Source organism: Alitiscatomonas aceti (assembly GCF_025567195.1).
GTDB lineage: Bacteria > Bacillota > Clostridia > Lachnospirales > Lachnospiraceae > Alitiscatomonas > Alitiscatomonas aceti.
The window spans coordinates 1-57,671 of sequence record NZ_JAOQJF010000016.1; the positions used below are offsets into that span (position 1 = coordinate 1).

General features: G+C 54.4%; 43 protein-coding genes, 4 tRNA genes and 3 rRNA genes (1 of these 50 running past the window's edge). 40 read left to right on the plus strand and 10 right to left on the minus strand.

Annotated elements, in window-relative coordinates; translation table 11 throughout:
- The 7 genes from OCV69_RS09145 to OCV69_RS09175 all read left to right on the plus strand — a co-directional run.
- Nucleotides 1-58 (plus strand): 16S ribosomal RNA (locus tag OCV69_RS09145); the annotation flags it as partial.
- A 209-nt stretch (nucleotides 59-267) separates the two neighbouring features.
- Nucleotides 268-385 (plus strand): 5S ribosomal RNA (rrf, locus tag OCV69_RS09150).
- 6 nt (nucleotides 386-391) lie between these two features.
- A tRNA-Ile gene (locus tag OCV69_RS09155) sits at nucleotides 392-465 on the plus strand.
- An 88-nt stretch (nucleotides 466-553) separates the two neighbouring features.
- Nucleotides 554-626: transfer RNA gene (locus OCV69_RS09160), tRNA-Ala, on the plus strand.
- 283 nt (nucleotides 627-909) lie between these two features.
- Nucleotides 910-3,797: ribosomal RNA gene (locus OCV69_RS09165) — 23S ribosomal RNA — on the plus strand.
- A 77-nt stretch (nucleotides 3,798-3,874) separates the two neighbouring features.
- Nucleotides 3,875-3,946 (plus strand) — tRNA-Gly (locus tag OCV69_RS09170).
- A gap of 440 nt (nucleotides 3,947-4,386) precedes the next feature.
- Nucleotides 4,387-4,872 (plus strand): hypothetical protein, encoded by a 486-nt coding sequence (locus tag OCV69_RS09175; RefSeq protein ID WP_158358814.1) that lies wholly within the window; start codon nucleotides 4,387-4,389, stop codon nucleotides 4,870-4,872.
- 44 nt (nucleotides 4,873-4,916) lie between these two features.
- Here OCV69_RS09175 and OCV69_RS09180 read toward each other — a convergent pair whose 3' ends face one another.
- The gene (locus OCV69_RS09180; RefSeq protein WP_262563072.1) at nucleotides 4,917-6,278 is read right to left on the minus strand and encodes an amidohydrolase; all 1,362 of its coding nucleotides are present in this window, start codon (nucleotides 6,276-6,278) and stop codon (nucleotides 4,917-4,919) included.
- A 229-nt stretch (nucleotides 6,279-6,507) separates the two neighbouring features.
- On the opposite strand from OCV69_RS09180, the gene OCV69_RS09185 reads away from it, so the two are divergent.
- The 4 genes from OCV69_RS09185 to OCV69_RS09200 all read left to right on the plus strand — a co-directional run bounded on the left by OCV69_RS09185 (nucleotide 6,508) and on the right by OCV69_RS09200 (nucleotide 9,106).
- Nucleotides 6,508-7,254 carry a 4Fe-4S binding protein gene (locus OCV69_RS09185; RefSeq protein WP_158358816.1) on the plus strand — a complete coding sequence of 249 codons (747 nt, stop codon included), beginning with the start codon at nucleotides 6,508-6,510 and terminating at the stop codon, nucleotides 7,252-7,254.
- 153 nt (nucleotides 7,255-7,407) lie between these two features.
- Nucleotides 7,408-7,487: transfer RNA gene (locus tag OCV69_RS09190), tRNA-Leu, on the plus strand.
- Between the two features lie 136 nt (nucleotides 7,488-7,623).
- The gene (locus OCV69_RS09195; RefSeq protein WP_022273010.1) at nucleotides 7,624-8,187 is read left to right on the plus strand and encodes a manganese efflux pump MntP; all 564 of its coding nucleotides are present in this window, start codon (nucleotides 7,624-7,626) and stop codon (nucleotides 8,185-8,187) included.
- A 76-nt stretch (nucleotides 8,188-8,263) separates the two neighbouring features.
- Nucleotides 8,264-9,106: a purine-nucleoside phosphorylase gene (locus OCV69_RS09200; RefSeq protein WP_022273009.1), complete on the plus strand. Its 843-nt coding sequence runs from the start codon at nucleotides 8,264-8,266 to the stop codon at nucleotides 9,104-9,106.
- Nucleotides 9,107-9,175: 69 nt separating this feature from the next.
- Here OCV69_RS09200 and OCV69_RS09205 read toward each other — a convergent pair whose 3' ends face one another.
- Genes OCV69_RS09205 through OCV69_RS09220 form a run of 4 tightly spaced genes read right to left on the minus strand, consistent with a single transcriptional unit; the run spans nucleotide 9,176 to nucleotide 12,011 of the window.
- Nucleotides 9,176-9,805 (minus strand): ATP-binding cassette domain-containing protein, encoded by a 630-nt coding sequence (locus tag OCV69_RS09205; RefSeq protein WP_158358817.1) that lies wholly within the window; start codon nucleotides 9,803-9,805, stop codon nucleotides 9,176-9,178.
- On the minus strand, nucleotides 9,789-10,571 hold the full coding sequence (locus tag OCV69_RS09210; protein ID WP_158358818.1) for an ABC transporter permease: 783 nt from the start codon (nucleotides 10,569-10,571) through the stop codon (nucleotides 9,789-9,791). The genes OCV69_RS09205 and OCV69_RS09210 overlap by 17 nt, the downstream gene beginning before the upstream one ends.
- Nucleotides 10,572-10,621: 50 nt before the next feature.
- Nucleotides 10,622-11,758, minus strand: a complete 1,137-nt coding sequence (locus OCV69_RS09215) for an ABC transporter substrate-binding protein (RefSeq protein WP_158358819.1) — start codon at nucleotides 11,756-11,758, stop codon at nucleotides 10,622-10,624.
- 4 nt (nucleotides 11,759-11,762) lie between these two features.
- A complete protein-coding gene (locus tag OCV69_RS09220; protein ID WP_022273005.1) occupies nucleotides 11,763-12,011 on the minus strand; it encodes a TM1266 family iron-only hydrogenase system putative regulator in 249 nt (82 codons plus the stop codon).
- Nucleotides 12,012-12,289: 278 nt separating this feature from the next.
- Between OCV69_RS09220 and OCV69_RS09225 the strand changes: the two genes are divergently transcribed.
- Together OCV69_RS09225 and OCV69_RS09230 are read left to right on the plus strand one after the other, a co-directional pair.
- Nucleotides 12,290-13,756: a 4Fe-4S dicluster domain-containing protein gene (locus OCV69_RS09225; protein ID WP_022273004.1), complete on the plus strand. Its 1,467-nt coding sequence runs from the start codon at nucleotides 12,290-12,292 to the stop codon at nucleotides 13,754-13,756.
- A 16-nt stretch (nucleotides 13,757-13,772) separates the two neighbouring features.
- Nucleotides 13,773-15,200, plus strand: a complete 1,428-nt coding sequence (locus OCV69_RS09230; protein ID WP_158358820.1) for an MATE family efflux transporter — start codon at nucleotides 13,773-13,775, stop codon at nucleotides 15,198-15,200.
- An 84-nt stretch (nucleotides 15,201-15,284) separates the two neighbouring features.
- Here OCV69_RS09230 and OCV69_RS09235 read toward each other — a convergent pair whose 3' ends face one another.
- Both OCV69_RS09235 and OCV69_RS09240 read right to left on the minus strand, forming a co-directional pair.
- Nucleotides 15,285-17,918, minus strand: coding sequence for a cation-translocating P-type ATPase (locus tag OCV69_RS09235; protein ID WP_158358821.1), 2,634 nt, complete (start codon nucleotides 17,916-17,918; stop codon nucleotides 15,285-15,287).
- 357 nt (nucleotides 17,919-18,275) lie between these two features.
- Entirely contained in the window at nucleotides 18,276-22,598 is a 4,323-nt protein-coding gene (locus OCV69_RS09240; protein ID WP_158358822.1) for a 2-hydroxyacyl-CoA dehydratase, read from the minus strand.
- A gap of 392 nt (nucleotides 22,599-22,990) precedes the next feature.
- On the opposite strand from OCV69_RS09240, the gene OCV69_RS09245 reads away from it, so the two are divergent.
- From OCV69_RS09245 to OCV69_RS09335, 19 genes are all read left to right on the plus strand, one after another.
- Nucleotides 22,991-23,845: a rhomboid family intramembrane serine protease gene (locus tag OCV69_RS09245; protein WP_022273000.1), complete on the plus strand. Its 855-nt coding sequence runs from the start codon at nucleotides 22,991-22,993 to the stop codon at nucleotides 23,843-23,845.
- Nucleotides 23,846-23,861: 16 nt separating this feature from the next.
- The gene (gene pyk / locus OCV69_RS09250) at nucleotides 23,862-25,298 is read left to right on the plus strand and encodes a pyruvate kinase (protein WP_158358823.1); all 1,437 of its coding nucleotides are present in this window, start codon (nucleotides 23,862-23,864) and stop codon (nucleotides 25,296-25,298) included.
- 42 nt (nucleotides 25,299-25,340) lie between these two features.
- Nucleotides 25,341-26,609, plus strand: a complete 1,269-nt coding sequence (locus OCV69_RS09255) for a diaminopimelate decarboxylase (protein WP_158358824.1) — start codon at nucleotides 25,341-25,343, stop codon at nucleotides 26,607-26,609.
- A gap of 327 nt (nucleotides 26,610-26,936) precedes the next feature.
- The gene (locus tag OCV69_RS09260) at nucleotides 26,937-27,827 is read left to right on the plus strand and encodes a S8 family peptidase (RefSeq protein ID WP_158358825.1); all 891 of its coding nucleotides are present in this window, start codon (nucleotides 26,937-26,939) and stop codon (nucleotides 27,825-27,827) included.
- 309 nt (nucleotides 27,828-28,136) lie between these two features.
- On the plus strand, nucleotides 28,137-29,918 hold the full coding sequence (locus tag OCV69_RS09265) for a Na/Pi cotransporter family protein (protein ID WP_158358826.1): 1,782 nt from the start codon (nucleotides 28,137-28,139) through the stop codon (nucleotides 29,916-29,918).
- Nucleotides 29,919-29,990: 72 nt separating this feature from the next.
- Nucleotides 29,991-30,656 (plus strand): response regulator transcription factor, encoded by a 666-nt coding sequence (locus tag OCV69_RS09270; protein WP_022272994.1) that lies wholly within the window; start codon nucleotides 29,991-29,993, stop codon nucleotides 30,654-30,656.
- Between the two features lie 10 nt (nucleotides 30,657-30,666).
- The gene (locus OCV69_RS09275) at nucleotides 30,667-32,034 is read left to right on the plus strand and encodes a sensor histidine kinase (RefSeq protein WP_158358827.1); all 1,368 of its coding nucleotides are present in this window, start codon (nucleotides 30,667-30,669) and stop codon (nucleotides 32,032-32,034) included.
- Nucleotides 32,035-32,344: 310 nt separating this feature from the next.
- Nucleotides 32,345-33,451 carry a recombinase RecA gene (gene recA, locus OCV69_RS09280; protein WP_158358828.1) on the plus strand — a complete coding sequence of 369 codons (1,107 nt, stop codon included), beginning with the start codon at nucleotides 32,345-32,347 and terminating at the stop codon, nucleotides 33,449-33,451.
- On the plus strand, nucleotides 33,451-33,972 hold the full coding sequence (locus OCV69_RS09285) for a regulatory protein RecX (RefSeq protein WP_022272992.1): 522 nt from the start codon (nucleotides 33,451-33,453) through the stop codon (nucleotides 33,970-33,972). The genes recA and OCV69_RS09285 overlap by 1 nt, the downstream gene beginning before the upstream one ends.
- Nucleotides 33,973-34,054: 82 nt before the next feature.
- Entirely contained in the window at nucleotides 34,055-35,599 is a 1,545-nt protein-coding gene (rny, locus tag OCV69_RS09290) for a ribonuclease Y (protein WP_022272991.1), read from the plus strand.
- Nucleotides 35,600-35,993: 394 nt separating this feature from the next.
- On the plus strand, nucleotides 35,994-36,128 hold the full coding sequence (locus OCV69_RS09295; protein WP_262563073.1) for a hypothetical protein: 135 nt from the start codon (nucleotides 35,994-35,996) through the stop codon (nucleotides 36,126-36,128).
- Between the two features lie 115 nt (nucleotides 36,129-36,243).
- Nucleotides 36,244-37,263: a methionine ABC transporter ATP-binding protein gene (locus OCV69_RS09300; protein WP_158358829.1), complete on the plus strand. Its 1,020-nt coding sequence runs from the start codon at nucleotides 36,244-36,246 to the stop codon at nucleotides 37,261-37,263.
- A complete protein-coding gene (locus OCV69_RS09305) occupies nucleotides 37,253-37,912 on the plus strand; it encodes a methionine ABC transporter permease (RefSeq protein WP_158358830.1) in 660 nt (219 codons plus the stop codon). Before OCV69_RS09300 ends, OCV69_RS09305 begins: the two co-directional genes overlap by 11 nt.
- Before the next feature lie 122 nt (nucleotides 37,913-38,034).
- Nucleotides 38,035-38,847 (plus strand): MetQ/NlpA family ABC transporter substrate-binding protein, encoded by an 813-nt coding sequence (locus OCV69_RS09310; protein WP_158358831.1) that lies wholly within the window; start codon nucleotides 38,035-38,037, stop codon nucleotides 38,845-38,847.
- 46 nt (nucleotides 38,848-38,893) lie between these two features.
- On the plus strand, nucleotides 38,894-39,691 hold the full coding sequence (gene proC, locus OCV69_RS09315; RefSeq protein WP_158358832.1) for a pyrroline-5-carboxylate reductase: 798 nt from the start codon (nucleotides 38,894-38,896) through the stop codon (nucleotides 39,689-39,691).
- A 19-nt stretch (nucleotides 39,692-39,710) separates the two neighbouring features.
- On the plus strand, nucleotides 39,711-40,247 hold the full coding sequence (locus OCV69_RS09320) for an NUDIX domain-containing protein (RefSeq protein WP_022272984.1): 537 nt from the start codon (nucleotides 39,711-39,713) through the stop codon (nucleotides 40,245-40,247).
- A 78-nt stretch (nucleotides 40,248-40,325) separates the two neighbouring features.
- Nucleotides 40,326-40,871 carry a hypothetical protein gene (locus tag OCV69_RS09325; RefSeq protein WP_158358833.1) on the plus strand — a complete coding sequence of 182 codons (546 nt, stop codon included), beginning with the start codon at nucleotides 40,326-40,328 and terminating at the stop codon, nucleotides 40,869-40,871.
- 210 nt (nucleotides 40,872-41,081) lie between these two features.
- Nucleotides 41,082-41,960 carry a tyrosine recombinase gene (locus OCV69_RS09330; protein ID WP_158358834.1) on the plus strand — a complete coding sequence of 293 codons (879 nt, stop codon included), beginning with the start codon at nucleotides 41,082-41,084 and terminating at the stop codon, nucleotides 41,958-41,960.
- A 124-nt stretch (nucleotides 41,961-42,084) separates the two neighbouring features.
- Entirely contained in the window at nucleotides 42,085-42,459 is a 375-nt protein-coding gene (locus tag OCV69_RS09335) for an MmcQ/YjbR family DNA-binding protein (RefSeq protein WP_158358835.1), read from the plus strand.
- Between the two features lie 115 nt (nucleotides 42,460-42,574).
- Here the strand turns inward: OCV69_RS09335 and OCV69_RS09340 are convergent, their stop codons facing one another.
- Nucleotides 42,575-43,978, minus strand: coding sequence for an NAD(P)/FAD-dependent oxidoreductase (locus OCV69_RS09340; RefSeq protein WP_158358836.1), 1,404 nt, complete (start codon nucleotides 43,976-43,978; stop codon nucleotides 42,575-42,577).
- 84 nt (nucleotides 43,979-44,062) lie between these two features.
- Nucleotides 44,063-45,463 (minus strand): MATE family efflux transporter, encoded by a 1,401-nt coding sequence (locus OCV69_RS09345; RefSeq protein ID WP_158358837.1) that lies wholly within the window; start codon nucleotides 45,461-45,463, stop codon nucleotides 44,063-44,065.
- 171 nt (nucleotides 45,464-45,634) lie between these two features.
- On the opposite strand from OCV69_RS09345, the gene pth reads away from it, so the two are divergent.
- The 3 genes from pth to OCV69_RS09360 are packed head-to-tail and all read left to right on the plus strand — an operon-like array spanning nucleotide 45,635 to nucleotide 50,441.
- Nucleotides 45,635-46,213, plus strand: a complete 579-nt coding sequence (gene pth, locus OCV69_RS09350; RefSeq protein WP_158358838.1) for an aminoacyl-tRNA hydrolase — start codon at nucleotides 45,635-45,637, stop codon at nucleotides 46,211-46,213.
- Nucleotides 46,214-46,234: 21 nt separating this feature from the next.
- Entirely contained in the window at nucleotides 46,235-49,834 is a 3,600-nt protein-coding gene (gene mfd, locus OCV69_RS09355; RefSeq protein ID WP_158358839.1) for a transcription-repair coupling factor, read from the plus strand.
- Nucleotides 49,835-49,841: 7 nt separating this feature from the next.
- Nucleotides 49,842-50,441: a hypothetical protein gene (locus OCV69_RS09360; RefSeq protein ID WP_158358840.1), complete on the plus strand. Its 600-nt coding sequence runs from the start codon at nucleotides 49,842-49,844 to the stop codon at nucleotides 50,439-50,441.
- Here OCV69_RS09360 and OCV69_RS09365 read toward each other — a convergent pair.
- On the minus strand, nucleotides 50,436-51,332 hold the full coding sequence (locus OCV69_RS09365) for a LysR family transcriptional regulator (protein ID WP_158358841.1): 897 nt from the start codon (nucleotides 51,330-51,332) through the stop codon (nucleotides 50,436-50,438). The two genes, OCV69_RS09360 and OCV69_RS09365, sit on opposite strands and share 6 nt — an antisense overlap.
- A gap of 125 nt (nucleotides 51,333-51,457) precedes the next feature.
- On the opposite strand from OCV69_RS09365, the gene OCV69_RS09370 reads away from it, so the two are divergent.
- The 5 genes from OCV69_RS09370 to OCV69_RS09390 form a co-directional block, all read left to right on the plus strand.
- Nucleotides 51,458-52,189, plus strand: coding sequence for a creatininase family protein (locus tag OCV69_RS09370; RefSeq protein WP_158358842.1), 732 nt, complete (start codon nucleotides 51,458-51,460; stop codon nucleotides 52,187-52,189).
- Nucleotides 52,190-52,210: 21 nt separating this feature from the next.
- Nucleotides 52,211-53,545, plus strand: a complete 1,335-nt coding sequence (locus OCV69_RS09375) for a sodium/glutamate symporter (protein WP_158358843.1) — start codon at nucleotides 52,211-52,213, stop codon at nucleotides 53,543-53,545.
- Nucleotides 53,546-53,560: 15 nt separating this feature from the next.
- On the plus strand, nucleotides 53,561-54,736 hold the full coding sequence (locus OCV69_RS09380) for a M20 metallopeptidase family protein (protein WP_158358844.1): 1,176 nt from the start codon (nucleotides 53,561-53,563) through the stop codon (nucleotides 54,734-54,736).
- Between the two features lie 509 nt (nucleotides 54,737-55,245).
- Nucleotides 55,246-56,469, plus strand: coding sequence for a tyrosine--tRNA ligase (tyrS, locus tag OCV69_RS09385; RefSeq protein ID WP_158358845.1), 1,224 nt, complete (start codon nucleotides 55,246-55,248; stop codon nucleotides 56,467-56,469).
- A 59-nt stretch (nucleotides 56,470-56,528) separates the two neighbouring features.
- Nucleotides 56,529-57,671, plus strand: partial view of a M20 metallopeptidase family protein gene (locus OCV69_RS09390; protein ID WP_158358846.1) — the 5' portion only. 117 nt of this gene lie beyond the right edge of the window; only the first 1,143 of its 1,260 coding nucleotides appear in the window; it begins with the start codon at nucleotides 56,529-56,531; its stop codon lies off the right edge, out of view.

A 57,671-nucleotide genomic window follows, 5' to 3' on the forward strand; every position in this document is an offset into this window, starting at 1 on the left:
TGGGGTGAAGTCGTAACAAGGTAGCCGTATCGGAAGGTGCGGCTGGATCACCTCCTTTCTAAGGAAGAAGAAGTAAGGGTTTTATATACTGTTGAGCTTTTAAGGGAGCCTGCACAGGATGGCAGACAGGAAGGAACAGGAAAACTTGTTTTCCTGGGACTGGATGGATGACAGACTGTATTGGCGGGCTTTGCGAAACGGCTTAGGGAGCGCAGCTCCGTAAGATGGTTTGCAAAGAACGGCAGGCGGACTTGAAAAACGAATAATTCTGGTGTCGATGCGCTTATGGGAAACACCCGTTCCCATCCCGAACACGACGGTTAAGACGTAAGCGGCCGATGGTACTATGCTGGAGACGGCATGGGAGAGCAGGTGGATGCCAGATTTATATGGGCTTATAGCTCAGCTGGTTAGAGCGCACGCCTGATAAGCGTGAGGTCGGTGGTTCGAGTCCACTTAAGCCCATTGCCTTCGGGCAGCGCCGAGTGAAACCGGCTGTAAAGATAAACAGAATACAGGGATTGCCTCAGAAAAGAGGGAGGCCCGCATCCGTGGGGGTGTAGCTCAGTTGGGAGAGCACCTGCCTTGCAAGCAGGGGGTCAAGAGTTCGAATCTCTCCATCTCCACTCGCCGAAAGCAACTTAGCGAGAACAAGCCGGAAGGCGCAGATCGAGCTTAGTGCGAGGCGGTTCACGAATCTTAGCGGACGCAAGTGAGCTTAGCTGAGTGAACATACAGACTGTACCTTGAAAACTGCATACTGAATAAAAGATCTTATATATATATTTAAGATACAAGACATCCGAGGCATATCGAAAGATATGCAAACCGAAAAATGTAAACAAACAGCCAGGAGTGCAACGCTATGCACCTTCGTTTCGGAGCCGTTCCCGCGGCGAAGAGACATCTGGTTAAGCTAGAAAGAGCACAGGGTGGATGCCTTGGCACTAAGAGCCGATGAAAGACGTGATAAGCTGCGATAAGCTTCGGGGAGGAGCAAATATCCTTTGATCCGGAGATCTCTGAATGGGGAAACCTGCTTAAGTAGACCTTAAGCGACGTATGGTGAATCCATAGCCATACGCCGGGAACCCGGTGAACTGAAACATCTAAGTAGCCGGAGGAAGAGAAAGAAACATCGATTCCGAAAGTAGCGGCGAGCGAAATCGGAAGAGCCCAAACCGGAATGCGTGCATTCCGGGGTTACGGACCACGATATGTGAGGCGAATCGTTATCAGAACAGTCTGGAAAGTCTGACCAGAGAGGGTGAAAGTCCTGTATGAGAAAACGATAGCCAGCTAGTGGGATCCAGAGTACCGCGAGACACGTGGAACCTTGCGGGAAGTCGGGGGGACCACCCCCCAAGGCTAAATACTCCTTAGTGACCGATAGCGCATAGTACTGTGAAGGAAAGGTGAAAAGGACCCCGGGAGGGGAGTGAAAGAGAACCTGAAACCCTGTGTTTACAAACTGTGGGAGCACGTTAAGGTGCAACCGCGTACTTTTTGTAGAACGGTCCGGCGAGTTGCGGATGCTGGCAAGGTTAAGGACGGAAAGTCCGGAGCCGAAGCGAGAGCAAGTCTTAACAGGGCGTCAAGTCAGCATGTGCAGACCCGAAACCGGGTGATCTATCCATGTCCAGGTTGAAGTTTCCGTAAAAGGAAATGGAGGACCGAACGCACATCCGTTGAAAAGGGTGGCGATGAGGTGTGGATAGGGGAGAAATTCCAATCGAACCCGGAGATAGCTGGTTCTCCTCGAAATAGCTTTAGGGCTAGCCTCGGTTTAGTCTCGTGGAGGTAGAGCACTGAATTTCCTAGGGGGCGTCAAAGCCTACCGAAGAATATCAAACTCCGAATGCCACAGAGATGATGACCGGGAGTCAGACGGCACGAGATAAGTTGGGTCGTCGAAAGGGAAAGAGCCCAGACCTGCAGCTAAGGTCCCAAAGTGCGTGTTAAGTGGAAAAGGATGTGGGATTTCAAAGACAACTAGGATGTTGGCTCAGAAGCAGCCACACATTCAAAGAGTGCGTAATAGCTCACTAGTCGAGAGGTCCTGCGCCGAAAATGTCCGGGGCTGAAACACGTCACCGAAGCTCAGGAATGACGTAAGTCATTGGTAGAGGAGCATTCTTAAAGGAGCGAAGCAGTACCGGTAAGGAGCTGTGGACTTTTAAGAAGAGAGAATGCCGGAATGAGTAGCGAGATGGAGGTGGGAATCCTCCAGGCCGAATATCCAAGGTTTCCAGGGTAAAGCTGATCTGCCCTGGGTAAGTCGGGGCCTAAGGCGAGGCTTAAGTGCGTAGCCGATGGACAACAGGTCCAGATTCCTGTACCGCATGGTATCAGAACTGTGGGGACGCAGAAGGACAGCACAACCGGGGGACAGAGCCCCGGGCAAGCAGGGTAGGAGTGAGACTGGCAAATCCGTTTCATGATCCGAATCTGTGACGCGGACCGAACATAAGTAGGGAAGTGTGCGATTCCGGCTGCCGAGAAAAGCCGCTATTGTGTACCATGTGCCCGTACCGTAAACCGACACAGGTGGATGAGGAGAGAATCCTAAGGCCGGCGGGAGAAGCATTGTTAAGGAACTCGGCAAAATGACCCCGTAACTTCGGGAGAAGGGGTGCCGGAGAGATCCGGCCGCAGAGAATAGGCTCAAGCAACTGTTTAGCAAAAACACAGGTCTATGCGAAACCGAAAGGTGAGGTATATGGGCTGACGCCTGCCCGGTGCTGGAAGGTTAAGAGGAGAGGTCAGGGAAACCGAAGCTTTGAATTGAAGCCCCAGTAAACGGCGGCCGTAACTATAACGGTCCTAAGGTAGCGAAATTCCTTGTCGGGTAAGTTCCGACCCGCACGAAAGGCGTAATGATTTGAGCGCTGTCTCGACAATGCACCCGGTGAAATTGAAATACCAGTGAAGATGCTGGTTACCTGCGCCAGGACGGAAAGACCCCATGGAGCTTTACTCCAGCTTGATACTGGGATTCGGTGATGCATGCACAGGATAGGTGGGAGGCAATGAGACAGGAACTCCGGTTTCTGTGGAGCCGCTGTTGGGATACCACCCTTGCGTCACTGGGTTTCTAACCTGCAGCCATGACCTGGCTGGGGGACAATGTCAGGCGGGGAGTTTGACTGGGGCGGTCGCCTCCGAAAGGGTATCGGAGGCGCTCAAAGGTTCCCTCAGAATGGTTGGAAACCATTCGCAGAGTGCAAAGGCAGAAGGGAGCTTGACTGCGAGACCGACGGGTCGGGCAGGTAGGAAACTAGGACTTAGTGATCCGGTGGTATGAAAGTGGGATTGCCATCGCTCAACGGATAAAAGCTACCCTGGGGATAACAGGCTTATCACTCCCAAGAGTTCACATCGACGGAGTGGTTTGGCACCTCGATGTCGGCTCATCGCATCCTGGGGCTGGAGTAGGTCCCAAGGGTTGGGCTGTTCGCCCATTAAAGCGGTACGCGAGCTGGGTTCAGAACGTCGTGAGACAGTTCGGTCCCTATCCGGCGTGGGCGCAGGATATCTGAGAGGAGCTGTCCTTAGTACGAGAGGACCGGGATGGACGGACCGCTGGTGCACCGGTTGAGCCGCTAGGCTCACGGCCGGGTAGCCAAGTCCGGACGGGATAAACGCTGAAGGCATCTAAGCGTGAAGCCCCCCTCAAGATGAGATATCCCATTCGGAAGAAGTAAGACCCCTTGAAGACGACGAGGTAGATAGGGCAGAGGTGGAAGTGCAGCAATGTACGGAGCTGACTGTCACTAATCGGTCGAGGGCTTATCCAGAAAGGCTGTTTTAGAAGGTTTCGGAAGTTCAGTATGTGGTTTTGAAGGTACGCGAAAAACAGGATAAAGGAAGAAATGCACGAGTGGCTCAGTGGTGGAGTATCGCCTTGCCAAGGCGAGGGTCGCGGGTTCGAATCCCGTCTCGTGCTTTTTTTATTTGCAGAAAAAGATAAAAAAGAGTCTGAAAGCACGAGACAGTCTCCGCCCCCGCAGGGCTGACGCCCAGGTCCGAATGCCCTCGCTGCGCCCACTGTCGTGGGCTGCGCTGGGGCAGACCCTCCCGTCTCGTGCTTTTTTTATTTGCAGAAAAAGATAAAAAAGAGTCTGAAAGCACGAGACAGTCTCCGCCCCCACAGGGCTGACGCCCAGGTCCGAATGCCCTCGCTGCGCCCATTGTTGTGGGCTGCGCTGGGGCAGACCCTCCCGTCCCGAGCTTTTTAAGAGAGTGCATTTCAGCGGAGGTCCCGATTTATAGGGACTTCCGCTGTTTTTGTGGGTCCCGCTGGCAGAATGCCTCGGACTTGTATAATGGCTGCTTTTGTGATATGATTGGCTTCATAAAAATGCAGCATATAAGGAGATGACCTCATTGATGAAGAAATTATGGATAGCAGCTCTTCTGGGGCTTATGCTGGCGCTTTCTGGATGTGGCGGAGAAAAGGCAGAAGATGCGGAAGAAGATGCTGCGGTGGAGGAAGGGCAGTATAAAATTGAAATTTTCACAGCCGAAAGTACGGCTGTGCCTGTAAATACGACGGAGGACCCGACTGTGATCCAGAAGCTTTTGGAATCTCCGGAGTGGGAACGGATCACGGAGGTGCCAGGCGATCTGGTGCCGGAGTTTGGACTCAGGATCTGGGAAAAGGTAGAGGTAAATTATAATAAGACAGAGGAAAGTGAAGAGCCGGAGTATGAGGTGATCGAAACGATCACGACCTTTAAGGATACGGATTGTATCGAACGGGTATATTCCAGTAACGCCGTAAAGGGAGCCAATATCCCGGTTTCAGTGGCTGCCTTCTATTATAAGGTGCCCCAGGAATTTTTAGATACAGTGAAAGAACTGGCAAAATAAAGTGAAGCCGGGGCGATCCAGAAATGGAGGCCCCGGCTCTTGAATTATTTTAAGAAATCCAGAACAACGGTTCCGTCTTCCTTTTTTACCACAGCATTTTTAGTCATGTTGAGACTTTCGATGGCTTTCAGATACTCTTCCTTGGAGGCAAAGCGCGGTTTGCTTTCAGCAAGGACCTTTTTCGCCAGGGCTGCGTCATTGGAAAGAAGGCGGTCAGCCATGATCAGCAGGCATTTAGCCGGAGCAACACAGGCCCGTTCCGGATCGTCAATGTAATAATCCATGCCGTGACCGGTTCCAATGGCTCCTGCGCCGTAGGGATGGACCGCCGGCATGATGGAGGAAACATCTCCCATATCGGTGCTGCCAGTATCCCAGTGATCGGTCTCCTCTACGCAGCCAGGGCCGCCAACAGCCTCCATGGCCTCTTTTGCCAGAGCGTTCAGGTTCTTATCGTTATTTAATGGGAAATAACCCGGGCGGTCCTCCAGAAGAACGGTGGCGCCGATGGCTGCGGCGGATCCGGCCATGGCCTGGTTCAGCTTTTTATTGTATTCCACGATCGCCTCATAGGATGCGCCGCGCACATAGGTCTCCACCTTGGTCCTCTCGGGGATGGCGTTTACGGCTGCGCCGCCCTCGGTGATGATGGGGTGGAAACGGATATGCTCATTGTCCAGGAAGGTTTCGCGGAGAGCGTTGGCTGCGGTCATGGCAGTGGTGGCTGCATACAGGGCGTTGATGCCCTTTTCCGGGGAACCGCCGGCATGGGATGCCACACCCTCAAAGGTCACATTCTTTACAACACAGCCGTTGCAGCCGGGGTTGATGGTCAGGTATTTTCCCTCCGGCATGTTGCCGGCGTGGATCATCATGGCCATGTCGACTCCGTCAAAATAGCCGCGGTAGATAAATTCCACCTTACCGCCGTAATAATGGATCGTTCCCTGCTTTCTGAGGCCCTCCCTGTAACCCAACTGGATCAGCTCCTCCGCAGGAACGGCCATGAGGCGGATGGAGCCGCATAATCCGTCCAGGGCTCCGGGCTGCTTTAAGGCCGCGGCGACTCCTGCCAGGGTCGCGCACTGGGCGTTGTGGCCGCAGGCATGGACAGCCTTCGTCTCCGGGTCAGCGTCCGGGTGGTTTCCGCAGATCAGGGAATCCAGTTCTCCCAGGATCGCTACCTTGGGACCCGGCTTTCCGGTTTCCACATCTGTATAGAAGCCGGGAATATCTCCAGCCTTTGTGAGGGTGTAGCCAAGATCTTCAAAGAGCTTTTCCATGTATGCGTTGGTCTTCCATTCATGGTATCCAGTCTCGGGGCTGGCCCAGATGTCACGTTCTGTCTTTAAGATCAGATCCCGGCAGTTTTCCACCAGATTTTTCAGTTGTTCAGTTCTGTCCATGGTATTACCTCCCATTTTTTAAATATGTTCATCGTATGAAGTCCGGGTCAAAAAATTTTTGACCTAATATCAATAGTATACATGCTGTCAGAGAATTTGTCTATTTTATTCTTCAAAAAGGAAAGATAGGAAAAAAGAATAGGAGGGAAACCGGGTTGACGGACAGCGATTTGGAGGATACAATAGAATCAGATAAATATACAGAATTATGTGAAAAGGAGCGACATATATGGGGGTTACAGCAGTTTATTTTTCTCCGACGGGGAATACGAAAAGAAGTGTGGAGGCCATGGCGGCGGCGCTGGATCCAGGCTATAAGACAGTGGATCTGACGCTGCCTTCTGATACGGGAGTATCCTGTCAGTTTGGCCCGGAGGATCTGGTGATCATTGGAATGCCGGTATACGCAGGCAGGATCCCTATGGTAGCGGTCCCCAGGCTTTCCGGGTTAAAGGGAAATGGAACGCCGTGCATTCTCGTGGCTACCTATGGAAACCGTCATTATGACGATGCGCTGGTGGAGATGGAGGACATTGCCAGGGAACATGGATTTGCTGTAAGGGGAGCGGCTGCCCTGGTGGGACGCCATACATATGGGGAGATCCAGACGGAGCGTCCGGATGGGGAGGACCTGAAGGCGGATGCAGAGTTTGCAAAGCGTGCGGCTGCGTCGGAAGCCATGAAGAGCACGATCCCTGGAAGCCGTCCTTATAAAAAGGAAGCAGTTCCCGGAGGGAAGTTTAAGCCTTTGATCTCGGATGCATGTGTTGGCTGCGGGATCTGTAAGCGTGGTTGCCCGGTCCAGGCCATCAATGACCAGTTCCAGGTGAATCCGGAGATCTGTATTTCCTGCTTCCGCTGTATCCGGAATTGTCCAGTTCATGCAAAGAACATGGATGTGGAGGTATACCACGCGTTTGCCAGGGAGTTCTCGTCCAGGCTGGCAGAACGGCGGGAGAACGAGTATTATCTGTAAGCATACAGAAGAGGACCAAAGGAGCAGGACTGCGGATGCTGCTGTTTACGGGCTTTCTGGTGAACAGCGGCAGCCGGGCTGCCTTGGAGACGAAACGGGATTGACAAATGCCTTCTGACAGTGGTATAATACGATGCGCGTGTTTGACACGATGCGGATGTGGCGGAACTGGCAGACGCACCAGCCTTAGGAGCTGGCGGGCAACCGTGGGGGTTCAAGTCCCTTCATCCGCATGAAAAGACCACTGTATTTGCCGGTTTACCGACAGGTACAGTGCTTTTTTATATCATAGGAAGACATGTTCCATGACATTGTGACAGGAAAGCCTTCCCCGGAGAAAAATACTTAAAAGAGACAGGAGGAACTCCCATGAGCTTAACAGAGCTTTTTATCATTGCCGTGGGTCTCTCTATGGACGCCTTTGCGGTTTCTGTCTGTAAGGGCCTTTCGGTCCAGAGACTTAAGCTGGGCCATGCCCTGACCTGCGGCGTTTATTTTGGAGGCTTCCAGGGGCTGATGCCAGCACTGGGATATCTTCTGGGCAGCCAGTTCCAGAATGTGATCGTGAAGGTTGACCACTGGATCGCCTTTATCCTGTTGGGGATCATCGGGATCAATATGATCCGGGAATCCCGGGATACGGATGCCGAGTCCCTGGACTCCTCCTTTGGGTTTAAGGCCATGCTCCCCCTGGCGGTGGCCACCAGCATCGACGCTTTGGCGGTGGGAGTGACCTTTGCCTTTTTAAATGTCAATATCCTTTGGGCAGTGACGTTTATCGGAGTGATCACATTTATCCTATCTTCCATCGGAGTAAAGGTGGGCCATGTGTTTGGCCTGCGATATAAAGGGAAGGCAGAATTTGCCGGCGGGCTGATCCTGGTGCTCATGGGCTGCAAGATCCTTCTGGAGCACCTGGGGATCCTGGGATAGGGTATGGCCGGGAGGACTTAAGCGTTCCGGAAAAATGCAGTATATATCATCAATATTTATATGAGGAGGAATGGCTATGGACAGAAAGCTGGATGTACGGAAGATTTATGAGAGCGTGAAGGAAAAGATCACGTTTAAGCCGGAGGCGGCTCTGGTCCTGGGCTCCGGCCTGGGAAACTTTGCAGAGAAGGTGGAGATCGCAGAGATCCTGGATTATAAGGACATTCCGGGTTTCCCAGTGTCTACGGTTCCGGGGCATAAGGGCCGTTTTATCTTCGGCTATGTGGAGGACGTACCCATGGTGATCATGCAGGGCCGAGTACATTTTTACGAGGGGTATTCCATGGATGAGGTGACGCTGCCGATCCGTTTAATGAAGCTCATGGGCGCGAAGCTGTTATTCCTCACCAATGCATCGGGCGGCGTGAACACTGGCTATCAGGCTGGGGATTTTATGCTGATGAGCGATCATATCAGCAGCTTTATCCCGTCTCCGCTCATCGGGCCCAATGACGAGGAGGCAGGCCCAAGATTCCCGGATATGAGTGATGTGTATAGGAAAGAGATCCGGGATATCATCCGGCGGGTGGCCAAAGAGGAAAACATCCCGATCCAGGAGGGCGTTTACGTACAGTTCACAGGCCCGGCTTATGAGACGCCGGCGGAGATCCGTATGGCCAGGACTCTGGGAGCGGACGCTGTGGGCATGAGCACGGTCTGCGAGGCCATTGCTGCCAACCACATGGGTATGAGCGTGTGCGGGATCTCCTGTATCACCAACATGGCCAGCGGGATCCTTCCCCAGCCTTTGAGCCATAAGGAGGTCCAGGAGACGGCGGACCGGGTGGCTCCTCTGTTTGAGCGGCTGGTGAAAAAGTCCCTGGCTGCCATTTACCATGAGTATCTGTGCGTAAAATAGTCAAAAAAACAGGAAAGGACTGCCATGGGCGGTCCATATAAGACGGAGGCCTCTGCCTGCCGGGACCGATCAGATCCCGGGGGAACAGAGGCCTCCGTTTTCGCCCAGCCGGAGGATCTCTGCGCCCAGGAGAGCGGCGTCCTCTTGTGAGTGGGTGGAAAAAAGAAGGAGCTTTCCAGCGGTATATTTGTTTATCATACGGGCGGCCTGCTGCTTTGTGTCCGGATCCAGGCCGGTGAAGGGCTCGTCCATGAGGACGATATCAGCCGGGGCCAGGATGGCCCGCAGAATGGCGGTACGGCGCTTCATGCCGCCGGAAAATTCCGACACTGGCTTTTTAAGGGAATCTTCGGGCAGAAGGTGCTTTATGATGGCAGTCAGTTCATGGGCAGGATACCCGCGGCCGGTGACGAAGCGGATATTCTGGAGGACGGTGTATCCCTCAAGCAGGCGGTCCTCTTGGAAAACCGCAGAAAAGGAGCGGCCCTCCAGGCCCTCTATGGTTCCGGAATCAGCGGTCTCCAGTCCCATGAGGATCCGGAAAAGCGTGGTCTTTCCAGCTCCCGAGGGAGCCATAAGGCAGCAGGGACAGCCGCTTTCCAGATTTAGGGATACATGGTCCAGCACAAGACTGTCCCCATAGGATTTTGTCAGGTCCCGGACGGTGACCCGGAAGGCGGGATCAGACGGAAGCAGCATGGTTTTCCTCCTTTCCGGGAACGCCGTTTCCGGCAATGGTCTTTAACAGAAGAAGAAACAGCTTTTCAAAGACAGAGCTGACGGCGATGATCATGAGGGTCCAGGCAAAGAGGTCAGCGGTGCTCAGATAGATCTTGGCCATATAAAGCCCTTCTCCAATGGAGCCGCCGGGAACGCCGATGACCTCGGCTGCGATGCCGGATTTAAAGCCCATGCCCAGAGAGGTCTTCAGAGCGCTTTCCAGGTATGGATACAGAGAGATCCGGTAGATGGAAAGGGCCTGCCTCCAGACCGGGACCCGGAAGACCCGGGCCATTTCCAGAAGACCCGGATCCGCATGGGAGAGTCCGGCCAGGGTGTTTATATGGATCACCGGATAGACCACAAGGAAGGAAATAAAGACCGAAAGGTTTTCTGCTCCGGTCCATATGAGGGCCAGGATCACGAAGGAGGCCACGGGCACGGACTTCATGAACTGGATGGCCGGTTCCAGGATCTCACCTGCCAGGGGCTTCCAGAAGGCCAGGGAGCCGGTCAGGAGACCCGCCAGGAAGGCCATAAAAAATCCCAGGCTGATGCGGCCGAAGGAAAACCAGAGGGCTCCCCAGGAGGCTGGGGAGGCAAGCTGTACAGCCAGGGCCTTTAAGGCATCCAGGGGCCCCACCAGAAGGATCTGGTTCTGGACAGCCAGGGATGCCAGATGCCACAAAAACAGCCAGAACAGCAGAATGGCGGTCCTTCGGGACCAGTCTGGGAATCTGTGCATGGAAGTATCTGCTCCTTTACATATAGAGCCGGAAGCTCCGGCCCGGTCATTTAGTTGGAAACGGCTCCCGTATAGTAGAAGGCGTCATCCGGCAGGGCTCCGCCTGTGGAGGCAGGGTTCTGGTCAAAGAGGGCCTTTAAATAGCCGGACAGAGCCGTTTTCATCTCACCGCCGGACAGGAAGGCGATATTGCAGCCAGGCAGGGCCTTTTTCGCCACGGCAGCCTTGGGAACGATCCCGGCGGCCTCGATCAGCATGGAAGCTGTGTCGGGATCCTCAGAGGTAAAGCGGATGGACGCCTCATGCTCAGAAAGGAAGGTATCCACCAGGTCGCCGTGGGCGGCCAGGAAATCGTTATTTACGATGGTCACGCCGGTGATCATGCGGCTTTTGGTCTCGGCCTGCTCCTGGGCCTCATCCCAGGTCTTTGTCAGATCCAGGATCACAGAAAGGCTCTCGTTCTGGGCCAGGGCAGAGGTAACGAAGGGCTGGGGGAGAAGGCCGATGCGGCTGGGATCCTCCGCCAGGACAGAGGCCACCTCCGCAGGCTCGGATTTGAACTCCAGGGTCACATCATCCTCGGTCAGTCCGGCAGCGGACATCAGATAGCGGAGGGAATATTCCGGAGTGGTGCCCTTTCCGGTGAGGTATACGGTCTTTCCCTTTAACTGGTCAATGGAGGTGACGGAGGTGTCGGAGGATACCAGGTATAAAACGCCCAGGGTGTTCACGTCGATGACAGAGATCCCGCCCTTTGTCTTGTTGTAGAGGACTCCGGCAACATTGGCGGGAAGAAGTGCAATGTCCACCTTATTTCCTGCCACCAGGGCTGTCAGCTCGTCAGCGGCTGTCACCATGGTAAATTCATAATCATTCTGGGCTTTTCCGTTCTCTGTGTCGTCCATGAGCTTCACAAGGCCCATGGTGGTGGGGCCCTTTAAGCCGCCGACGCGGATCACGGTGCCGTCCCCGCTGCCGCCGGAGGATTCTTTTCCTGCTGCTGCGGCCTCAGAGGATTCTTTTTCATTGGTTTCAGGGACAGAAGCCTCTGCGTTAGAAGAAGCCGCAGCGGTCTGGGACTCTGCGGATCCCGCAGCGGAGGTCTCCGCCGGTTTTTCAGGACCGCAGCCCGTAAGGAGCGCCATGCCCAGGGCTGCGGCAAGAATGAAGGATGTGAATTTTTTCATAATATTAATTCCTCCTGGAATAGATTGTTTTTGTGCTGACTCCGTCCAGCATTCCAAGCTTTCCAGAAAGGCTGCTGATCTTGTCCATAGGCGCGTCCAGGACGACGCTGATGATAGAAAGGCCCTTTTCACGGTAAGGCACGCCCATGCGGCCGATAATGTATGAACGGTACTGGTGGAGGAGGTCGTTGAGCTTTTCTACGGATTCTGCATTTTCCACCATGATCCCAATGAGCGCTACGCGTGTTTCCATAATCTGTTCCTTTCTGTACAGGATCTCATCGCCTTTTCCCTCAGAAAGCGCCGGCGCCCTTCGGGGTCAGCACGAACAGCTTCAATATATCACACGGGCCAGGGTTTGTCAAAGCGGCGGCAGAAATTATACGGTCTCTTAATAAAATAAAGAAAAACAGTGAAATCCCGTTAAAAATTATACAGGTTTCATATTGCGGAGACCGTCCGGATATGCGATAATATAGAACGGTATAGGATTAAGGAAAGATTTCAGAAGGATATCAGGAGGAATCAAGTATGAGGACCAATGACGAGGCATTGTTAAAGATCAAGTATAACGTTCTGCATGAGGTAGCAAAGCTGGCCTTTTCCGGAGAACTGGATGAAAAGAGGGATGAGATCCCCTTTAAGCTGATCCCGGGACCGAAAGCCCAGTTCCGCTGCTGTGTATATAAAGAAAGAGAGATCATCCGCCAGAGAGTCCGTCTGGCTGAGGGGAAATGTCCCAGCGGAAAGCATAGCGACAATATGATCCAGGTGATCCCCTCTGCCTGCGAGGAGTGCCCGATCACCCGGTTCGTGGTGACAGACAACTGCCAGAAATGTATGGGTAAGGCCTGCCAGAATGCATGTAATTTTGGAGCCATCTCCATCGGCCGTGACCGGGCCCATATCGATCCGGATAAATGTAAGGAATGCGGAAAATGCGCCCAGGCATGTCCGTACAACGCCATTGCGGAGCTGATCCGTCCCTGCCGCCGCGCATGTCCTGTGGACGCCATCACCATGGATCTGGATACGGGTATCTGCCAGATCGACGAGAAGAAATGCATCCAGTGCGGAGCCTGCGTGAGGAGCTGTCCCTTCGGAGCCATCACCTCCAAGGTGTTTATCGTCCAGGTCATCAACGCCCTTAAGGCTGGAAAGAAGGTAGTTGCCATGGTGGCCCCCGCCGCAGAGGGTGAGTTTGGAGCCGATATTACTATGGGAAGCTGGAGAACGGCCCTTAAGAAGGTCGGCTTTGCAGATATGGTGGAGGTTGCCGCCGGCGGAGACATGACGGCCGCTTACGAGGCCATGGAGTGGGCAGAGGCGTATAAGGAAGGAAAGAAGATGACCACCTCCTGCTGTCCGGCTTTTGTGAACCTGATCAAAAAACATTATCCCACTCTGATCGATAACCTGTCCACCACGGTTTCCCCCATGTGTGCCGTGTCCAGAATGTTAAAGGCCAAAGATCCGGAGACTGTTACCGTGTTCATCGGGCCGTGTATGGCGAAAAAGGCCGAGGCAGCCGATAAGAGCGTGGAAGGAAACGCAGACTTTGTCCTGACCTTCGGAGAGGCCATTGAACTGATGCGGGCCAAGGACGTGGAGCTGGAGCCGGAGGAGTATAAGGATCAGGAAGCCAGCGTGTTCGGTAAGCGGTTCGGAAACGGCGGCGGCGTTACCAATGCGGTGATCCAGTGCTTAAAGGAGCAGGGAGAGAGCACCGATATCAAGGTAGCAAGATGCAGCGGCCCGGCCGATGTGAAGAAGGCTCTTCTCCTTATGAAGGTGGGAAGGCTCCCCGAGGACTTCATCGAAGGCATGATGTGCCAGGGCGGCTGCGTAGGCGGCCCCAGCAACTTAAAGCAGGAGACGACCTTTAAGAAGGACCGGGACGCTCTGATCGGAAAGGCCGATGAGAGAGGCGTATGGGAGAACTTAAAGAATTATGATATGGAGTCCTTCTCCATGCACAGGACCCACGAAAAGCAGTAAATAAGAGGCGGCGGATATGGAACAGCAGGGAAAGACAGAAAATAACGGAAACAGCAGGCTGGAAACGGGGAACATATGGAAACTGATGCTTTCACTTTCCATCCCCTCCATCATCGCCCAGCTGGTGGGGATCTTATATAACATGGTGGACCGGATGTTCATCGGAAGGATCGAAAATGGCACCACGGCCATGGCGGCCTTAAGTGTGTCCCTTCCGCTGATCACCTGTATCACTGCGTTCACAAGATTAGTGGGGATCGGCGGCGCGCCCTTATGCGCCATTAAAATGGGAAAGAAGGACCAGAGGGGGGCGGAGGAGATCCTGGGGGTAAGCTTCGCCTCCCTGATCACTGTGGGAGTGATCCTTACGGTGGTGATCCTGGTTTTCCAAAGGCCCATTTTAACGCTTTTCGGCGCAGATCCCACCACCCTGGACATGGCCTGTGATTATGTGTCCATCTATGCCCTGGGAACGGTTTTCGTGATGATCTCCCTGGGCATGAATTCTTACATTACGACCCAGGGTTTCGCCCGCACCGGTATGTGCACGGTGCTCATCGGAGCCATTTTAAACATTATCTTTGATGCGTTTTTCATCAACTACCTTCATATGGGCGTCAAGGGTGCGGCCATCGCCACCATCATCGCCCAGGGGATCTCCTGTATCTGGGCCCTTTCTTTTTTATTTGGAAAAAAGAGCCTGTTAAAGATGCGGCCGGAATTTTTCAAGGTGAAGAAGAATGTGCTTCTGCCCATCATGGCTCTGGGTGTATCGCCCTTTACCATGAGCATTACAGAAAGCCTGATCCAGATCTCCTTTAACAATCAGCTTTCCAAATACGGCGGAACTATGGCCGTGGGCACTGTGGCCATCATGTTCAGCCTGTGGCAGTTTGTAACCCTGCCCACCCAGGGCTTCTGCCAGGGGGCCCAGCCCATTATCAGCTACAATTACGGAGCCGGAAATCTGGCCCGGGTGCGGAAGGCCTGTAAGATCAGCCATGTGCTGTGCCTGGTATTTGCTACGACCCTCACAGGCCTTATGATGATCTTCCCAGGCCCCTTTGCCGGGATCTTCAGCAACGACCCGTCGCTCCTCCATTTCAGTGCCTGGGCGCTTCCCATTTATCTGGCGGGCGGAGCGATCTTCGGAGCCCAGATCAGCTGCCAGCAGTCCTTCATGTCCCTGGGACAGGCAAAGATCTCCCTGATCCTGGCCTGCTTAAGGAAGGTCATCCTTCTGGCGCCGCTGATCTACATATTCCCTGTGACCGTGGGAAAGCTGCCCTTTGCGGCGGCCATGGCAGAGGAGATCGCGGGGCTGGTGGAATATCCGGCGGAGGTATTTTCTATTTTCTTTGCAGAGCCCGTGTCGGATATCCTCGCGGCGGTCTGTACGTCGGCGACGTTTTATGTGTTTTATAAGAGGCATTTGAAAGACTGATAGAAATAGAATAAGACAGGAAAAGGTCCCTTGGGAACCGGGAGAAGCCATAAAGACTCTCCCCGGTCTCAAGGGACCTTCGTTTTATTTCCCCAGCTTCCTCTGTACCGCTTTCACCACTTCCATGATGGGAATGATGAGTACGGCCAGTCCCAGGGCAATGGCGTATTCGTGAAGGCCGATGGGTGTGAACTCAAAGGCAGTGGCTAAGAACGGAACCTCGATGACGGCGGTGGTCAGGATCAGGGAAACGACCATTGCGCCGAACAGGAAGTTGTTGCGGGTCTTTAAGGTAAAGATGGAGCCGCGGCGGCTTCTCATGTTTAGGGAGTGGAAGATCTCAACCATGGACAGGGTTAGGAATGCCATAGTCGTTCCGTCCGGGCTGTTGACGAATTCCCAGACGCCGCTTTCCACATAATGGCCCACCAGATAGGAGACCATGACCAGAACGGTTACGATAAAGCCCTGGAAGAACACGTCAAAGCCCATGCCTCCGGCGAAGATCCCTTCCTTGGGATCCCTGGGCTTCTGCTTCATGATGTCGGATTCGCTCTTTTCCATCCCCAGAGCCAGAGCCGGGAAGCAGTCGGTGATCAGGTTGATCCATAAAAGATGGACGGGCTTCAGGATCGTAAAGCCAATGAGGGTGGAGAAGAAGATGGCCAGGACCTCAGCCAGGTTGGAGGCTAAAAGGAACTGGATGGCCTTCCGGATATTGGCATAGATCCGGCGGCCCTCTTCAACGGCAGAGACGATGGTGGCAAAGTTATCGTCCGCCAGCACCATATCGGCCACATTTTTTGTAACGTCAGTTCCGGTGATGCCCATGCCGACGCCGATGTCGGCGCTCTTGATGGACGGCGCATCGTTGACGCCGTCTCCGGTCATGGCTGTGATCTTTCCGCGGGCCTTCCAGCCGTTGACGATGCGGACCTTATGCTCTGGCTGAACACGGGCATAAACGGAAAATTCGGTGATCCGGCGGGCGAATTCCTCGTCGCTCAGATCGTCCAGCTGCGCACCTGTGATGGCCTGGTCCGGGGAGGTGATGATCCCCAGCTCCATTCCGATGGCTACGGCAGTATCCTTGTGGTCTCCGGTGATCATAATGGGACGGATCCCGGCTTCCCGGCATTCTGCAATGGCGGTCTTCACTTCCGGACGCACGGGATCGATCATGCCGGAGAGGCCAACGTAAGTCAGATCCTGTTCCAGGAATTCCGGTTCTGTGCTTTCCGGCATGGAGGACCAGTTTCTTTTTGCAGCGCAGAGGACACGGAGGGCGCGGTCGGCCATGGATTTATTGGCGGCCAGGATAGAGGCGCGGATCTCATCGGTCATTTCCACTGCAGAGCCGTTCACCATGGCTCTGGTACAGCGTTTTAATACCTCGTCGGGAGCGCCCTTGGTGTACTGGATGATGGTCCCGTCGGCAGCCTTATGGACCGTGGACATCATTTTCCGCATGGAATCAAAGGGAGCCTCGCCCACCCGGGGCCATGCGGCCTTCAGCTCAGGCTTTAAGAGGCCGTTTTTGGCGGCGTCATTGACCAGGGCGCATTCTGTAGGTTCTCCGATGGCCTGGCCTGCTTCGGCGTCCCATTCGGAATCGGAGCAGAGAGCCATGGCTGTTTCCAGTTCCTTTTCATCGTCAGTCACATGGTCCACTACGGTCATCCGGTTCTGGGTCAGCGTACCAGTCTTATCAGAGCAGATGATCTGGGTACAGCCTAAGGTCTCCACAGCCGTCAGCTTGCGGATGATGGCGTTTCGTTTGGACATATTGGTAACGCCGATGGAAAGTACGATGGTGACCACAGCTGCGAGACCCTCGGGGATCGCTGCCACAGCCAGGGATACGGCTACCATAAAGGAGTTTAAGATGGAGCTGCCGTTGAAGCCGGAGCGCATGAGGCCTACGGCAAAGATCACGGCGCAGATGCCCAGTACCAGTACGGTCAGGATCTTGCTGAGCTGGTTTAACTTTAACTGGAGGGGGGTCTCCTCATCCTTGGCCTGGGCCAGGGCAGAGGCGATCTTACCCATTTCTGTGTCCATGCCAGTACCAGTGAGGACAGCCTTTCCTCGTCCGTATACCACGGTGGAGCCCATGTAGACCATGTTCTTTCTGTCGCCCAGGGGAATGTCCTTCTGTCCGCCCAGGGAAAGAAGCTCGGCGGCCTTATTGACCGGAACGGACTCGCCGGTGAGGGCGGCCTCCTCGATCTTCATGCTGGCGCTTTCAATGATCCGGCCGTCGGCAGGAACCGCATCTCCGGCCTCCAGGACTACGATATCGCCGGGGACCAGATCCTCGCTCTTTAAGGTGACGATCTTTCCGTCACGGAGGACCTTACTGGATGCGGCTGCGATTTCCTGAAGGGCTGCGATGGCCGCTTCTGCCTTTCCTTCCTGTACTACGCCGAGAACGGCGTTGATGATCACCACAGCGATAATGATGATCACGTCTGCAAAGGATTCGCCCTGATAGAACGCCGTGATGCCGGAAATAATGGCGGCGGCGATGAGGATCAGGATCATGGGATCCGAGAGCTCTTTTAAGAACCGCTTCAGAATGGAATCCTTTTTTGCCTCCTTCAGCTTGTTCTTTCCGTACTGGGCGAGTCTTTTTTCAGCCTCGCCGGTGGAAAGACCCTGGTCGGAGGAATTTTGTGCCTTCAGCACTTCTTCATAATTTTCCAGATATTCTTTCACGTTGCCTCCTTATCCGGAAGATAGTATGCCCGGAAAACGGGAAAAAAATAAGACTTATCCTCAGAGAGATCCCTTTGGATAAGTCTCGTTGTTTTCATGAAACGGATCAGACGGAGAAATCCAGGCCTGAGCCGTATCAAAACAGGACCAGGCCGGTCGGCCATGTGTGTTGATCCTGTCACACCGGGGTGTCAACTACTCCCTTATTCGCTATTTTGTTTTGAATACCAGCGGCAGTTTTTGTCTGCCCCTTTGTTATTCAGTATTCTACCCCTGGGAAGGAAAAAAACAAGGGTATGAATTGAAAAATTGATAAAATTTCAGCAAACTTTTTGGAAAATTTTGCTAAAAACAGTCCTAAACCTGCAATCCCTTGACCTGGCGGGCGTTGAGCTCCTCCAGCCGTTCCTTTGTGACCGCTGCCAGCTGCTCGGCTTCGCAGGGCTCATGATCCAGGTTTTTATGGGCAGTAGCCAACATCAGCTTGATCCGGTTCAGCTGGTTTACCTCGCTGGCTCCGGGATCATAGTCCACGGCAATGATGTTGGCTTCCGGATGCTGGCGGCGCAGCTCCTTGATGACGCCCTTTCCAACGATATGGTTGGGCAGGCAGCCAAAGGGCTGGACGCAGACGATGTTCCTGGTGCCGCCCTTGATGAGCTCCAACATTTCCCCGGTCAGGAACCAGCCTTCCCCGGTCTGGTTTCCCAGGGAGACGAAGCCGCTGGCCATGGACGCCAGGTATTTGATCTTTGTGGGCGGCGTGAAGTGGACGCTCTTTTCCAGGGCGATCCGCGCCGACTTGCGGAAATACTCCAGAAGGGAGATCGCCGTATTGCAGAGCCAGGCGGTGGAGTGCTTCGCCCCCAGATGCCCGGCCTTGAAATTGCTGTTGTAGAAGCAGTACAGCAAAAAGTCCATGAGATCCGGCATCACGGCCTCGGCCCCTTCGGATTCCAGAAGCTCCACGATGTGGTTGTTGGCGGTGGGAGAGAATTTCACCAGGATCTCGCCCACGATCCCCACCTGGGGTTTTTGGATGTCCAGCCGCTCCAGGCTGTCGAAATCGCGGATGATGCCGCGGATGTTCTTTGTGAAGTTCATCATGCCCAGGGAGGGGCCGGAAAGCTCGCGTATACAGATCTTTTTCCATTTTTCATGCAGGGCGTTGGCAGAGCCGGGCACCTTTTCATAGGGCCTGGTGGCGTACAGCACACGCATGAACACGTCTCCGTAGACCACGGCCTGCATGGCCTTGGCGATCAGGGGAGCCGTCAGGGTGAAGCCCGGGTTGGACTCCATGCCGTTGGCATTGATGGAGATCACCGGGATCTGGGGCATCCCTGCCTTTTCCAGGGCACGGCGGATGAAGCCGATGTAGTTGGAGGCCCGGCAGCCGCCGCCGGTCTGGGTCATGACCACTGCTGTGTGGTCCAGGTCGTATTTCCCTGACAGGAGGGCGTCCATGATCTGGCCGATGACGATCAGGGACGGGTAGCAGGCATCGTTATTGACAAAGCGCAGCCCCGTATCTACGGCAGTTTTGTCGTCGTTCTGGAGAACCACCAGGTTATAGCCGAAGCTGCGGATGGCCGGCTCCAGCAGATCGAAGTGGATGGGCGACATCTGGGGGCAGAGAAGGGTGTAGGTCTTTCTCATTTCCTTTGTGAAGACCACCCGGTTATAGGCGCTGGACACGATGTTTCTGGTGTAGCGCCGTTCCTCTCTTACCCGCAGGGCGGAGATCAGGGAACGGATCCGGATCCTGGCAGCTCCCAGGTTATTGACCTCATCGATCTTCAGAACTGTATAGATCTTCCCGGCGCTGGTGAGAATATCATTGACCTGGTCCGTGGTCACGGCGTCCAGGCCGCAGCCAAAGGAGTTCAGCTGGATCAGATCCAGGTTATCCCGGGTCTTTACAAAGGAGGCTGCGGCATAAAGCCTGGAATGGTACATCCACTGGTCAGTGACGATCAGCGGCCGCTCCACCTCTGCCAGATGGGAAATGGAATCCTCGGTCAGCACCGGAAATCCGTATGAGGTGATCAGATCTGCGATCCCGTGGTTGATCTCCGGATCGATGTGGTAGGGCCGTCCGGCCAGAACGATGCCGTGCTTTCCGGTCTCCTCTAAATAGGAAAGCACCTCCTCACCCTTTTTCTCCACATCAGCGCGGGCCCTGGAAAGCTCTTCCCAGGCCTTATGGGCCGCAGACCGGACCTCATGCTCGGAGATCTGGAATTCATGTTTAAATTCCTGCACCAGCTGCTTTGTAAGGGTCTTTTCGTCCGTGAAGGCCATGAAGGGGTTCATGAACCGGATGTGGTTTTCCTCCAGGCCCTCCATATTGTTTTTGATATTTTCCGCGTAGGAGGTGACGATGGGGCAGTTGTAGTGGTTCCCGGCCCCGGCCACCTCATTCCTTTCATAAGGGATGCAGGGATAGAAAATAAAGGGGACGCCCTTTTTTATGAGCCATTCCACGTGGCCATGGGACAGCTTCGCCGGATAGCATTCGGACTCGCTGGGAATGGTCTCGATGCCCAGCTCATAGATCTGGCGGCTGGACTGGGGGGACAGGATCACCTGGAAGCCCAGTTCCTTAAAGAACACAGCCCAGAAGGGGAAGTCCTCGTACATGTTCAGCACCCGCGGGATCCCCACAGGGCCGCGGAAGGCCTTGTCGGCTGCCAGAGGCTCGTAATCGAAGATCCGGTGATATTTATAGGTATAAAGATTCGGGATATCCCGTTTGGCTTTTTCAACACCCAGGCCCCGCTCGCAGCGGTTGCCAAAGATATACTGTCTTCCTCCCTCAAAGCGGTTGATGGTCAGGACACAGTGGTTGACGCAGCCGCGGCACCGGCTCATGGTGGTGGTGTAGGTAAGGCCGATGATCCGGTCCAGAGAAAGCATGGAGGTCTCCTTCGGGTGGAGGTTATACCGTTCCCTGGCGATCAGCGCAGCGCCGAAGGCGCCCATGATCCCGGCAATATCCGGCCGGATGGCGTTGCCGCCGGAGATCTTTTCAAAGCTCCGCAGTACGGCATCGTTGTAGAAGGTGCCGCCCTGTACCACCACATTTTTTCCCAGGTCTGAGGCGGTGGTGATCTTGATGACCTTAAATAAGGCGTTGCGGATCACCGAGTAGGCCAGGCCTGCGGAGATATCGGCCACAGACGCGCCCTCCTTCTGGGCCTGCTTTACGTTGGAATTCATAAAGACCGTGCACCGGGTTCCAAGATCAATGGGATTCTGGGCAAACAGCGCCTCCTTTGCGAAATCCACCACGCTGTAATTTAAGGATCTGGCAAAGGTCTCGATGAAGGAGCCGCAGCCGGAGGAACAGGCTTCGTTGAGCTGGACGCTGTCCACAGTTCCGTCTTTGATGCGGATGCATTTCATGTCCTGGCCGCCGATGTCCAGAATACAGTCCACCTCCGGATCGAAGAAGGCTGCGGCATAGTAATGGGAGATGGTCTCCACCTCGCCCTCGTCCAGGAGAAAGGCCGCCTTTAAAAGGGCCTCTCCGTAGCCGGTGGAGCAGGAATAGGCGATCTTTGCCGTTTCCGGCAGCAGGGCTTTGATCTCTTTTATGGAAGCGATGGCTGTGGCCAGGGGGCTTCCGTTGTTGCTGCTGTAAAAATGGTAAAGCAGAGAACCGTCCTCGCCCACCAGAGCTACTTTGGTGGTGGTGGAGCCGGCATCGATGCCCAGGTAGCATCTGCCGGAATAGGAGGCCAGGTCTCCGCGTTTTACCTTATACTGGTTATGGCGGTCCAGGAATTCCTGGTAGTCGGCCTCATCCTTAAATAAGGGGTCCATCCGCTTTACCTCGAAGTCCATTTTGATCCCGCCGGAAAGGTCGGAGATGAGCTGATCCAGGGAAAGAGCCATGGTTTCCGGGGCATTCATGGCCGCTCCTACGGCTGCGAACAGGTGGGAGTGGTCCGGGGCGATGATGGCGTCGCCCTTTAAGTTCAGAGTCCGGATAAAAGCCTCCCGGAGCTCGGAAAGGAAGTGGAGCGGGCCGCCCAGGAAGGCCACGTTGCCGCGGATGGGTTTTCCGCAGGCCAGGCCGCTGATGGTCTGGTTGACCACGGCCTGGAAGATGGAGGCCGCCAGGTCCTCCCGGGTGGCCCCCTCGTTGATCAGAGGCTGGATATCGGATTTTGCAAATACACCGCACCGGGCCGCAATGGGATAGATGGCCTTGTAATTTTTGGCGTATTCGTTGAGGCCTGCGGCGTCGGTCTGTAAAAGGGAGGCCATCTGATCGATGAAGGAGCCGGTCCCTCCGGCACAGATGCCGTTCATCCTCTGGTCGATGCCGCCGGAGAAGTAGATGATCTTTGCGTCTTCCCCGCCCAGCTCAATGGCCACGTCGGTATCGGGCGCATAATCCTGTAAGGCCGTGGCAACAGCCACGACCTCCTGGGTAAAAGGAATATTCAGATGACCGGAAAGGGCCAGTCCGCCGGAGCCGGTGATGCTGGCGCTGACCTGGAGCTCTCCCAGCCTTTCGCGGGCCTTTTTTAAGAGCGCGGCCAGGGTCTCCTGGATATTGGCGTAATGGCGCTCATAATCTGCAAAAAGTATCTGATTGTCATTGTCAATGACAGCAGTCTTTACGGTGGTGGAACCGATATCGATCCCAAGACGGAATGTTTGATTCATGTGAGCGGGGAAATCCCCTATCCTCCTTAATCTGACAGCAGAGAGGATCGCTCCCCTCTGCCGTAAAATATCTTATGTTTATTTTATTATAGAAAGAACGTCCGGAAGCCCCTCCGGACTGCGCCAGAGCCGCCCGCAGGAGCCGGAATACCGGAAAAAATGGTAAAACGGACCTGCCGCGCGAGGGCGCTGGATGGTTACAGTATATCATAATTTCAGCGGGGAAAACAATAGACACAATTCCCAATATGTTGACAAAAAACGCTAAAAAACCGTTAAGGATGGAAAGAACAGGAGGCCGCGCCTAAAGGATTTGACAAAAGGAAGGAGGGCGAATTATAATAGCAATCAAAATAAGAAAAGGATCTATTGGGTGGGAAAGGAAATTTAGAATGAATCAATGGCTGAACAAGATGGAACGGAAGCTGGGGCGGTATGCGATCCCCAATCTGATGAATTATGTGGTGATCCTCTACGCCGTGGGAGCATTGGTCTGCTGGCGGGCCCCGGAGCTTTACTTTGAGTATCTGATGCTGGACGCCAGGGCGATCCTCCACGGCCAGATCTGGCGGATCGTGACCTTCCTTATGTGGCCCCTGTCGGGCGACCTGTTTTTAAACGTGCTGGTCATTTACTGTTATTATAACCTGGGCCGGACCCTGGAGGCCGTGTGGGGCTCCTTCCGGTTCAACGTATACTTTTTTATGGGGATCATCGGCCATGTGCTGGCGGCCATCCTTATTTATGCGCTCACCGGCAGGATCTACCCGCTGACGGCAGAATATCTGAATTTTTCCTTATTCTTTGCCTATGCGGCCACGTTCCCGGACGCCCAGTTCTTACTGTTTTTTGTGATCCCCATTAAGGCCAAATGGCTGGCTCTGTTTGACGGGGCTTACTTCCTTTACGGAATGATCTTTGGCGGAATGGCATCCCGGATCGCCATCGTCATGTCCTTATTGAATTTTATCCTGTATTTTGTCATGTCCAGAAGCGGGAGATACAACCCGAAGGAAATAAAGAGAAAACAGCAGTTCAGATCCCAGGTCACCCAGACGGTCAGGGAAGCGAAGCAGAATGGCCGTCACCGCTGTGCCGTCTGCGGCCGCACGGATCTGGACGATCCCGAGCTGGTATTCCGCTTCTGCTCAAAATGTGAGGGGGATTACGAATACTGCCAGGACCATCTCTACACCCATAAGCATGTGACAAAGGGCGGAATGGATCCGCGGCAGAAGACATCATAGGAGGCAAAGCACCAGAATGAAAAAAACAAAGATCATTTGTACCATGGGACCGAACAGCGATGACCGGGAGGTCATGAAACAGTTGGTGTTAAATGGAATGGACGTGGCACGGTTCAATTTTTCCCACGGAAACCATGAGGAGCACAAAAAAAGATATCTCCAGCTCCGTCAGGTGGCGGAGGAAACAGGGATCCCGGTGGCGGCGCTGCTGGACACCAAGGGCCCGGAGATCCGTACTGGCATTTTGAAGGACGGAAAGAAGATCACCTTAAAGGAAGGCCAGGAATTTACCCTTACCACAGAAGAGGTCGTGGGGGATGAGACCATGGTCCATATCAATTACGACGGCCTGAACGGAGATGTGAAGGTGGGAGACCGGATCCTCATTGACGACGGCCTGATCGAGCTGCATGTGAGGGAGGTCCAGGGTCCCAGGATCGTCTGTCTGGTAGTAAACGGCGGCGAGCTGGGCGAGAGAAAAGGTGTCAACGTGCCAGGCGTAAAGATCAAGCTTCCGGCCCTGACAGAAAAAGACAAGGATGATATCCGTTTTGGGATGGAGATGGGCTTTGATTATATTGCCGCCTCCTTTATCCGCTCGGCGGACGCCATCCGGGAGATCCGGGAGATCCTGGCCGAGGGCGGCTCCTCCATGGGCATCATCGCCAAGATCGAAAATGAGGAAGGGCTGGAAAATCTGGATGATATCATTGAAGAGAGCGACGGCATCATGGTGGCCCGGGGCGACCTGGGCGTGGAGATCCCGCCGGAGAAGCTGCCCCATCTCCAGAAAATGATGATCGAAAAGTGCAGTGAGGCATGCAAGGTGGTCATCACAGCCACCCAGATGCTGGATTCTATGATCCGGAATCCCCGTCCAACCCGTGCGGAGGTGACAGACGTGGCCAACGCAGTCTACGACGGCACCGATGTGGTAATGCTTTCCGGTGAGACCGCCAACGGGAAATATCCGGTGGAGGCTTTGAAGATGATGGTCCACATCGTAGAGGAGACGGAGTCCCACCTGGACGATTCCTTCTATAAAAGGAGACGGGTATCTGACGACAACAGCCACAGCATTTCCAATGCGGTCTGCTATTCCTCCGTATCCACGGCCCGGGCTCTGGGGGCGAAGGTCATCATTGCTCCCAGCATCAGCGGCTACACGGCCCGGATGCTTTCCAAGTGGCATCCGGCAACGATGGTGGCGGGCATGTCCCCCAGCATTGATACAGTCCGCAGAATGCAGCTTTATTGGGGCGTACATCCGTTCCAGGCAAAGAGAGCAGAGTCCACGGATACCCTGATCATGAATTCCATTGACGCCTTAAAGGCAGAGGGACTTGTGAAGGAGGGTGACCTGGCGGTGGTAACTGCCGGAGTCGTGAGCCATTCCCGCAGACATGAACCGGCCACATCCACCAATATCATGCGGGTCGTAACCGTAGACTGATCCAGAGGGGGCGGTCTGCCATAAACAAAGGAGTATATTGATATGGAAAAGAAACCATTTGCGACCAGGGAAAAGCTGGAAGAGATCGCAAAAGAATATCCCACGCCCTTTCATCTTTACGATGAAAAGGGGATCCGGGAAAACGCCAGGGCTCTTAAGGAGGCATTTTCCTGGAATCCGGGCTTTAAAGAATATTTTGCCGTAAAGGCCACACCGAACCCGTTTATTTTAAAGATCCTTCAGGACATGGGCTGCGGCACCGACTGCTCTTCCGAGACAGAGCTGATGCTGTCGAAGGCCTGTGGCTTTACGGGCCACGACATCATGTTTTCCTCCAATGATACGCCGCCGGAGGAATTTAAAATGGCGGATGAGCTGGGGGCCATCATCAATCTGGACGATTTTACCCATATCGCCTGTGTGGAAAAGGTCCTGGATACGTTTCCGGAGACCATGAGCTGCCGGTTTAATCCCGGCGGCCTGTTCCGGATCTCCAACGATATCATGGACAATCCGGGAGATTCCAAGTATGGAATGACAGAGGAGCAGCTGACGGAGGCCTTCCGGATCTTAAAGGATAAGGGAGTAAAGCACTTCGGGATCCATGCGTTCCTGGCCAGCAATACCGTTACCAACGAATATTATCCGCTTCTGGCTAAGATCCTGTTTGAACTGGCAGTCCGTGTGAAAAACGCCGCAGGCGTCCACATTGCCTTTATCAATCTTTCCGGCGGCATTGGCATTCCATACCGCCCGGACCAGGAGCCCAACGATATCCGCGTCATCGGAGACGGGGTGAGAAAGGTTTACGAGGAGGTTCTGGTCCCGGCCGGCATGGGAGACGTGGCTATTTTCACAGAGCTGGGCCGCTTTATGCTGGGGCCCTACGGAGCCTTAGTGACCCGGGCCATCCACGAAAAGCATACCTATAAGGAATATATCGGCGTGGACGCCTGTGCGGTGAACCTGATGCGCCCGGCCATGTACGGCGCTTACCACCATATTACGGTCATGGGAAAGGAGAACGCCCCCTGCGACCATAAGTATGATGTGACCGGCTCCCTCTGCGAGAACAACGATAAGTTTGCGGTGGACCGGATGCTGCCAGAGATCCAGATGGGAGATCTCCTGTTCATCCACGACACCGGAGCCCACGGCTTTTCCATGGGGTATAATTATAATGGAAAGCTTAGGAGCGCAGAGCTTCTTTTACAGGAGGACGGAAGCGTCCGCATGATCCGCCGCGCGGAGACACCAAAGGATTACTTTGCAACCTTTGATTTCTGCGGGTTATTAAAGGATGTGGAGTAGTTTAAGAGGATAGAGACAAAAGAGAGCCCCGGCTGCCGTTTTCGGCTGCCGGGGCTTAGACATGAGAAAACCCCGCTTGTATCGCAGCGGGGATTTGTCATTTAGGATTTCGATTTCAAAAAGGTTTTTAGGATAAAGGATTTAAAATTTGTATCGTGCATTTCTTATGGTTAAAGTATAGCACGTTATGCTGGAAAATGATTGTATATTCTTTGAATGGATTATGAAGATTTTCTTAAGATTTGAAATGTCTGGAAAAAACGCCGGATGGGCAAAACGCTTTCCCTGGAATATCCTATTTATAAAAGGACTCCGAGGAAATCATATGTGAATCGTGTAAAGGAACAGATCCGCTGCCGGGACGCCTATACCCTGGGGCTTACGGGGAGGGGCGTCTGCGTGGCGGTGCTGGATACAGGGGCATATCCCCACAGGGATTTTGAGGACCGGATCTCGGGCTTTGCGGATGTGGTGAACCACCGGCCCGGTCCCTATGACGACTGCGGCCATGGGACCCATATCTGCGGGATCATCGGGGGCAGCGGGGCCGTTTCCGACGGAAGGTATCAGGGCATGGCCCCAGGCTGTACCCTGGCGGCTGTCAAGGTCCTGGACCGGAAGGGGAACGGCTCTGCCGCCGACGTTCTGGCCGGGATCGGCTGGATCCTGGACCGGAAGGACCGGCTGGGGATCCGGATCGTGAATATTTCCGTGGGCTCCTATGGAAAGAGGGGGATGAGCGAGGATTCGGCTCTGGTAAAAGGCGTCAACCGGGCCTGGGATGCCGGGCTTGTGGTGGTGGTGGCCGCCGGGAATAACGGCCCGGCTCCCTTAAGCGTCACCACGCCTGGGATCAGCCGGAAGGTGATCACTGTGGGCTGCTCCGACGACCACATGGAGGTGCTGGTGGGAAAGAACCGGATGGTGGATTATTCCGGCCGCGGTCCCACCCTGGCGGCGGTCTGCAAGCCGGACCTGGTGGCTCCGGGCTGCAGCGTAGCCAGCTGCGCCAGTCTGAGGGATAAGTACACCATAAAAAGCGGGACCTCCATGAGCACCCCCATCGTTTCCGGGGCCATTGCCCTTCTTCTGGAAAAATACCCGGACATGACCAACCGGGACGTAAAGCTGAGGCTGATGGAAACATGCCGGGACATGGGCCTTCCAAAAAACCAGCAGGGCTGGGGGCTCCTGGACGTGGAACGGCTTTTGAGATAGAACATCCGGACGCTGCAAAGGAAATGGAGTCCCAGGCGGCTTTTTCTGCGGCGTTCCATAAAATATGGGCGGGGGCTGCTTCGGCAGTCCCCGTTTCTTTTGGGTATTCTGCTGTGTTTTTTGTGGAAAACCACAAAAAAGCCGTGCGTTTCCGGGAAAAGTGGAAAAGGGGTTGCAAATAAGCGGGAAACATGCGAAAATTTACATGGATTTTACATAGGCGCGGCGGATATTTTACATACTGATGATATCCTGTCCATGATATGTAGAAAATAATCGCATGACTATGTGTATTTTACGGAGGAAGGTATGGATTTTTTTGGACTTTTATCAATGATCGGAGGTCTGGCGCTGTTCCTGTACGGAATGGATACCATGGGCCAGGGACTTGAGAAGCTGTCCGGCGGCCGCCTGGAGCGGATCCTGGAAAAGCTCACATCCAACCCCATTAAGGCAGTACTTCTGGGCGCCGGCGTTACGGCTGTGATCCAGTCGTCTTCAGCCACTACTGTTATGGTCGTCGGCTTTGTAAACTCTGGAATTATGAAGCTGACCCAGGCTGTGGGCATCATCATGGGAGCCAACATCGGTACTACCGTGACGTCCTGGCTCTTAAGCCTTACGGGAATCGAAAGCGGGAACTTTTTTGTACAGCTGTTAAAGCCGTCGTCCTTCTCCCCGGTTCTGGCACTGATCGGCATGATCTTCATCATGTTCACGAAAAATGAGAAGAAAAAGAACCTGGGAACCATTATGATCGGCTTTGCCATTCTGATGTTTGGTATGGAGACCATGAGCGACGCGGTGAAGCCCCTGGCGGATGTGCCGGAATTCACCGGGCTCCTGACAATGTTCTCCAACCCGATCCTGGGAATGATCGCAGGAGCGGTCCTTACTGCCATCATCCAGAGCTCTTCTGCATCCGTCGGTATCCTGCAGGCCCTCTGCGCCACTGGAGCCGTAAGCTTTGGAAGCGCCATTCCCATCATCATGGGACAGAATATCGGTACCTGTGTGACTGCCATGATCTCTGGTATCGGAGCCAGCAAGAACGCAAGACGGGCTGCACTGGTACACCTGTATTTCAACATCATCGGAACGGCTGTGTTTATGATCGTATTCTACACGGTCAACGGCTTTATACACTTTGATTTCCTGGACGGAGCGGCCAGTGCCATGGGCATCGCTGTGGTCCACAGCGCCTTTAACGTGGCATCCACGATCCTGCTTCTGCCATTTTCCAAGGTGCTTGTGAAGTTAGCAACCTTAACGATCCCGGACGAGCAGGAAAAGGAGCTGGCGGCAGGCATCGCCGCCGGGGAAGAGGAGTTCCGCCTTCTGGATCCCCGTTTCCTGGAGACTCCCGGCTATGCCGTAGAGCAGTGCCGTCTTGTGACCACCCATATGGCCCAGACTGCCAGGGAGGGCTTTTTAAAGGCCATGGAGCTCCTGGATTCCTATGACCAGGAAAAGGCCGACCAGGTGGCTGCCATCGAGGACCTGGTGGATAAGTACGAGGACCATCTGGGGACCTATATGGTAAAGGTGGGAAGCCAGCAGCTTTCCAAGAACGACAGCCATACGGTCTCCCTGCTCCTTCACTGCATCGGAGACTTTGAGAGGATCTCCGACCATGCCATGAACTTAATGACAGCGGCCAAGGAGATGCACGATAAAAATATGGAATTCTCCAAAAAGGCAGAGGAGGAATTAAAGGTATTTTTAAATGCCGTTACAGAGATCCTGGATCTTTCTATTACGGCCTTCGAGAACAACGATGTAAAGAAGGCTTCCCTGGTGGAGCCGCTTGAGGAGGTCATCGACGATCTGAACACCTGTGTGAAGGCCAACCACATCAAGCGTCTCCAGAAGGGAAAATGTACCATCGAGCAGGGCTTCGTTCTGTTGGATATCTCCACCAACTTAGAGCGTGTGTCCGACCACTGCTCCAATATCGCCATCAGTGTCATTGAGATCGACCGGGATGGCTTTGATGCCCACGGTTATCTGGAAAACTTAAAGCGGGACGACGATCCCCGGTTCCAGGGAATGGTGGAAAGTTACAGAAAGAAATATACGCTTCCGGCGTAAAAGAGAAAGCCGCCTATGCAGTTTCTGCCAGGCGGCGGATCTTTATCCGGAAAGGACAGGAGGAGAGCGGATATGGCGCTGATCTATGCAGTGGAAGATGATAAGAATATTCTGGAGATCGAGATGTTTGCCTTAAAAAACAGCGGCTACCAGGTGGACGGCTTTGAATGTGCCCGCGATTTTTATAAGAAGCTGGATGAGCGGCAGCCAGATCTGGTCCTTCTGGATATCATGCTGCCGGACGAGGATGGCCTTGAGATCGTCGGAAAGCTCCGGAGACGTCCCGAGACCAAGAAGCTCCCGGTGATCATGGTCACGGCCAAGACCACAGAGATCGACAAGGTCAAGGGCCTGGATGTGGGCGCCGATGATTACCTGACAAAGCCCTTCGGCGTTATGGAGCTGATCGCCAGGGTCAAGGCGGTGCTCCGCAGGACCATGGAGGAGGAGAAGTTCTTAAGTCTGGGAGATGTGTTCCTGGACGACGAAAAGCATATGGTCTATGTAAAGGACCAGCCTTGCAGCCTGACGTTCAAGGAGTATGAGCTCTTAAAGCTGCTGCTCCACAATGCCGGAATCGTGGTGACCCGGGAGATCATCCTGGAGCGTGTCTGGGGCATTGACTTCGAGGGAGAATCCAGGACCCTGGACATGCATATCCGGACCCTCAGGCAGAAGCTGGGGGATGCCGGGACCATGATCCGGACCGTGCGGAACGTAGGCTATATGATCGAATAGGCGGGATGAGATGAAACGGAGAATCCATATTGAGCTTCTGGTTACGTCAGGGTTAGCCATCCTCCTGACGCTGACCTTTGCCATGTTTGTGTTTTACGGGCTGTTCCGGTCCCAGATCATCCGGGATCTGGAGACCGATGCACGGGTCATGAAGAACATGGGCGTTTTTGACGATATTTCCAGGATGGCAGAGAAAAACGGCTCCATCAGCAGCGAGGACCTGCGGATCACAGTGGTGAGCCCCGGAGGAGACGTCCTGTTTGACAGCAGCGCCGATGCGGCGGTCATGGAAAACCATGAGGACCGGCCTGAGATCCGGACGGCTCTGGAAGCAGGGGAGGGAAGCGGCAGCCGGCGCTCAGAGACCATGGACAAGAACCTGTTTTATTATGCCGTCCGTATGGAAAACGGAAACGTCTTAAGGATCTCCAGGGAGGCAGACAGCTTTTTTGCGGTATTCCAGAATATGCTGCCTACGGTGCTGGAGGTGTCCCTGGTGCTGTTTGTCTTCAGTATATTTCTGTCCAATTATTTTACAAAGACCCTGGTGGGGCCCATTGAAGAAATGGCCAGGAATATTTCTGATCCCGGCCAGGAGGTGGTATACAGGGAGCTGGAGCCCTTTGTGGCCACCATCCGGCAGCAGCATGACGACATCATAAAAAGCGCCCAGATGCGCCAGGAGTTCACAGCCAACGTATCCCACGAGCTGAAGACACCGCTGACTGCCATTTCCGGGTACGCGGAGCTGATCGAGCACGGCATGGCGGATGCGGAGAATTCCAAGCGCTTCGCCGGAGAGATCCATAAAAATTCTGTACGCCTCTTATCCCTGATCAACGATATCATCCAGCTTTCCCAGCTGGACGGAGGGAAGAATCACAGCGAGTATGCGGATATTGATCTGTATAAGCTGGCGGCTGAATGTGTGGATATGCTGAAGATGAACGCCAGAAAGCAGAACGTGACCATGAAGCTCTGCGGAAAGCCATGTACGGTGTATGCGGACCGTCAGCTCATGGAGGAGCTCCTCTATAATCTGTGCGACAATGCCATCCGATATAATAACCGGGGCGGCTCTGTGACGGTCACGGTGGATGAAAAAGACGGCCATGTGTTCCTTTCCATTAGGGATACGGGGATCGGGATACCCACGGAGCACCAGGACCGGGTGTTTGAACGGTTCTACCGGGTGGATAAGAGCCGTTCCAAGGCCACTGGAGGAACGGGACTGGGTCTTGCCATTGTAAAGCATATCGTGGCCCAGCACGGCGCATCCATCTCCCTGGAGAGCCAGGCTGGGAAGGGGACGGAGATCCGGGTGGAATTTTCGGATGCCCTGAAGCAGCAGATGGAAGAACGGGCAGAGAATGCTTAAAATAAACAGGCGATGGATTTTGGGGATGCCTTCCGGGCCTCCCCTTTTCTGGTTGTATCCTTCCGGGAAAAGGCCTGGAGTGTAAAACCAGCCTCCTGTTTTTTGTGGCTTTTGCCCATTGACGGCGGTGGAAAAGCCGGGTATGATGAAGCCAGACCAGAGATCTGAAAGGTCCCGGCTTTCTCACTCACCCGGCCTTATGTTTTCCGGCGGTTCCGCCAAAGTTTCCCGAAGAAATCATTGACTTTTTCCTGGAAGTATATTATGATTAGGACATAACAGAACATTTGTTCGCATTTGGAGGATGAATATGAATAAAGAAGATAAATTGAAAGCCCTGGACGCGGCCCTGACCCAGATCGAGAAAGCCTATGGAAAGGGATCTGTGATGAAGCTGGGAGACTCCGGCGCAAATATGAATATCGAGACGGTGCCCACCGGTTCCTTAAGCCTGGATATCGCCCTGGGACTGGGAGGCGTTCCCAAGGGACGTGTGATCGAGGTCTACGGCCCGGAGTCCAGCGGTAAGACCACCGTTGCCCTTCATATGGTGGCGGAGGTACAGAAGCGGGGAGGGATCGCCGGCTTTATCGATGCGGAGCATGCCCTGGATCCCGTTTACGCGAAGAACATCGGCGTGGATATCGATAACCTGTATATTTCCCAGCCGGATAACGGTGAACAGGCCCTGGAGATCACAGAGACAATGGTCCGCTCCGGCGCTGTGGATATCGTGATCGTGGACTCTGTGGCAGCCCTGGTGCCCAAGGCGGAGATCGACGGCGATATGGGAGATTCCCATGTGGGCCTTCAGGCCCGTCTGATGTCCCAGGCCCTCAGAAAGCTGACAGCAGTGATCAGCCGGACCAACTGTATCGTGATCTTTATCAACCAGCTCCGTGAAAAGGTAGGCGTGATGTTCGGAAATCCGGAAACCACCACCGGCGGCCGTGCGCTGAAGTTCTACTCCTCCGTCCGTCTGGATGTGAGAAGGACCGAGTCCTTAAAGCAGAGCGGTGAGGTGATCGGAAACCATGTGCGGGTAAAGGTAGTAAAGAATAAGATCGCACCGCCGTTTAAGGAGGCTGAATTTGATATTATGTTCGGCAAAGGGATCTCCAGAGAAGGAGATGTGCTGGATCTGGCGGCAGATGCCAATATCGTGGAAAAGAGCGGCTCCTGGTACGCCTATAATGGCGCAAAGATCGGTCAGGGCCGGGAGAATGCCAAGCAGTACCTGGCCCAGAATCCGCTGATCTGCGAGGAGATCGAAAATCAGGTGAGAGAGCTCCACGGCCTGGAGGCCCAGCATGTGGCGGCCGGAGAACCGTCCGGTGAGGTGGCCGGAGAGAGCGTCGCGCCGGCAGATGCTGGAAATATGACCGCTGGAATGGAAAAGGAAGAGGCGGAGAGATAATGAAGGAATGGAAGCTGGAAGGCGTATCCGGGTTGGAGGAACCGTCCTTACAGTCTGGGAATGCCGGGGATGAAAAAGAGGCCAGGAACAAGGCCGTCTACTATCTCCAGTTTTCCAGTAAGACCGAGTGGGAACTGCGTAAGAAGCTGGCAGAACAGGGATTTCTGCCGGCTTCTGTTGATTCTGCCATCCGTTTTGTGAAGGCGCACCGGTATCTGGACGACGGAGAATATGCAGCCCGTTATATAGAGCGGAACCAGAGGAAGAAAAGCAGGAAGCAGATGGTCTTTGAGCTGCGTCAGAAGGGGATCGATGAGGAGACGTTAAATGCGGCCTTTGAGGAAAATCCTGTGGACGAGGAGGAGCAGATCCTAAGGCTCCTGGAAAAGAAGGGCTACCGGGGAGAGGAAGCCGAAAGGGAGGAAAAACAGAAAATCTCCGCCTATCTGGCCCGAAAGGGCTTCGCTTATGAGGCCATCCAGAGGGCTATGATTAATTATGCACGGAAAAACAGAGATTGAAAGCAATATACTTGACATAATGTATAAAACAGTTTAAAATTGAAGTGTTGTACAATGAAAACTAAATAAAGGAGGTGCTCCTGTGTCACCAATAATAAGCGCGTTGATCGCAGCGGTTATTGTGGCTCCTATTACCTGGCTTGCAGCTGTGGCTTACCGGAAGAAAAGCTATGAGAGCAAGATCGGAAGCGCAGAGGAAAAGTCCAGAGAAATAATAGATGAAGCATTGAAGGTCGCAGAGACGAAGAAAAAAGAAGCTCTCCTGGAAGCCAAGGAAGAGAATTTGAAGGCAAAAAATGAGCTGGAGAAGGAAACCAGGGAACGAAGGGCAGAGATTCAGCGCTATGAGCGCCGCGTACTCAGCAAAGAGGAAAATCTGGATAAAAAAGCAGAGGCAATGGAACGGAAAGAGTCCAGCCTGGTGTCCAGAGAGGACTCTTTAAAGAAACGCACTGCCGAAGTGGAGGAACTGTTTGCGAAAGAGCAGGAGGAGCTGGAAAAGATCTCCGGTCTCACTTCTGATCAGGCAAAAGAGTATCTTCTGAAGTCTGTGGAAGCGGATGTGAAGCACGACACTGCCAAGCTCATCAAGGAGCTGGAAGCCAGGGCAAAGGAAGAAGCAGACAAAAAGGCCAGGGAGTATGTGGTCACAGCCATCCAGAGATGTGCGGCTGACCATGTGGCAGAGACCACAGTTTCTGTGGTACAGCTCCCCAGTGATGAGATGAAGGGACGCATCATCGGAAGAGAGGGACGGAATATCCGTACTCTGGAGACCATGACCGGCGTTGAGCTGATCATCGACGATACTCCGGAGGCCGTCGTACTGTCCGGCTTTGATCCGGTCCGCAGAGAAGTTGCCAGGATCGCCCTGGAGCGTCTGATCGTGGATGGACGTATCCATCCGGCCAGGATCGAGGAAATGGTGGAGAAAGCGCAGAAGGAAGTCGAGAACATGATGCGCGAAGAAGGAGAGGCAGCCGCCCTGGAGGTGGGGATCCATGGAATCCATCCGGAGCTGGTGAAGCTCCTTGGAAAGATGAAGTTCAGGACCAGCTATGGGCAGAATGCATTGAAGCATTCCATCGAGGTTGCCCAGCTTTCCGGTCTGCTGGCTTCTGAGATCGGCGTGGATGTGAGACTGGCAAAGCGTGCCGGTTTATTACACGACATTGGAAAATCTGTCGATCATGAGATGGAGGGCTCCCATGTACAGCTGGGATCCGAGCTCTGTAAGAAATATAAGGAGTCGGCTACGGTCATCAACGCAGTGGAATCCCATCATGGCGATGTGGAACCCACCAGCCTGATCTCCTGTATCGTCCAGGCAGCAGATACGATCTCTGCCGCAAGACCCGGCGCCAGAAGAGAAACGCTGGAAACATACACCAACCGCTTAAAGCAGCTGGAGGATATCACCAATTCCTTCAAGGGAGTGGATAAGTCCTTTGCGATCCAGGCAGGACGCGAGGTACGTATCATGGTCGTACCGGAACAGGTCAGCGATGACGATATGGTTCTGATGGCCAGAGAAATTTCTAAGAAGGTGGAGTCCGAGCTGGAATATCCGGGACAGATCAAGGTCAATGTGATCCGGGAATCCAGAGTAACGGATTATGCAAAATAAGAGCACAGAACAATAAGAAAGATCCGGAGGTATATGGGGAGACCCTGTACCGCCGGATTTTTTATGTCATAGGGGCGGAGGGGGGACTGGATCCGGACACCGCATTGGGGCAGACGTTTATCGGCGTTAATTTGTGACAGTTCAGCCGTGTATCTTCTTGTCCGCTGTTAGCGGACAAGAAGCATCGGGCGTCTGCCCTATGGAGAACCAGACAGGAAAACACTTATGAAAACAAGTTTTCAACGCGTTTTCCCATCTGGTTCTCCGCATGGCTGAACTATTACGTTAATTTGTAAAAAAGTATTGACGATTCAGAAAATGTGGTGTAAAATCCAGAGTAACGAAAAGTTACCAGAGAAAGCCGGGGCGGTACAAACGCCCGGGAGGAAACAGGATGAGCAAGAAAACGGCGATCGTATCAGTACAGATGAATATGATGGGTCTGATGTGCGGCATGGCCATGTGCGGCATGATTTTTTGCGTGGAAAAAATTGCAGACCAGAATCATTCCTGTATGGATTGTGAGTAGTCAGATATCCTGTGATCAACAAAGAGGGTAAACCGCAGTTCCTGAGGGGCTGCGGTTTTTTGTTTGCGCGGGCGGCGAAAAAAGCAGCCGGTCTGCCGGAGAAAAGGAGAAAAGCATGGAAAATAAGACTCCGATCATCCGTATGGATGGTCTTGGAAAAGCGTTTACAGGGAGCCAGGGAACGGTCCGGGCGCTGGAGGACATCAGTCTGGAGATCATGCCTGGGGAGATCTTCGGGATCATCGGCCTTTCGGGGGCAGGAAAAAGCACCCTGGTGCGGTGTATGAATTATCTGGAGGTCCCCACCGAGGGAGAGGTCTATTATGACGGAAAGCCCCTGTCGGAAATGCAGGATGCTGAGTTAAGAAAGGTCCGCCAGTCCATGGGAATGATCTTCCAGCAGTTCAATCTGCTGGCCCAGAGGACAGTCCTGGGAAATATCTGTTTCCCCATGGAGATCGCAGGGACTCCCAGAGAAGAAGCAAAGGCCAGGGCCCGGGAACTTTTAAAGCTGGTGGGACTGGAGGACCGGGAAAACGCATATCCGGCACAGCTTTCCGGAGGCCAGAAGCAGAGGGTAGCCATTGCCAGGGCCATCGCCACCAATCCAAAGGTACTCCTCTGTGACGAGGCCACCAGCGCCCTGGATCCCAATACCACCAAAGCGATCCTTCAGCTTTTGAAGGAGATCAACCAGTCCATGGGCATTACAGTCGTCATCATCACCCATGAGATGGCCGTGATCGAAGCTGTCTGCGACCGGGTGGCCATCATCGACAAGAGCCACATTGCAGAGATCGGCGAGGTGTCCCGGGTGTTCGCAGAGCCCAAGTCCAAAATCGGCCGCCAGCTGATCCTGGGCGACGCAGCGGAAAAAGTAGAATTTGGAACGGGACGGCTGTTCCGTATTATCTTTGACGGCCTGGCGTCCAGTGAGCCGGTGATCTCCAACGTGGTACTGGCATGTAAGGTGCCGGTGAACATCATGTACGCAGCCACCAGGGATATAAAGGGAAAGGCCGCAGGACAGATGATCATTGAGCTGCCGGATCATGAGCCGGACATCGAAAGGGTCCTCCAGTATCTGGACCGGGCGAAAGTACCTTATGAGGAGGTTGGAAAAAATGAACTCTAATCTGGCATTTCTGTTTTTAGAAGAACTGGGAAATACCCTGATCATGACGTTTGCATCGTCGGCTCTGGCCTATGTGATCGGGATCCCCCTGGGAATCCTGCTTGTTGTCTGGGCAAAGAACGGGATCCGTCCCAACCCCAGGGCCCAGGAGGCCCTGGGCGTGATCATCAACCTGATCCGTTCTGTTCCGTTCCTGATCCTGGTGATCGCCATCCAGAACTTCACCAGAAAGCTGGTGGGCACCAGCGTGGGAACCAAGGCCATTATCGTGCCTCTGACTCTGGCGTCGGCCCCCTATGTGGCCAGGATCGTGGAAGCATCCTTAAACGAAGTGGATCCCGGGGTCATCGAAGCGGCCAAATCCATGGGCGCTTCCACCTGGCAGATCATCGTAAAGGTGCTCCTTCCGGAGGCGAAGCCATCTCTGATCACCAACGGGGCCATTGCAGTGACCACCATTCTGGGATACTCGGCCATGGCCGGCTTCTGCGGGGCCGGAGGCCTGGGAGCCGTTGCCATCAACTATGGCTACTACCGGTTTGAGGACGGCATCATGTGGATCGCCATTCTCTTCTTAGTGATCCTGGTACAGGTGATCCAGTCCCTGGGCATGACCCTGGTGAAAAAGGTGGACCGGAGGGCCCGTTAGGCTCACGGAAGAAGGCTCTTTAAACGTATGGATCAGATCCTGACCGGCCAAAACCAAAGCGCGCAGGCGGAGGGCGGAACGGTTTTGATATAAATGAAAACATCAAAAGGAGAAAGATCATCATGAGAAAAAACATTTATACATTCCTGGCAGTCGCTTTTGTGGCCGGACTTTTAGCCGGCTGCGGTTCCAAAGATTCCGGTAAGGACACCACCATCGTCGTAGGAGCCAGCCCGGCTCCCCACGCAGAGATCCTGGAGGCGGCGAAGCCGGTGCTGGAGAAGGCAGGCTATACCCTGGAGATCAAAGAGTATAACGATTATGTACAGCCCAATGTGGCCCTGGATGCCGGAGACCTGGACGCCAACTATTTCCAGCACCAGCCGTATCTGGATGAATTTAATGCGGAGAAAAAGACGGAGCTGGCTTCTGCGGCTGTGATCCATTATGAGCCCTTTGGGATCTATGCCGGAAAGACCGCTTCCCTGGAGGAGCTGGCAGACGGAGCCCAGATTGCCGTTCCCAATGACACCACCAATGAGGCCAGGGCTCTCCTGCTTTTAGAGGCCCAGGGGCTCATCGGCCTGAAGGAGGGCGCAGGACTTACGGCAACCAAGCAGGATATCGTTGACAATCCGAGAAATTTCGATATCATTGAAATGGAGGCAGCCCAGCTTCCCCGTTCTCTCCAGGACGTGGATCTGGCTGTCATCAACGGAAACTATGCCATCGCAGCAGGTTTAAAGGTGGCGGACGCTCTTGTATGTGAGGATTCAGAATCCATCGGCGCCACTACCTACGGAAATGTGGTAGCTGTCCAGAAGGGCCATGAGAATGATGAAAAGATCAAGGCTCTGGTGGATGCCTTAAAGAGCGGGGAGGTAAAGAAGTTTATTGAAGAAACGTATGAGGGGGCCGTGGTTCCGCTTTCATAGAAAAGCGGCCCTCCCCTGTGCGGGAACATCTCAGGAGGGAATGGAAATGGAAAAAATCGGTTTTATTGGAATGGGCAACATGGCGACTGCCATCATGAAGGGGCTTTTAAAGGAATTTTCCCCGGAGGATATGATCTTTTCCTCTGCCCATGAGGAAAAAATGGAGCAGGTCACCAGGGAGACGGGGGTTCCCCATGCGGGCTCCAACGCAGAGTGCGCCAGACAGGCAAAGTACCTGGTCCTGGCTGTAAAGCCCCAGGTGCTGCCCCGGGTTTTTGGGGAGATCAAAGACGTGGTGACGAAGGACCAGGTGATCATCTCCATCGCAGCCGGATACACCATTTCCGACCTGACAGAGGGCCTGGGAGGCCAGGTTCGGGTGGTCCGCTCCATGCCCAACACACCGGCTATGGTGGGTGAGGGCATGACGGGAGTCTGCTATGATGAAGTCCTGTTCACCCAGGAGGAAAAGGCGCTTCTCCATACACTGTTCACTTCCTTTGGAAAAATGGAACTGGTGGAGGAGCGGCTCATGGATGTGGTGGGAAGCGCCAGCGGCTGTTCCCCGGCTTATGTATACATGTTCATCGAGGCCCTGGCCGACGGCTGTGTGAAGAACGGCCTGCCCCGCCAGATGGCGTACCGGATGGCTGCCCAGGCAGTCCTTGGAAGTGCAAAAATGGTCCTGGAGACCGGAAAGCATCCCGGCGAGCTAAAGGATATGGTCTGCTCACCCGGCGGCACCACCATCGAGGGTGTGGCGGCCCTGGAGGAGGGAGGCTTCCGCAGCTCCATCATAAAGGCCTGCGACGCCAACTACGAGAAAAATAAGCGGTTAAAATAGGCGGGAGGAGAAAGCGGTTATGGAAAAAACGATCCGCCTGGAGCGGGAGCTGGCGTACACCGGGACGATCCTTAAGGTATACAGGGATACGGTGGTGGCCAACGGGATCCAGGAGACCTATGATTATATCCACCACGACGGGGCGGCAGCAGTGCTTCCGGTGACAAAGGATGGAAAGCTCTTAATGGTGCGCCAGTACAGGAACGCCCTGGACCGGTTTACCCTGGAGCTGCCGGCCGGAAAGGTGGATGCGCCGGACGAGCCCCGGATCGAATGTGCGTACCGGGAGCTGGAGGAGGAGACCGGGTTTAAAGCGGAGACCATGGAATACCTCATGACCATCAACACAACCGTGGCATTCTGCGACGAGGCCATCGACCTGTTTGTGGCCAGGGATCTGGTAAAGACAGAGCAGCACCTGGACGCAGACGAAAGCATCGATGTGGAGGAATGGGAGGTAAAGGACCTGCTGGAGCTGATCTACGGAGGAAAGCTCACCGACGGAAAGACGGTGGCTGCCATCATGGCATATGCCCAGCGGGAAGGGATCCGGTGAACGGATAAAAATGGAATAGACCGGACATGGCCGTCATATAGTGGGAACAAAAGAAGCCTGTACTGTATGGGGGATGCCATGGGAAATTTCGGAAACAGGAAGGACAGCCCAGGATTCTGGCTGTCCTTTTTTCTGCTCCTGGGAGCCGCCGCTGGGACGCGGTTCTGCAACTGGCCGGATTCCGGATGGAAGGAGGCGCTTAGGGATGCGGGGAGTGGGATGGTCACGGCAGCCATGCTGTTAAAGCTGGATTTCATGGGGCTTTTTTTTACGGTTTTAAGAAAACGGCTGGGGGAGGCCTTCTGCCTGATCCTGTTCTCCATGACGCCGGCGGCTCCGTTTCTTTTTATGGGGACGGCGGCCTACCTGGGTTTTTCCACGGCGGTGACCGTCAGCGCCCTGACCATGGGGAGCGGGCTTTCCGGGATCTTCCGGTACCTGGCCCTGGTCCTTCCCCAGGCTGTGCCGTACATGGCTGTATTTTATGTGACGGCCTGGTGGATGGAGGAGGAGAAAAAGAAGATGACCGCGCCTGCGGCCCTGGCGCTGGTCCTGGCAGCGGTCCTGGGAGCGGCGGCGGAAAGCTTTGTGAATCCGTGGATAACTGCCTGGATCACCGGATGAACGGTGGAAAATTCTTTTTACAATATGTGGAAGGCCGCTGTCCGGGGAGTGCCACATGTTGGGCTTTGTATGGAAACCGCCTGGAAAGTGGGAGAAAAGGGGTAAAAATGTGTTTGATTTTATGGAAAAGTGAGACTATAATGAGGAAAACAGCCCGTTTTGGGCAGGATCGTGTATGAGAGAAGATCACGGGGGATCGGGCAGAGTGAGATGAAAGAAGAGATTAGACGGTTCGCGGAGTATCTGGAGGCGGAAAAGCATGCTTCAGAAAATACCCGCGTTTCCTATCAGAGAGATTTAATGCAGATGGCGGCGTTCCTGGAAGGAATGGGGATCCGGGAGCTGTCCCGGGTCACAAGGACAGCGCTGAATTCCTATGTGCTGATGCTGGAAAAGGAAGGGAAGGCGGCGTCCACGGTGTCCAGGAACCTGGCATCCATGAAGGCGTTTTTCGGATACGAATTCAAGCGCGGGCGGATCAGAAAGGATCCGTCAGAATCCATCCATGCGCCCAGGATCGAAAAAAAGGCTCCGGTGATCCTGACCGTGGAGGAGGTGGACCGCCTGCTGGCCCAGCCGTCGGGGGATTCTGCCAAGGAGATCCGGGATAAGGCCATGCTGGAGCTCCTTTACGCCACCGGGATCCGCGTATCGGAGCTGATCCATCTGGAGCTTTCCGATGTGAATATGGCTGTGGGCTTCATTACCTGCCGGGACGAATATAAGGAGCGGGCCGTACCCTTCGGCCGCGTGGCCAAGGAGGCACTTTCAAGATATCTGGAAACAGCCCGCCCGGCTCTTGTAAAGGGCGGGGACGCGCCCTGGCTTTTCATCAACTGCAGCGGCGGCCTCATGAGCCGCCAGGGCTTCTGGAAGATCGTGAAATATTACGGGGAAAAGGCAGGGATCCAGGAGGACATCACGCCCCATACCCTGCGCCATTCCTTTGCGGCCCATCTGATCGGCGGCGGGGCCGATGTGAAGGCTGTCCAGACCATGATGGGCCATGCCGATCCCGCCACCACCCAGATGTACGCCGCCTATGCCGGACTCTGCGGGACAGACCCGGAAGCACATCACAGGAGATAGGAGATCCCCCTTCCCAGAGAACGCGCCGCTCTGTGAAGGGGGATTTTCTGGATGCATACCTGGCAGAAGAACTGGAAGAGGAATACCGGAAAACGCAGATACCGGATCAGGAGGAGGAAAGAGAATGACACGACAGGAACTGTTCGCCTGGTGCATGGACCAATACGGCACAGAGCCGGAGTATCCGTGGAAGGACAGAAACGCTGTCCTCCGTCACAAAGACAACAAAAAATGGTATGGAGTGATCCTGGAAACAGGAAAAAATAAACTGGGGCTTCCGGGAGATGGAACCGCAGAGATCCTGAACGTAAAATGCGACCCGGTCCTGGCTGCCTCCTGCCGCACCCAGCCCGGATTCTTCCCCGCCTGGCACATGAACAAAGAAAAATGGCTCAGCATCCTTCTGAACGAACCAGAGCTGGACGCCGCCATAAAAAACCTCCTGGCCCTAAGCTTCGACCTGACCTCCCCCAGCTCCAGACCCCAGCATTCAAAATAATCCCTCCAGGAGTTCCCATCCCTTCCGCCCCATCCTTCAGTCTCCGCCCCCGCCAAAGCCCCCATGTCCTCCCAAAGCGATGCTTTCTTTGGGAGGATATGGGGGCGTCCCTATTTTACAGCTTCCCCAGAATACTCCTTGCCACCGACAGTCCGTTGGCGGAGGCCTGCTGGAGTCCGCGGGTCACGGACGCGCCGTCGCCGATGGCCCGGAGTCCCGGGATACTGGTCTCGAAATCCTTATTTACCACCACCTTATTGGAGTAGAATTTCACCTCCACGCCGTAAAGCAGGGTCTCGTCGCTGGCGATCCCGGGCGTTACCTTGTCCAGAGCCAGGAGCATTTCTTTAATGTCCACCATGATCCGATGGGGCAGCACCAGGGACAGATCTCCAGGCACTGCGTCCTTTAAGGTGGGGATCAGATTGTTCCGGCAGAGCCGTTCCTCAGTGGTCCGGCGGCCCCGGAGGAAATCGCCGAAGGTCTGCACCAGGATCTTTCCGTCACACAGCATGTTGGAAAGCTGGGCCACATGCTTGCCGTATTCGATGGGCGTCTTAAAGGGCTTGGTGAAGTTTTTGGACACCAGAAGGGCAAAGTTGGTGTTGTGGGTCTTATATTCCTGGGACTTGTAGGCATGGCCGTTGACTACCGCCAGGCCGTTTTCGTAATACTCCGTGGCCACCTCTCCCGACGGATTGGTACAGAAGGTACGCACCTTATCGTCGAAGGTGGGCGTATAATACACCAGCTTGGCCTCGTAGAGGTTTTTATTTAAAAATTCCATGACCTCGTCCCGGACCTCCACCCGGACGCCGATGTCCACGGTGCCGACCTTTGTCTCGATCCCGTGATCCCTGCATACATGGGAGAACCAGTCGGAGCCCTCGCGGCCGATGGCGGACACGATCTCCCGGGCATAATACGTTTCTCCCTTATCAGTGAGGATCCCTCTGGCACAGCCGTCCTCGATGAGGATATCCTGGACCATGGTATTAAATTCGATCCGTACCCCGCTGCTTAACAGGTGTTCCTGGAGGCGGGTGTAGATCTTATAGCCCTCTTCAGTGCCCAGATGACGGATGGGACATTCGATGAGCTTTAAGTTTGCCATGATGGCCCTCCGGCGGATCTCCTGGATCTCCTTCTGCTTATCGACGCCGTAGACATTTGTGTCTGCCCCGAATTTCAGATAGATATCGTCGGATTCATGGATCAGCTCCAGGGCCTTGTCATATCCCAGGATATCCGGCAGGTTCCCTCCCACATCCGGAGACAGGGAGAGCTTTCCGTCAGAAAACGCGCCGGCTCCCGCAAAGCCGGTGGTGATGCTGCATGGCCTGCACCCCACGCAGACCTTGGTGGTACGCTTGGGGCATACCCGCTTTTCAATGGGACGGCCCTTTTCCACCATGAGTATGTTTAAGGAAGGCCGCTCCTTTATGAGCTCGTAGGCGCAGAAGATGCCCGACGGCCCCGCGCCGATGATGATCACATCAAAATCTGTTCTGTTGTTCATAGAATACCCCCAATCATAAACTGGCCGCAGTCCGGGAACCGCAGCCAGTCTATTATACCATAAAATACGTCTGGGAACAATCGATCAGAACAGCACCGGCATTTTCAGCCAGCGGCCCCGCAGCAGGCGGATCAGGAACACGATGCCGCGGGTGATCAGCTCGGCAGTCATAGAGATCCATACGCCGGTGACGCCGAACCGATGGGTGAACACCAGAACCGTCATGACACGGACGCCCCACATGGTAAACAGGTTGATGAAGAACGGGGCCTTGCTGTCCCCGGCTCCCCGGAGCGCGCCGGTGGCGACGATGCTGACGGCAAACAGCGGTTCTGAGAAGGCTACGATCCGCAGAAGTCCGGCGCTGACCTCCGCTACCTCCGTGTCAGCTGTCAGGAGGCTGGTGAGGAAGGGCGCGAAGCCGAACATTAAGAGCGCCATGAAAAATACCAGGATGGAGCCTAAGATCGTGGTCCCGTAGGCGAACCGCTTTGCCATATCCAGCCGCCGGGCTCCGATGCTCTGGCCCACAAGGGCGGTGGCGGCAGAGGCGACGCCGAAGGCAGGAAGATAGCAGATGCTCTCAGTCTGGACAGCCACGTAGTTGGAGGCCACGGCCACGGTGCCCATTCCGGCCACCACAGAGGTCATGACGATCTGAGCCAGGGAGAGGGCCATGCGCTCCAGGGCAGTGGGCGTGGACAGGCGCAGCATGTTGTTCATGCACGGCTTTGTGAAGCGCCAGGTCTCGTTTCCCTGGAAGCGGAGCGGCCCCTTACGGCAGATGATGCCCAGAAGAAGGGTCACGGCCACGCAGGCCTGGGCGAGTCCTGTGCCCAGAGCCGCGCCCTGGACGCCGAGGCCGGCTCCCCAGACGTGGAAGCCGCCGATGTCCCGGGGCGGGTAAATGAAGATAAAGTTAAAGATCACGTCAAACACGCACATGCCCACGTTCATGATGCTGGGCAGCAGGATGTTTCCGCTGCACCGCAGGATGCTGGAGTACAGGGCGGAGGCCATGGAAAACGGGAAGAAGAAGGCCACCGTACAGAAGTAGGACCTGGCCGCCGGGGCGATCTCCGGATCAGAGCCCAGAAGCTCCGGCAGGACCTGGCCGATGCCGATGGCTGCTGCGGCCATGACCACACCGAACAAAACGTTAAACAGGATGGACTGGCACAGGACGTTCCGGCTGTCTCCGTCCCGTCCGGCTCCCAGGTACTGGGCGATCTGGACGGAAAAGCCCACGGCAATGGCGCTGGTCAGGCCGTTCATTAGCCAGATGGAGCTGGCTACCACGCCGATGGCCGCCGTGGCTCCCGGACCCAGGCTGCCCACCATGGCGGTGTCGATATAGCTCATGAGCGTCATGACCAGCTGTTCCAGGATCGCCGGAATGGAAAGGGCGATGATCAGCTGGGTCTGGCTTTTTAAGGAGATGGAGCGGCCGTCCCGCATGGCCTCGCTCATCTGAAGCATGTTCATAAAAGATACCCCCAATGTAAGAATTTAATAAAATACCCCATGCCCATAGTATACTGGAAAACGGCAGGAATTGGAAGAGGAGGAGCAAAGGATTTGGGACTTGTAAGTCATGGATAAAACTGATAGAATAGTAAAACCATAAATCATGGGATAAAGGAGAAAATATACCATATGTTTTTAATAGCAGGTCTCGGGAATCCGGGAAAGGAATATGAAAATACACGCCATAACGCCGGCTTCATGGTGCTGGACGCCCTGGCAGATAAGCTGGGAGCCGACATATCGGAGAAAAAGCACAAGGCCCTCTGCGGCAGGGCTGTGATCGGGGGGCAGAAGGTGATCCTTTTAAAGCCCCAGACGTATATGAATTCCAGCGGCGAGAGCATCCGGGCGGCTGCCGATTATTATAAGGTGGACCCGGAGGACATCCTGGTGGTCTATGACGACATCAGCCTGGCTCCCGGCCAGCTTCGGATCCGGGCCAAGGGAAGCGCCGGAGGCCACAACGGGATCAAGAGCATCATCGCCCATCTGGGGACCCAGGAGTTCCCCAGAGTCCGGGTGGGCGTGGGAGAAAAGCCGCCCAGGATGGATCTGGCCGACTATGTGCTGGGCCATTTTTCCCAGGGCGAGAGAAAGATCATGGAGGACGCAGTAAAGGAAGCGGCCGATGCGGTCATGGAGGCAGTGGAGGAAGGGATCGACCATGCCATGAACAGCCATAACCGGAAGAAGGACGGCCAGGCGTAAAAGGATCGGGAGAGGAGAAGAATGGGAGAGATATTTGCAAATCCGCTGACGGAGCTGGCAGAATATGGAGACATGAAGCAGGATCTTATGAAAGGGAAAGGACCCGTCCAGATCTGCGGCGTCACCGATTCCCAGAAGGTCCATGTGATGTACCAGGTTTCGGAGGAGAAGGCCTGGAGGTTAGTTGTGACTCACGACGATACCAGGGCCAGGGAGCTTTACGATGACTTCAGCTATTTTGAAAAGAATACATGGCTGTATCCCGCCAGGGATCTTCTGTTTTACAGCTCCGATATCCATGGAAACCTTCTGACCAGACAGCGGATGCAGGTGTTTAAGCACCTGATGGAGGATGTTGGCGGGACCGTGGTGACCACGGTGGACGGCCTCATGGACCATCTTCTCCCTCTTTCCATGATGAAGGAGCGGCGGATCCTGGTGGAGTCCGGAGAGGTCCTGGATATCGGGGATATGAAGGAACGGCTCCGGGATCTGGGCTACGAGCGGACGGGCCAGGTGGACGGAATGGGCCAGTTTTCCATCCGAGGAGGAATCATTGATATTTTCCCTCTGACCGAGGAGCTTCCGGTGCGGATCGAGCTGTGGGGAGACGAGGTGGACTCCATCCGGTCCTTTGATCCGGAGAGCCAGAGATCCATTACCCAGATGGATTCGGTGCTGATCTATCCGGCGGCGGAGCTGACCTTAACAAAGGAGCAGATGGAAAACGGCACAGACCGGATCGAAAAGGAAGGGAAAAAGCAGGAAAAGGCCTTCCGGGAGGCAGGAAAGCCCGAGGAGGCCCACCGGATCAAGACTGCCGTGGGGGAACTGTGCGAGGCCTTAAGGGAGGGCTTTGACCCCCACGCCCTGGACGGATATATCCGGTATTTCTGTAAGGAGACGGTGTCGTTTCTGGAGTACATGAAGGAAGCGGCGGGAACGGACCGGACGGACGGAGCTCTCGCCGGAAACGGCGGCTCTGGGGAGCGCGCAGGCCTTGCCATATTTTTAGATGAGCCCCAGAGGCTTTTGGAAAAGGCCGGAGCGGTGGAAACTGAGTTTCGGGAGAGCATGAGCCACCGTCTGGAAAAGGGGTATCTGCTTCCGGGCCAGACGGATCTTTTATTTTCCGCAAAGGCTGTGCTGGCGGCGGCCCAGACGCCGGAGGCCATTTTTATGACGGGCCTGGACCAGCGGCTTCCGGGCATGGCCGTTAAAAAGAAATACAGCATCACGGGAAAAAATGTCAATTCCTACCAGAACGGCTTTGAGCTTCTGATCAAAGATCTGACCCGCTGGAAAAAGGAAGGCTACCGGGTGGTGCTCCTTTCTGCGTCCCGGACCAGGGCCAGCCGTCTGGCAGGGGATCTGAGAGAGTACGATCTGCGGGCCTTCTGCCCCGAGGATCCCAGCCGTCCGGTGAGCCCGGGGGAGATCCTGGTGACCTATGGAAAGCTCCATAAGGGCTTTGAATATCCGCTGATCAAATTTGTGGTCATTACGGAAGGCGACATGTTCGGAAACGAGCGCCGCCAGAAGAAAAGGAAAAAGTACAATTACGAGGGCAAGAAGATCAGCAGCTTTTCCGAGCTGTCCGTGGGAGACTATGTGGTCCATGAGAGCCATGGCCTGGGTATCTACCGGGGGATCGAAAAGATCGAGCAGGACCATGTGATCAAGGATTATATCAAGGTGGAGTATGCCGACGGCGGAAATCTCTATCTTCCGGCCACCCGCCTGGACGGGATCCAGAAGTACGCCGGAGCCGATGCGAAGACGCCGAAGCTCAATAAATTAGGCGGGGCCGAATGGGGAAAGACAAAGACCCGGGTACGCACGGCCGTGCGGGAGATCGCAAAGGAGCTGGTGGAGCTTTACGCCGCCCGCCAGGACGCCGAGGGCTTCGTTTACGGGGAGGACACGGTCTGGCAGAAGGAATTTGAAGAGATGTTCCCCTATGAGGAGACCGACGACCAGCTTTCCGCCATCGAGGACACAAAAAAGGATATGGAGAGCCGGAAGATCATGGACCGGCTGATCTGCGGCGATGTGGGCTACGGAAAGACCGAGATCGCTCTCCGGGCGGCCTTCAAGGCGGTCCAGGAGGGAAAGCAGGTGGTCTACCTGGTTCCCACCACCATCCTGGCCCAGCAGCACTACAATACCTTTATCCAGAGGATGAAGGACTTTCCGGTGCGGGTGGATCTGATGTCCCGGTTTAAGACCCCGGCGGATATCAAAAAGACGCTGGAGGGGCTGAAAAAGGGGTTTGTGGACATCGTCATCGGCACTCACCGGGTGCTCTCCAAGGACGTGCAGTTCAAGGACCTGGGCCTGCTCATCATCGACGAGGAGCAGCGGTTCGGCGTGGCCCACAAGGAAAAGATCAAGCAGCTGAAGCAGAACGTGGATGTGCTGACCCTGACTGCCACCCCCATTCCCAGGACTCTCCACATGAGCCTCATCGGGATCCGGGATATGAGCGTTTTAGAGGAGCCGCCCATGGAGCGTGTGCCCATCCAGACGTATGTGATGGAGTATAACGACGAGATGGTCCGGGAAGCCATCCACCGGGAGCTGGCCCGCGGCGGCCAGGTATACTATGTATACAACAGAGTCAGCAACATCGACGAGATTGCAGGCCATGTGGCCTCTCTGGTGCCCGATGCTCAGGTGGCCTTTGCCCATGGGCAGATGAACGAGCGTCAGCTGGAGCGGATCATGCTGGATTTTGTCAACGGCGACATCGACGTTTTAGTATCCACCACCATCATCGAAACGGGGCTGGATATCCCCAACGCCAACACCATGATCATCCATGACGCGGACCGGCTGGGCCTTTCCCAGCTTTACCAGATCCGCGGGCGCATCGGCCGCTCCAACCGCACCTCCTTTGCGTTCCTCATGTACAAGCGGGACAAAATGCTGCGGGAGGAGGCGGAAAAGCGCCTCCAGGCAATCCGGGAATTCACGGAGCTGGGCTCCGGCATTAAGATCGCCATGCGGGACCTGGAGATCCGCGGGGCGGGGAACATCCTGGGAGCGGAGCAGCACGGCCACATGGAGGCCGTGGGGTATGATTTGTACTGCAAGATGTTAAATGAGGCCGTCCTGGCCCTTAAGGGAGAGACCACAGAGGAGGAGAGCTTCGAGACTGTGGTGGACTGCGACATCGACGCCTTTATCCCCGACGGATATATTAAGAACGAGTATCTGAAGCTGGATGTATACAAACGGATCTCGGCCATTGAGAACGAAGAGGAATACATGGACATGCAGGATGAGCTCATCGACCGGTTTGGAGATATCCCCGGACCGGTGGAAAATCTTCTGAAGGTGGCGGAGTTAAAGGCCGCAGCCCACCGGGCCTATGTGACCGGGGTGGCTGTCAACCGCCAGGAGATCCGTATGGAGCTGTATCCCAAGGCGAAGTTAGACGTTTCCGGTATTCCGGGACTCATCGGGGAATACAAGAACGCCCTGCGGTTCGTCCAGGGAGAAAAGCCCATGATGTTCTACCAGGATAAGCGGAATAAGAATAAGGACTGCGGCCCCATGATGGAGAAGGCCAGGGAGATATTGGAACGGCTGGGGGGACTGGCAGGCCAGAGGGGGTGAACCCGGTATGAGAAAAAATGATATGTACTGGCTCCTGTTCCAGATCGCATGCGGACTGTTCTGTCTTTTTTCATGGACACAGCCAGGCCAGGCAGCCCGGTATCTTTTACTGGGGCTCCTGTTTTTACGGATCACATTGTTTCTGCTGGTCTGGAAGAACGGAGACCGGGCGGTCCGATGGCTGGCGGGTCGGCACACGCCGGTGGGAGATCTGGAACTGAAGGAGCTTCGAGGGAAACTTTTTGATGTGTTGGTCCTTGCCGAATTTATGATCCTGGGAAACGCGGTTCCGAGACTGGCCGTCCATGGGCCGGAGTTTCGCCGCTATGATGCTCTTGCATGGTTTACCATAGCGTTGGTGATCTATTACCTGGTAAATTCTCCGGGTCTGCGGCTTTTCTTAAAAGGGGGCTGGTTTTGGGGGATACCCTGGGTAAGCATTGCACTGCTCCTATTGGTGTATAAAAATTCTGGGATTTTTATCGCAGATGCCGGTGATCAAATGTTTGTCGTAATGGTGATCATGCACTTGGAACTGGTGGCCAGTACGCTGGTAAGGATGTATCTGAAGGGAAAAGAGCGAGGTTCTGATGTGGGGCAGCTATGAAGCTGCCCCGTTTCCTTCCGCCGTAAATTCCACATATTCCCCGAAAAATTCATTTACATAAAAATTAGGATCGTTTTTCCGGCAGAGAGCATAAAATTTCCTTGGCAGATAAGGAAATGCAAAGCTCTTTTTTATTACATGGTCATACTTCCCGAGACGGATAAAATCGGGGATCATTCCGAATCCCAGGCCCGCGTTGACCATCATCATTTTCGTGTCATATGAGTTGACATGGATAATATCGCGGAAACGGAAAAAGGGCTTATAGTGATCAGAAATCTGGGAAATGCTGCCATCGTACATGGTGATAAGGACTTCGTTTTCCAGGTCAGATGATGAGATCCTTTCCAGGGAGGCCAGCGGGGATTCCCGGCAGATAGCCAGCCTCCAATCATGCTCATAGATCATAGCAGCGTTAAAATATTCTTTTTGGATTCCGGCCAGGAACTGGTCACTGGTGATGATGACATCCAGAAGGTTTTGTTCAAAGCGCTTTAAAAGCTCCCGGTAGCTGTACTGGAGACAGGTGATCCGCAGGTCTGGATGCTCAGAGACGTAAGTGCCCAGAAAGGGGCTTAAGAGCTCGCTTTCATAAATCCCCACGCCGATCTTCAGCGAACGGGTAAAGCCCTGGTGGATATTCTGGACCGTTTCAATGGAGGCATTATATACCTCCAGAAGCCTCTGGGCCTGGATATAAAACTCCCGCCCGGCATCTGTAAGGACGACCGAATGATTATCACGGTAAAACAGGCGGACATTCAGCTCCTCTTCCAGACTGCTGATCTTCCGGCTCATGGAGGTCTGGGTAATATGCTCTTTATCGGCAGCCCTGGTGAAGTTCAGACATTCCGCCAGGCTGATAAAGCATTTCATATTTTCTAAGTTCATTTCATCTCTCCTTTGCGGACATTTGTTTTCTGCATAACGTGACACTTTTTCTTCATTTCACATTATGGATCCCCGATGCTAAAATTGTCTCAACAAAACCGGAAACGGAAAGGAGACTCAAGATTATGACAAATTATATCAGAGAAATGAGCGGAAAACAATATTTAAAGAGACTGGCCGAAAATCCGACGGTGATCATTCCCACCGGGGCCTGTGAGATCTATGGCCCGCAGCTTCCCATGGGCAGTGATCTGATCGCAGCAAAGCGGATCGCAGAGCTGGTGGCAGAAAAGACCGGTGCATTGATCGCGCCTACCATTGAAGCCGGAGAATCCTCAGCCCTGGCCTCCTTCCCCTGTACCTTTGCCATGCCGAGAAAGATCTTAGAGGACTGGCTGGATTTCCTGGTAGGAAAGCTCATTAAGGATGGGGCGAAGAATTTTGTGTTTATCACCGGTCATGCGGGAAACGTGGATACGGTAAATTACATTGGAAAAAAATATCTGAATGAACACGATATCCGGCTGGTGCAGATCGACTGGTGGAGGTTTACCAACGCCAACGGCAGCGATATTTTCCAGTACAGCGGGCAGATGGCCCACGGCCATGCCAGCGAATGTGGAACCTCTGTAATGCTGTATCTTTACCCGGAGCTGGTGGATATGGACGAGCTCTCCAGAGTGGAGCCGATCACGGCAGGGGATTTCCCGGATTTCATTGGCTTTGGCCGGTTTACGGACAGGACGCCCAACGGGACCATCGGTGACGCAACGGTGGCTACCCGGGAAAAAGGGGAAAAGATCGTGACCCGGTGTGTGGACCGGATCGCGGCGTATATGGAGCAGAACTTCCGTTAAAAAAGAGAGGGGATGGATGATATGACACTGACTACTGTATTGATCGACATTTCTGCCGTCAGCGTGCTTTTGTTCCTGGCGTTCCTGATCCGGCAGAAGATCCCGTTTTTTTATAAGTATTATATTCCCACATCTCTGATCGCAGGGATCCTTGGACTGCTTCTGGGTCCGCAGGTGCTGGGCCAGTTTTCACCGGTCCATCTGCAGTTCAGCGAGTGGATCTCCCAGTGGACCAACTTTCTGTTTGCATTTATTTTTGCCACTTCATTTCTGGGTACGTCCACAGGAAAGTTCGGGAGAGATGTGCTTTCTACCACCTGTGTGACCGGTGTGGTGTTCATGGCCCAGGTGTTAGTTGGACTGGGGATCGCTTTTTTACTGTCCACATTTATGGATAATGTTCCTTACGCCATGGGACTTCTTCCTGTATCTGGCTTTTATGGCGGTCATGGCTCTGCCGGGATCATGGGCGGCTGCTTTGCCACTGAGGGCTGGGAGGAAGCCATGGGTATTGCCCTGACCTATGCCACCATCGGTATGTTCGTGGCCGTGATCGGCGGTATGTGGATCATCAACTGGGGAGCGAAAAAAGGCTATACCAGACAGAAAATGGACAGCAGCTATGTGGAGAAAAAGGATATAACCGGTATTCTTCCCGCGGAGCAGAGAAAGCCGGCAGCGATGGGAATCTCCAATCCGTCCGTGATCGATCCCATGGCGTTCCAGATGATGATCGTCGGTACGATCATCGCGGTTTCCCACTTTCTTAGGGAAGCGATCATTAAGGTGTTCCCATTCTGGGAGCGGATCCCGCTTTATACCATGTGCCTCATCATGGGAGCCATCATTGGAGTGGCGATCAGCAAGACGAAGTATAACCAGTATATTGACCGGGGAAGTATGAAGCGGATCTCTGGCGTGGCTCTGGAATACGCCATTGCCATGAATGTGGCAACTATAAAAATGAGTGTGCTGGCTTCCTATCTTGTTCCGATCCTTCTGACATCTGCTGCAATTACGGCAGTAACGGCTGTGATCTGTATCGTACTGGCCAAAAAGTGGTATGGAAAAGACTGGTTTGAAATGGCCATGGGCGCATATGGTCAGTGTACCGGAAGCCTGGCGACCGGACTTCTTCTGATCAAGGTCCTGGACCCCAATGGCGATACTCTGGCAGCAGAGAGCGTTTCCGGATCCAGCACCCTGGGCTCCTTCTGGCAGCAGCCATATAATACCATTGGACCCATGATGATCCTGGCAAGCCCTGTATTGGTCACTCTGGGAACGGCTGGTTTTCTGGCAGTTTTCCTAGCAGCCGGCACCCTGCTGTTTGGAAGAACGGTAAAAAAGTCGTAGAAAAGGATGGAAAGCATGAGCAATATACGGAAAATGGCGGAGCAGTATTTTGAGGATGCCGTAGAGCTCCGCAGAAGGATCCATCAGCAGCCGGAGCTTTCGATGGAGGAAAAGGAGACCTCGGCACTGGTAAGAGAAAAGCTTCGGGAATACGGGATATCCATTGCAGAGCTGCCTCTGGAGACTGGAGTTATAGGTGTTTTAGCGGGGGAACGGCCTGGCAGAACGATCCTTCTGCGGGCAGATATGGACGCTCTTCCGGTGGAGGAGCGGTCTGGCCTTCCTTTTGCCTCGGAGAAGAAGGGGGTCTGCCATAGCTGCGGCCATGATATCCATACAGCTGCCCTTCTCCTGGCTGCCCGGGTCCTGGGAGGGATAAAGAAGGATTTAGCAGGTACAGTATTATTTCTGTTCCAGCCGGCAGAAGAGAAGCTGAATGGTTCCCAGTCGGTGATCGACAGCGGGCTGTTTGAAAAATACCACCCTGATTTCGCCGTGGGACTTCATTGCTGGCCGGATCTCCCGGCCGGAACCGTTGGAGTAAGGAGCGGTTCCTTTATGGCCTCTTCAGACAGCGTGTCCCTGACGGTAAAGGGAAGGGGAGGACATGGAGCCCATCCACATAAAAGTGTCGATCCTATTACAGCGGCCGCTTATATCCTGGCAGAGCTGCAGACGGTGGTTTCCAGATCTGTGGCTCCCCTGGAAGCAGCGGTGCTGACCATGGGAAGGATCGAAGGAGGAACAGCAGCCAATGTGATCCCGGATACGGTCACCATGGAAGGAACAGTACGGACCGTAAGCCGTGAGACCAGGGCATTGATGGAGGAGAAGATCCGGCAGATCGCCTGTCATGGAGCAGAGGCCCTGGGGGCTTCCTGTGAGGTGGAATATAAAAGGGGAGTTCCGGCGGTGATCTGTGATCCGGCAGTTGTGGAGCGGATCCGGAAGGCGGCAGCGGAAGAACTGGGAAGCGAAAACGTCGTGACCCTGGAAACGCCGTCCATGGGATCGGAGGATTTTGCCCGCTATCTGGAACTTGTTCCCGGAGCCATGTTCCGCATCGGGACAGCCAGTGAGGATCCGGCGACCCGTCTGCCTCTCCATAACGGAGGGATCCGGTTTGACGAGCGGGCAGTCCTGGCCGGGGCTGTGACCTTTGGAAGGCTCGCCGCAGAATATTTAAGATAATATATCTTGACAAACCCTCCCGCCCTCCCTATAATGTGGCTTATAGCCGGTGACGGCTGAAAACCAAACAGGTATCAGCAATGAAGAGAACCAGTAACGGTCCACAGGATCCGCACAGAGAGCTGCCGGAGGGTGAGAGGCGCGCGGGATCGGAGCCGTGAATACATCTCGGAGCTTCGCACCGAACCGCGAAAGCCTGCCTGGAATCCCGGAGCATGTCTGGGAGGAAGAGCGGCAGTCCGTTCAGTAGGCTGCGACGGAGGGGCCCACGTTAAAGGGCCGGAGTCCTGTAAGGAGACTTCATAAGCCGTATAATGTGAGTTATGCGGGAACATTAGGTGGTAACACGAGCCGTTGGCCTCGTCCTTTTGAAACAGAAGGGCGGGGCTTTTTTGTTTTCACGGCGTTCCTGGGAGCGGGATCCCGGGGCGCTTCGTTTCTGCCCCTTCTGTGCGGAAATCGGCCAACGAAACAGAATACAGAGATCACAGAAAAAGGAGAATGATAAAATGGGAGTTTACGAGGAATTACAGGCAAGAGGCCTGATCGCCCAGGTGACGAATGAGGAAGAGATCCGGAAAATGGTAAACGAGGGAAAGGCCGTGTTCTACATTGGCTTCGATCCCACTGCCGACAGCCTGCATGTGGGCCATTTCATGGCTCTCTGCTTAATGAAGCGTTTACAGATGGCAGGCAATAAGCCCATCGCCCTGATCGGCGGCGGCACCGGAATGGTGGGAGACCCCTCCGGCAGAAGCGATATGCGCCAGATGATGACCGTGGAGACCATCCAGCACAACTGCGACTGCTTTAAAAAGCAGATGAGCCGTTTCATCGACTTTTCCGATGGAAAGGCCATGATGGTAAACAATGCGGAATGGCTCCTGGATCTGAACTACGTTGATTTCTTAAGAGAGATCGGACCGCATTTCTCTGTAAACCGTATGCTGACTGCCGAGTGCTACAAGCAGAGAATGGAAAAGGGCTTAAGCTTCCTGGAGTTCAACTACATGCTGATGCAGAGCTACGATTTCTACGAGCTGTTCCAGAGATACGGCTGCAACATGCAGTTCGGCGGCGACGACCAGTGGAGCAACATGTTAGGCGGCACGGAGCTGATCCGGAGAAAGCTTGGAAAAGACGCTCATGCCATGACCATCACCCTGCTCCTGAACTCTGAGGGCAAGAAGATGGGCAAGACCCAGTCCGGAGCCGTATGGCTGGATCCCAATAAGACAAGTCCCTTTGAGTTCTACCAGTACTGGAGAAACATCGCCGACGCCGACGTGTTAAAGTGCCTGCGGATGCTGACCTTCCTGCCCTTAGAGCAGATCGATGAAATGGATAAATGGGAAGGAAGCCAGTTAAACGAAGCCAAGGAGATCTTAGCCTACGAGCTGACTGCCCTGGTACACGGCGATGAGGAGGCCAAAAAGGCCCAGGAGAGCGCAAGGGCCCTGTTTGCAGGCGGAAACGCAGCAGAAATGCCCACAGCCGAGCTCTCTGACGATGACTTTACCGACGGCACCATCGATATCCTGTCCATCGTACAGAAATCCGGTCTTTGTGCATCCCGCTCCGAGGCCAGAAGAAATGTGGAGCAGGGCGGCGTATCTGTGGACGGCGAAGCTGTAAAGGATATTAAAACGGTTTACACAAAGGAACAGCTTTCCGGCGACGGCATCGTTGTAAAGAGGGGAAAGAAGAATTTCCGCCGTGTGACAGTAAAATAAGGAAACGTATAGACTGCGGGGCGTCTGCCCCGCACCGTCTGCTGTGAGAGGAGAAAAAAATGGAGATCTTCAAAGAAGCACAGAAAAATTTTGATTACATGGTACGGATCCGGAGACATATGCATGAATATCCGGAAATGACAGGACAGGAATTTGAGACCCTGGAGTTCATTAAAAAGGAGCTGGATGCCCTGGGGATCGAGTATGTGGAGGTTCCCGACGGCGGCATCGTGGGCCAGATCCACGGCGGAAAGCCGGGAAAGACCGTTCTGATGCGCGCCGACATGGACGCTCTTCCCATCCAGGAAAATACAAAGAATTTATGCTGCGATAAGCTGTGCGTGTCAAAAAATGACGGCATTTCCCACGCCTGCGGCCACGATTCCCATACGGCCATGCTGCTGGGTGAGGCTAAGATCTTAAACGAGCACAAGGACGAATTAAACGGAAACATCGTCCTCTGCTTCGAGCGGGGCGAAGAGGGCGGCGGCCAGATCGCCAACCTGCTCCCCTACATCGTGGAGACTATGAAGCTTCCTATCGACACCTGCATCGCCACCCATGTGAAGTGGGACGTTCCGGCGGGCCAGGTTTCCGCAGAGCCGGGCGCAGTGTTCTCCGGCGGCTACGGCTTTGCCATCCGCTTAAAGGGTCTGGCCGGTCACGGCTCCCGTCCGGATCTGGCCCACAGCGTGCTGGACTGCTTCAACTCCATCTACAATCATATGAACATGATCCGCATGAAATACGTGTCTCCCACAGATATCCTGACCTTCTCTGTGGGCAGCGTCCACTGCGGAACGGCCATGAACATCGTTCCCGACGAGCTGGTATTCGACGGCACCATCCGCACCTTCAATGTGGCGGGGGCCGGAGCCAGCTTTATGAAGCAGTTTAAAGAGGTCCTGGAGGCAGAATGTAAATTAAACCAGTGTACCTATGAGATCATTTCCATGAAGGATCCGCTGTTTGAGAATTATAACAACGAGACCTGCAGCGAGATCGCAAGGAACGCCGTTAAGAAATACATGGGAGAAGAGGCTCTGGCAAAGGCCCAGCCGTGGATGGCCTGCGAGAGCATGCAGGCGTACTTAAAGTACTGGCCGGGCGTGATCACCTTCACCGGGATCCAGAATCCGGAGATGGGAACCGGAGCCAACCACCATACGCCGGAGTTCGACCTGGACGAAAAGGGCATGATC

Bases quoted from the DNA above. Each gene is read 5' to 3' on its own strand.
- OCV69_RS09305 (WP_158358830.1), top strand. From the start codon at position 37,253: ATGAACTCTAATCTGGCATTTCTGTTTTTAGAAGAACTGGGAAATACC.
- OCV69_RS09225 (WP_022273004.1), top strand. From the start codon at position 12,290: ATGAGGACCAATGACGAGGCATTGTTAAAGATCAAGTATAACGTTCTG.
- OCV69_RS09255 (WP_158358824.1), top strand. From the start codon at position 25,341: ATGGAAAAGAAACCATTTGCGACCAGGGAAAAGCTGGAAGAGATCGCA.
- OCV69_RS09220 (WP_022273005.1), bottom strand. From the start codon at position 12,011: ATGGAAACACGCGTAGCGCTCATTGGGATCATGGTGGAAAATGCAGAA.
- mfd (WP_158358839.1), top strand. From the start codon at position 46,235: ATGGGAGAGATATTTGCAAATCCGCTGACGGAGCTGGCAGAATATGGA.
- tyrS (WP_158358845.1), top strand. From the start codon at position 55,246: ATGGGAGTTTACGAGGAATTACAGGCAAGAGGCCTGATCGCCCAGGTG.
- OCV69_RS09310 (WP_158358831.1), top strand. From the start codon at position 38,035: ATGAGAAAAAACATTTATACATTCCTGGCAGTCGCTTTTGTGGCCGGA.
- OCV69_RS09200 (WP_022273009.1), top strand. From the start codon at position 8,264: ATGGACAGAAAGCTGGATGTACGGAAGATTTATGAGAGCGTGAAGGAA.
- pth (WP_158358838.1), top strand. From the start codon at position 45,635: ATGTTTTTAATAGCAGGTCTCGGGAATCCGGGAAAGGAATATGAAAAT.
- OCV69_RS09230 (WP_158358820.1), top strand. From the start codon at position 13,773: ATGGAACAGCAGGGAAAGACAGAAAATAACGGAAACAGCAGGCTGGAA.
- OCV69_RS09330 (WP_158358834.1), top strand. From the start codon at position 41,082: ATGAAAGAAGAGATTAGACGGTTCGCGGAGTATCTGGAGGCGGAAAAG.
- pyk (WP_158358823.1), top strand. From the start codon at position 23,862: ATGAAAAAAACAAAGATCATTTGTACCATGGGACCGAACAGCGATGAC.
- OCV69_RS09345 (WP_158358837.1), bottom strand. From the start codon at position 45,463: ATGAACATGCTTCAGATGAGCGAGGCCATGCGGGACGGCCGCTCCATC.
- proC (WP_158358832.1), top strand. From the start codon at position 38,894: ATGGAAAAAATCGGTTTTATTGGAATGGGCAACATGGCGACTGCCATC.
- OCV69_RS09180 (WP_262563072.1), bottom strand. From the start codon at position 6,278: ATGGACAGAACTGAACAACTGAAAAATCTGGTGGAAAACTGCCGGGAT.
- OCV69_RS09275 (WP_158358827.1), top strand. From the start codon at position 30,667: ATGAAACGGAGAATCCATATTGAGCTTCTGGTTACGTCAGGGTTAGCC.
- OCV69_RS09380 (WP_158358844.1), top strand. From the start codon at position 53,561: ATGAGCAATATACGGAAAATGGCGGAGCAGTATTTTGAGGATGCCGTA.
- OCV69_RS09340 (WP_158358836.1), bottom strand. From the start codon at position 43,978: ATGAACAACAGAACAGATTTTGATGTGATCATCATCGGCGCGGGGCCG.
- OCV69_RS09360 (WP_158358840.1), top strand. From the start codon at position 49,842: ATGAGAAAAAATGATATGTACTGGCTCCTGTTCCAGATCGCATGCGGA.
- OCV69_RS09205 (WP_158358817.1), bottom strand. From the start codon at position 9,805: ATGCTGCTTCCGTCTGATCCCGCCTTCCGGGTCACCGTCCGGGACCTG.
- OCV69_RS09245 (WP_022273000.1), top strand. From the start codon at position 22,991: ATGAATCAATGGCTGAACAAGATGGAACGGAAGCTGGGGCGGTATGCG.
- OCV69_RS09325 (WP_158358833.1), top strand. From the start codon at position 40,326: ATGGGAAATTTCGGAAACAGGAAGGACAGCCCAGGATTCTGGCTGTCC.
- OCV69_RS09370 (WP_158358842.1), top strand. From the start codon at position 51,458: ATGACAAATTATATCAGAGAAATGAGCGGAAAACAATATTTAAAGAGA.
- OCV69_RS09215 (WP_158358819.1), bottom strand. From the start codon at position 11,758: ATGAAAAAATTCACATCCTTCATTCTTGCCGCAGCCCTGGGCATGGCG.
- OCV69_RS09300 (WP_158358829.1), top strand. From the start codon at position 36,244: ATGGAAAATAAGACTCCGATCATCCGTATGGATGGTCTTGGAAAAGCG.
- OCV69_RS09295 (WP_262563073.1), top strand. From the start codon at position 35,994: ATGAGCAAGAAAACGGCGATCGTATCAGTACAGATGAATATGATGGGT.
- OCV69_RS09240 (WP_158358822.1), bottom strand. From the start codon at position 22,598: ATGAATCAAACATTCCGTCTTGGGATCGATATCGGTTCCACCACCGTA.
- OCV69_RS09265 (WP_158358826.1), top strand. From the start codon at position 28,137: ATGGATTTTTTTGGACTTTTATCAATGATCGGAGGTCTGGCGCTGTTC.
- OCV69_RS09335 (WP_158358835.1), top strand. From the start codon at position 42,085: ATGACACGACAGGAACTGTTCGCCTGGTGCATGGACCAATACGGCACA.
- OCV69_RS09375 (WP_158358843.1), top strand. From the start codon at position 52,211: ATGACACTGACTACTGTATTGATCGACATTTCTGCCGTCAGCGTGCTT.
- recA (WP_158358828.1), top strand. From the start codon at position 32,345: ATGAATAAAGAAGATAAATTGAAAGCCCTGGACGCGGCCCTGACCCAG.
- OCV69_RS09285 (WP_022272992.1), top strand. From the start codon at position 33,451: ATGAAGGAATGGAAGCTGGAAGGCGTATCCGGGTTGGAGGAACCGTCC.
- OCV69_RS09320 (WP_022272984.1), top strand. From the start codon at position 39,711: ATGGAAAAAACGATCCGCCTGGAGCGGGAGCTGGCGTACACCGGGACG.
- OCV69_RS09185 (WP_158358816.1), top strand. From the start codon at position 6,508: ATGGGGGTTACAGCAGTTTATTTTTCTCCGACGGGGAATACGAAAAGA.
- OCV69_RS09270 (WP_022272994.1), top strand. From the start codon at position 29,991: ATGGCGCTGATCTATGCAGTGGAAGATGATAAGAATATTCTGGAGATC.
- OCV69_RS09210 (WP_158358818.1), bottom strand. From the start codon at position 10,571: ATGCACAGATTCCCAGACTGGTCCCGAAGGACCGCCATTCTGCTGTTC.
- OCV69_RS09195 (WP_022273010.1), top strand. From the start codon at position 7,624: ATGAGCTTAACAGAGCTTTTTATCATTGCCGTGGGTCTCTCTATGGAC.
- OCV69_RS09365 (WP_158358841.1), bottom strand. From the start codon at position 51,332: ATGAACTTAGAAAATATGAAATGCTTTATCAGCCTGGCGGAATGTCTG.